This window comes from Cytobacillus sp. OWB-43 (genome assembly GCF_034651445.1).
Lineage (GTDB): Bacteria > Bacillota > Bacilli > Bacillales > Cytobacillaceae > Cytobacillus > Cytobacillus kochii.
The window spans coordinates 1-57,671 of sequence record NZ_JAYEFF010000011.1; the positions used below are offsets into that span (position 1 = coordinate 1).

Consider the following 57,671-nt stretch of genomic DNA (forward strand, 5'->3'; position numbering starts at 1 on the left):
TTGCACCTATGGTGCTTTGTTGCTGATAAATCAGCTTTTTTAGAATTACGCTTGACGTTTTACGTTCGTTCAGTTTTCAAAGAACAATCTCGTTCGCTTCAGAAGCGACTTTATAATCTTATCATCCCACCAACATCATGTCAACTATTTTTTTAAAATAATTTTTGATGATTAGTTGAGTAAACTTGCTCTCTCTTGGGAACAAAAACTACTATATCACGATTAAAAAGTGTTTGCAATATAATTTTTAAAGTTTTTATTAAGAAACTTCTTTTTTTTGAAAACAAACTTCAAATCTGTAATTTCAACTTCCCAACTAATCTTTTAATAAGTTTTTTCTATTGTACTATTACTTTAATTAAACAAGTAGAATCTTTATCATTAAACAGCTTTTCTTTTATCTTCTAAATTGAATACTTACAGGAAAATATACCTTTGTACCTTTACTCGTCACATAATCTACATCCAAGCAGAAACGCAAACAACAAATAGCACTTAAACCTTTCTGTTTTTCCTCTTAACACTGCTGCGTCAAAAACCACCTATTTCTAGAACGAACGACAGCCTGACCAAAGTGATTAATAAATTGCTTTTCTACCTTATTAGCTTCGTTTTCATTAGAACAAACGGTTGCCAGCTCTACGTATAGTGAAAAAAAGACTTGAATATCAATTGTTTGATAATGGATTTAATACTGATGCACCCACCTTTACCTTTTCCTATATGAGTCACTCTCCTTCTCTAACAATTCAATTGAAAGCAAGGAACACAATTAATAAACCCATGGCAATTAGCAAATAGTCAAAGTGAAGCAGTAAAGTTTAAAGTAACATAACTAAAAAACTAACTAATTTAAAATAGTATAGCTTCTAATAAATTATCAATTTTTACTAATCATAGTACACCGCTTCATTTGTTTAAATACAATTAAAGCCAGTAGAAGTTTACTTTTGTAAACTTCTACTGGCTTTTTTCATCCATTAATATTTATTTTTGACGCATATGCGGGAACAATAACACATCTCTAATAGAAGCTGCGTTTGTTAGTAACATAACTAAACGGTCCACACCAATACCTAGTCCACCAGTTGGCGGCATTCCGTATTCTAACGCCTCAATAAAGTCGTTATCCATCATATGTGCTTCATCGTTTCCTTGCTCACGCTCTTTTAACTGCGCTTCAAAGCGTTCTTTTTGATCAATTGGATCATTAAGTTCCGTGAATGCATTAGCGTGTTCTCTAGCGACTATAAATAACTCAAAACGGTCAGTAAAACGTGGATCGTTTTCATTCTTTTTCGCAAGTGGAGAGATTTCTACCGGGTGTCCGAAAATAAAGGTAGGTTGAATCAGCTTCTCTTCTACTTTTTGTTCAAAGAATTCATTGACGATGTGACCATATTGCATATGCTCGGTAATTTCCACACCATGCTCTTTTGCAAGCGCACGCGCTTCATCAACTGATGTTTCTTTCCAGAAGTCTACACCAGTATATTCTTTAACCGCATCTACCATATGAAGTCTTTTCCACTCTGGTTTCAGATTAATTTCGTATTCACCATACTGAACAGTCGTTGAACCTAGAACTTCTTCTGCAATATGCGCAATAAGGTTCTCTGTCAATCTCATAATATCACGATAATCAGCATAAGCCTCATATAGTTCAATCATCGTAAACTCAGGATTATGTCTTGTAGACACTCCCTCATTACGGAATACACGGCCGATTTCATACACTTTCTCCATCCCACCAACAATCAGGCGTTTTAAGTGTAGTTCAATGGCAATACGCATATATAATTCCATATCCAACGCATTATGATGTGTAATAAAAGGTTTTGCTGAAGCCCCACCAGCAATAGCATGCATCATTGGTGTTTCTACTTCAAGATAACCTTGATCATCTAGATAACGTCTCATAGATTGTATAATACGGCTACGAGTAATGAAGGTATGTTTACTTTCTTCGCTCATAATCAAATCTAGGTAACGCTGGCGATATCTTTGCTCCACATCTTTTAAACCATGGAATTTATCAGGTAAAGGACGTAGGGCTTTTGTTAATAATTCAAATTGTTTTGCTTTAACAGAAAGTTCTCCTACTTTTGTTTTGAAAAGAACACCCGAAACACCGACAATATCACCTAAATCAGCAGATGTAAAAACTTCATATGCTTCTTCACCAACAGCATCCTTACGAACGTATAATTGGATTTGTCCAGATAAATCTTGAATATGAGCAAAACCCGCTTTACCTTTACCGCGTTTTGTCATAATTCTACCTGCAATGGTTACAGGAATTTCTTTTTCCTCTAATTCTTCTTTTTCAAATTGAGAGTATTCCTCAACCAATTGCTGTGATTGATGTGTGCGATCAAATCTTTTTCCGAAAGGATCTACGCCTTGTTCACGAAGACTGTTCATCTTTTCACGTCTAACCACTAATTGGTCATTTAATTCTTCATGATTTTGACTCACAGATACCATCTCCATCTTAAATCTTTTATGTAGACGCCTAAGGGCGGTTTACGAAGATTTAGTATTTTATATCTCTATTATTGTACACAATACAACAACGACAGACATCTATTAAGTAAAGAAATAGAATAAAAACTGCCAGCAAGTGACTGGCAGTCGTTCATTGTTTCACAGAAATATTATAGTTAAATATAAAAATGATGTCAAACCCGCTATTAAACGCTAGTTGCCACTAATTGTAGTTAATTAGACTGCTTTTGAAGCTTGTCTTTCTTTTTCTTCCATTTCCACTACTAACTCAGAAAGGACGTTTACAACATCTTCTCTAGTATTACATTCATTAATAGCTGCACGAGCTTTTGCATTTCCTTTGATTCCTTTTAAATACCAAGCTGCATGTTTACGCATTTCCCGCACAGCAATATGTTCATTTTTCAGTTCAATCAATCGATCCATATGCAATGTACAGACATCCATTTTCTCACGAACGGACGGTTCTCCCATGAGCTCTCCAGTTTCTAGATATTTGACAGTCCGATAGATCATCCACGGGTTCCCTAAAGCTGCGCGTCCAATCATCACCCCATCGACACCTGTTTCATCTAACATTCTTTGGGCATCTTGGGGAGTCTGTACATCTCCATTACCGATTAACGGGATTTGAATGTTTTGTTTTACTTCTCGAATGATGTCCCAGTTAGCTGTACCTTCATACATTTGCACTCTCGTACGACCGTGCAACGAGACCGCTTTACCTCCAGCACGTTCTACTGCTTGGGCGTTTTTCACGGCGTATATATGGTCTTCATCCCAACCCATACGCATTTTGACTGTTACGGGCTTTTCTACCTCCGACACAACCGCTGAAACCATTTCGTAGATTTTATTTGGGTCTAAAAGCCATTTGGCACCCGCATCACATTTGGTGATTTTCGGCACAGGGCATCCCATATTAATATCGATAATATCTGCATTAGTATTTTGGTCAACAAATTTCGCTGCCTCAACCAATGTTTCTTTTTCCCCACCGAAAATTTGTAGACTTAACGGCTTTTCACGCTCATCTATATACAGCATATTCATTGTTCTTTCATTTTTTAAAATAATGCCCTTATCGCTCACCATTTCGGCACATACAAGTCCTGCTCCGAATTCTTTTACTGTTAATCGGAATGCAGAGTTACACACACCAGCCATCGGTGCAAGGACCACTCGGTTCTTGATGTTAACATCACCAATTTGAAACATATCCGAGAGACCTCCTTCTATTTATGGATTTCCTGCTCTTCAGGTGGAGCTAAATCCTCCATTGTCACATGTAGTAATGTTGTAATTTTTTCTAGTAATTGTTCCGTAGGCATACGATTACCTCTTTCAATCTCACCAATAATAGAAACTGATATACCTAACTTTTTCGCAAAACCTTCTTGGGTGTATCCTTTGAGCTTTCGAAAAGCGCGAATACGTCTCCCCCATTTTTCCGCTTCCATATCCGAACTCCTTTTTTGTCTGGGATCGCCTCTAATTTCTCATGTAAAGGCTGTTCCTCATCCGGTAAGCAAATGGTTGGTTGAATCTCTAGAAGTGGAATGAGCACGAAAGCTCTCTCATGCATACGTGGGTGTGGAACGATTAACGTCTCTGTCTCAATATTTTCTTGATTATACAGTAAAATGTCAAGGTCTATATTTCTTGGCCCCCAACGAATAACCCTTTTTCTACCAAGATCTTGCTCAACTCTTAATAAAGCTTTTAATAGTTGCGAAGAAGATAATGTCGTACTAACTTGTATAACCATGTTCAAAAATTGAGCTTGGTCTTCAAATCCAACAGGGTCCGTCTCATATATGGAGGAATAATTTACTATTTCTATATCTTTACTCTTTGCTAGCTCACTTATTGCTTCATATAAGTTTACTTCTCGATCTGGCATATTTGAGCCCAAGCCGATAAAAGCTATATTTGTCACTATTTCCTACTCCTTGTCATTTCTATCGCTACAGAATCATAATGACCCGGAATAGGGGGATCCGGCTTCACTACTTTTACAGTTATTTGAGATATTTGTTTAAAGGTGGCTAATGCTTCTGAGGCAATTTTCTCTGTTAATGCCTCTACTAACTTGAATGGTTTGCCCTCTACTATTGTCTTACACAACTCATATAGATCTGCATAATTTATCGTGTGATTTAAATCATCACTTTTCCCCGCTTCACTTAAATCTAACTCAATTGTTAAATCTACATAAAAACGTTGTCCTAGGCGATTCTCTTCAGTAAATACCCCGTGATATCCATAAAACGCCATGCGATTTAAATAGATTTTATCCAAGATTAACATCCTTCCCAATAAGCGCATCCATCATTTTAGCCATACGGCTCATTTCCTTTACATCATGTACACGCATAATCTGACAGCCCTTTTGAATACCATAACAGACTGTCGCCCCTGTCCCTTCCATTCTGTCATCAACAGGTAGGTTAAGCACATTGGCTATCATTCGTTTCTTTGATGTACCTAGCAATACTGGATAACCAAACGCCACAAGCTGATCAAGATGACGCATCATTTCTATGTTATCTTCATGGCTTTTCGCAAATCCTATACCTGGATCTAAGATGATATTGTCATCCCTAACCCCCGCTGCCTTAACAATTGCGATACTTTCATATAATTCATTCATACAGTCTCTAAAGAATGAATCATATTTTTCATTATCTCTATTATGCATTAAGATAATGGGGACATCTTTTTCAGCGGCTAATGATGCCATTTCTTTATCTCTCTTCGCACCCCATATATCATTAATAATGTGCGCACCTGCTTCTAGGGCGTGCTTCGCCACTTCTGCTTTATAAGTATCAATAGAAAGAGGAATTCGAACTTCCTTTACAATCGCTTCTATCGCGGGAACAACTCGTGCAATTTCTTCCTCAACAGAAATCTCTTCATATCCTGGCCTCGTAGATTCGCCACCAATATCGATAATATCTGCTCCAGCCTCCACTAATTCCTTCGCTCTCTTTACCACATTCTCTAATTGGTTGTATTTACCACCATCAGAGAAAGAATCAGGCGTGATATTAAGTATGCCCATAATTAATGTCTTCCTACTATAATCTAAGGTATAAGAACCACAATGTAATACACTGTTTGTCATGCTATTCCTCCTAAAATGAATCTCTACCCCATAAATTCTCTCTTTGTTGTTTGTATACCCCCTGCAACAAGGTTACTATCGGTCCATTTAGACCAGGGAGCTTTCGACCTTCCATTGTTTTAAGCGGAACAATTTCCTGAATAGAGTTGGTAATAAATATCTCATCTGCATCAACGATCTCAGCACGGTGGAACACACCTTCTTCAATCTCCAACCTTAACTTTTTAGCTATCTTTATAATAAATTGCCTCGTAATACCGTTTAAAATACCTGTATCAATCGCTGGTGTGTATAACACATTTCCTTTAGTCCAAAAAACATTAGAAGAAATGCCTTCAGCCAAAAAACCTTCCTTTGTTAAAAAAATTCCCTCTAACGTATTATCTGCACCTAATTCCTGTTTGGCTAAAATATTGTTTAAAAAGTGGTGTGATTTTAAACGTTCAACCCCTTCTGGTGTATTTCTTCTAATTGAAAGGATTTTTCCGTTTTTTTCAAACGGTAGGGGGGCTTCAGGTAATTCATTGGCAAAAATAATAACGGTAGGTTCTATATAATGGTCAGCCCTTAAACCTACTTCACCTATTCCCGCAGAAACATTTACTCTTATTCTAGCATTTCTTAACTGATTCATTTCTAATAATTCAGCTAAACGAAATTGTAACTCTTCTCGCCCATTAAATGGACTACGAATACATACAGCATCTAACCCTTGTTTCAACCGCGCTAAATGGTCATCCAATAAAAACGGATGTCCATTGTATATACGAAAGGTTTCAAATAAGCCTAAACCATATAAATACCCATGATCAAATGGAGAAATACTCGCTTCTTCTTTTCGCACCAGCTTGCCATTGACACTAATATACAAAGTGTTTGCCCCCTTGTTGAATGAGGTCATGCTGATTAAGGAAGTTTAAGAGCAAACCTTTTCCTGCTGAAGTCATAATGGATTCAGGGTGAAACTGCACTCCTTCTATTGGTAAAAGGCGATGTTTAATACCCATAATTTCACCTTCCTCCGTCCACGAAGAGACTTCGAAGCAATCTGGAAGGGTCTCTCTCTCCACAATTAAAGAATGATAGCGTGTAGCTAAAAACGGCACTTCAATTCCCCTATAGATCGTTTGTTGGTTATGAAAAACGGGTGAAGTTTTCCCATGCATCAATCTATCTGCTCGCACAACCTTGCCTCCAAATACTTGTGCAATTGATTGATGCCCTAAACATACACCGAAGATAGGGAGTTTCCCAGCAAAAGCTTCTATCGCCGCTAAGCTAATACCCGCTTCATCCGGACTACAGGGTCCTGGTGAAATCATTAAGCACGAGGGGGAAAGTGCTTCTATATCAGCGATTGTGATTTCATCATTACGCTTAATTAACACATCTGCACCTAATTCCCCTAAATATTGCACCAAATTAAACGTAAAAGAATCAAAGTTATCAATCATTAATATCACTTTTTCCAATCCCCCTTCTCTTCAGCTAACTCTTTTGCACGCCATAACGCCTTGGCCTTCTTTAACGATTCTTTATATTCTAAATGCGCTTCAGAATCAATAACGATCCCCGCTCCTGCTTGTACATATGCCACTTCCTCTTTGACTAGCATTGTTCGAATCATAATATTCAACTCTAAATCACCATTAAAGCCGATCCAACCAAGCGACCCTGTATAAATACCTCTTCTTACTGGTTCTAACTCATCAATTATTTCCATCGTTCTAATTTTCGGTGCACCTGTGATTGTGCCGCCTGGAAATGAGGCATCGATTAAATCGTACCCATCTCTACCGTTAGCTATTTGCCCCCTTACATTCGACACAATATGCATGACGTGGGAGTATTTTTCAATCACCATAAACTCATTAACTTCAACCGTTCCATATTGGCACACACGTCCTAAGTCATTCCGTTCTAAATCAACAAGCATGACATGCTCAGCCCGTTCCTTTTCATTTTCAATCAATTCATTGGCTAATTTAAGATCCTCTCTTTCATCCTTACCACGTGAACGAGTACCCGCAATTGGCCTTGTACTCACTTCATCGCCTTTTTTCTTTACTAATAATTCTGGCGAACCACTGACAAGCTGGTAATCAGGGGTATTTAAATAACCCATATAAGGAGATGGATTCAGTTCACGTAATTGACTGTACACTTCGATGGGAGGAACGTTCAACTTTTGGCTTCCTCTTACAGAAAGGTTGACTTGGAACACATCACCACTCGCAATATATGATTGTACTTTTTCCACTGCTTGAACAAACGTTTCTTCACTGATGGAAACGTCCTTTAAAGTAGGTTCCTTTTCTCCAGCTAATTGTACCTCTCCTTGTTCCACTTCCTCTGTCCAACGATTCACCCATGCTGTTTCCCTCGAGGTGACATCCTCTTCTTTATCATGGGCAAATATCAACCATAATTCTTCTGTATCATGATCAAAAACGAACCATTCTTCAAATAAGAAGAAGTGCGTATCAGGCATTTCCAAATCATCTTCAGTCATGTCTGGTAGGTTTTCAATATAACGTCCGTAATCATAACTTACAAATCCCAATACACCTCCATGAAAATCTGGTAAACTCCCTAAAGGCTCTTCGATTTCATATTGCTTTAACCACTTTTTCATTTCATGTAATGGGTTGCCATGTGCCACTTGCACCCCTTCACTTGTTTTTATGTATAACTTATTATCTTTCCCCGTAAACTCTACGACTGGATAAAAGCCAGCCATACTATAACGGCCACTTCTACCGCTCTCTAATAAAATATGTATATCATAGTCCTTAGCTATCTTTTTGTATAATGGAAAAAACCATTCCTTCGAATAGCTTAACTTTTTTGTATGTATCATCTTTTTCATTGAATCTCACCTCATACTCATCATACCGAAATGCTTACAAATTACTAGTCATTTTCTCATTGTAATAATTGTTAATCAAAAAAGAAGGCTAGTCACCAAGTACGATGGCGCCAGCCTTCATTTTTGAATAAAAAAACAGCAGTGCTCATCACTGCCGTTTTCTTTATCGTTTTAATCAAATTGATAAAGTGGTGTACTTAAGTAACGTTCTCCATTACTTGGAATAATCGCCAATACTTTTTTGCCTTCTCCAAGCTCTTTGGCTACCTTTAAAGCCGCGTGAATAGCTGCACCTGAAGAGATACCACCTAGAATCCCTTCCTCTTTAGCCGCTCGACGGGCTTGAGCAAACGCATCTTCATTGGCAACAGCGATAATTTCATCATATACCTTTGTATCTAATATCTCAGGTACAAATCCTGCGCCAATACCTTGAATTTTATGCGGTCCAGGCTTTCCACCTGAAAGAACAGGAGAATCAGCAGGCTCAACTGCATAAATCTTAATATCCTTGTATTTTTCCTTCAGTACTTGACCAGCACCTGTAATCGTGCCACCTGTACCAATACCAGCAATAAATGCATCTAATTGATCGCCCATTTGCTCAACAATCTCTTTTCCTGTTGTCTCACGATGTACTTCAGGATTTGATAAGTTTTCGAATTGTTGCGGCATGAAGTATCCATGCTCTTTCGCCAATTCTTGCGCTTTTCTTATTGCTCCACCCATACCATCTGGTCCTGGCGTTAACACTAATTCTGCTCCATATGCACGAAGAAGATTTCTTCTCTCCATACTCATGGTCTCAGGCATCACTAAAATCGTTTGATATCCTTTTGCTGCAGCAACCATAGCCAGACCAATACCGGTATTCCCACTAGTTGGTTCAATAATTGTGTCGCCTTCTTTTAAATCACCACTTTTTTCTGCGGCTTCTATCATTGCATTGGCAATACGATCTTTTACACTGCTTCCAGGATTCATATACTCCAACTTCAAATAAATATCCGCACTTCCATCTTCTACAATACGATTAAGCTTCACTATTGGTGTTTGTCCGATGAGTTCAGTAATTGAATTTGCAATACGTACCATCTTCTCCACTCCTTATTCCGAGTATTATTATTGGTTTTATTTTAATTTATCAATCACACAACCAATTGTCAACGAATATGCAGGCATAAAGCCCTTTAATTATTAGAAAATTTAAAACTTTATACCTGAACAATTTATGTTAGCTTATGCTATATGATACCTATAAATAACAAAAAACTACAATGCACCATCATAAAAAGTTTCAATGTCCACTTCATCCTTAAAAGGTTCAGTAGAAACAGGAAGATCCATTTGTTCTAAAGCCATTTGTCTCCGTATTTGGGATTTAACATCCTTAAAGGAATAGGTTTCTCCCTCAACAAACTCTTGTAACAGAACTATAGCATACCCCTCATCGGTCTTTACTGGGTCAGACCATTCTCCAGCTTTTAAATCTTGCGCCGCTTTAATGATGGTTTCATAATTTTCGTCATCAACTGTCACATAACCAAGGTCGCCACCCTGGGCAGCTGTTAAAGTATCTGTTGATTTTTCCAATGCCATAGCTGTAAAGCTTGAGCCATTGTCTAATTCTTTCACTGTTTGTTCTGCTTCTTCTTTAGTTGCCAGTACAATTTGTGATAGATGATATGTATCCTTAATTTCATATTGAGCTTGGTTATCTTCGAAGTATTGTTGCAGCTTTTCCTCAGAAATACTGACTTCTTTTGTTAAAAGCTCCTCAAGCATTAAACTATCTTTAATTTGCTTTCTCCATTGTTCTTCATTGATTGATAAAGCAGCGGCAGACGTGCCATACGCTGATTTTAACATTTTGATTTCACGGTCAATTTCTTCTTTATCTATTTCAACATCGTATTTATCTCCAGCAGCCTCGATGACCTTCCCATCAATCATTTCGTCTAACACTTCTTTCCCGTAGCGACCCTCCATTTCATTTAACCAATCTTGCCTTGTAATTTCATCTTTTCCAATCTGTGCCACAACTTCAGATTGACTCGGTTCGCCCTTCCCAAGAAAATAAGCAACGCTCATAAAGTTAATCACAATGAGTATTAATATGATTAACCATAAATGTTGTCTTTTCAAAGCTCCTCCCCCTACTACTTTTCATATATTTCTGTATAAAAAAGGGCTTAGGCGCACCTTCTATTCCCTATTGTTCTTAAGAATCAAGATACGCCCAAGCCCTCACATTTATTTTGCTTCTTGTTTAAATGCTTCAAGTTCTTCTTTATTATAGTGATAAGCTTCATTACAGAAATGACATTGTGCCTCTGCACTACCTTCTTTCTCTATCATATCTGAAATTTCCTCTTTTCCTAAACTAATAATCGCATTCCCAAACCGTTCTTTTGAACATGTACAAGTAAAACTAACATCCATCTTTTCTAAGAAATTCACTTGATCTTTACCAAGAACACTTTGTAAGATTTCTTCTGGTGTTAGCCCCTTTTCAATCATTGTTGAAACAGGTTCAATATGTGATAGCCTCTCTTCAATTGCTGCAATTGTTTCTTCATCGGTTCCAGGCATTAACTGGATAATAAAACCACCTGCAGCTAATATACTATTGTCATCATTGACTAATACACCCACACCAACGGATGAAGGTGTTTGTTCAGATGTGACAAAGTAGTAAGTAAAATCTTCCCCTAGCTCTCCTGATACAATCGGTACTTGTCCAGAAAAGTTTTCTCTCATTCCAATGTCTTTTACCACTGTCAAAGTACCTTCTGTTCCAACCCCACGACGGACATCAAGTTTGCCTTGTGCATTGGATTCAAAATGCACTTGAGGATGAGTCACATAACCACGCACTTCCCCTTTTGCATTACTATCAACCAGGAGTGGGCCAAGTGGGCCATTACCTTCGATTTTAATAGTGATTTTGTCTTCTCCCTTTACCATCGCCCCCATCATTACACCAGCGGACATTGCTCTCCCGAGTGCTGCTGAAGCAACTGGCCATGTATGATGCCTTCTTTGCGCTTCTCCTACTGTTTCTGTTGAACGAACGGCAAATGCCCTCACTTGTCCTTCATAAGCTAAAGCTTTTACTAAATAATCACTCATTTTAATACTCCTTCCATAACGAATACAGACGTTATTCTACTTTTTTATCGTGTCCATATTCCGTTTATAAATAAGCTGTAAACCTTTTAAAGTTAAAAATGGATCAATAATATCTATAACCTTTGATTCTTTTGCGATCAATGAGGCCAACCCACCTGTACCTATAACAAGCGGTTCCTCTTTTGCTTGTAACTTCATCCTACTTACAATCCCCTCTACTTGGCCAACATAGCCAAAGAGAATGCCTGATTGCATAGCTGAGACGGTATTCTTTCCAATAATCCCATCAGGCCTGACAATCTCTATTCGCGGTAATTTCGCTGCCCTAGAGTAAAGCGCTTCAGTAGAGATACCAATACCAGGTGCAATTGCACCACCCATATACTGTTTATGCTCATTAATATAACAATACGTAGTTGCTGTGCCAAAATCAACAATTACGAGCGGACCGCCATATTCATGAATACCTGCCACCGCATTAACAATTCTGTCGGCTCCCACTTCTTTTGGATTATCATACTTAATATTCAAACCTGTTTTGACCCCTGGACCCACAATTAATGGTTTGATATGAAAGTATTTTTCACACATTCGCTCCAAAGCAAACATAATCGGAGGAACAACGGAGGAAATAATAATACCATCTATATCAGCAAAAGATAATTGCTCATGCTCAAACAACGATTTCACAATCATTGCATATTCGTCCTCTGTCTTATGACGATCAGTCTCTATTCGCCAATGATACTTTAACTCATCTCGTTGATAAACACCCATCATCATATTCGAATTCCCTACATCAAAAACAAAGATCAAGCACCCTCACCACACTTACCATAAAATAATTACACTTTAATACTGAGAACATCATATCACACCTCTGTTCAGATTATCCAAATTATAAAACTCCAACCCTATTGCCTCAACGCTGAATGAATGAAGATTCATCATTTCTATTTAATAGGACAACTTACTAAATAATTTCCTTTAGTGCATATCTCTAATCAATAGTAGCTTTCCCCTTACTTCATTAAAAAGAAATAAAATCGGTCAAGTTATGTAGTTCTTGCTCCGTTAATAATTAACCATAGGTGGTTGTATAATTGTATAAACCTGACTTGGTATACCAACATTTGTTCTGCTACCTTTGATGAATTTCCTCTTGTTACACGCGCAAAACCATTTTATTCCACTATCTTTCATAAGTTTCCCCTTATTGCACGAAGAAATTTCCTGTTATACGTTTCAACCCCCACTTATAGACAGAAAAAAAAGCCCCTCAATAGTGAGGCGCTTTTTCTTTTTTGATTAAGATTTACGATCTTCATCAATTGCTGGAGGCTCTTCTTCTTCAGCAGGGGATTGTTTTTCCCTTGTTTCAGTGATTTCACCTTCATTATCTTTACGATCGTCATCTTTTCGAATATTAACCTTAATATTTGAATCTTCTATTGTTTCACTTGTTTTAGAAGCTGGGCGTTCAGGTAGTGTACCATGATCAGATAGATGTTTAATTTGCTCTGCATCTAGCGTTTCCACTTCTAAAAGTGTTTTTGCAATGATATCTAGTTTGTCACGGTTCTCTGTAAGGATTTGCTTACAGCGTTGGTAACATTCTTTAATCATGCTTTGAATTTCTAGATCAATCTCATATGCAATCGCATCTGAGTAATTACGCTCGTTATTAAAATCTCTACCTAAGAATACTTGACCACCTTGTGATTGACCAAATTGTAGAGGTCCGAGTTTGTCACTCATTCCAAATTCAGTTACCATTCGGCGTGCAATACCTGTTGCACGTTGGAAGTCATTATGGGCACCAGTAGAAACCTCACCAAACACGATTTCCTCTGCTACACGTCCTCCAAGTAAACCAACAATTTTATCAAGTAATTCTGGCTTCGTTTGGAAGTAACGATCTTCTCTCGGCAGCATAACAGCATATCCGCCTGCTTGCCCACGAGGTACAATTGTTACTTTATGAACCATATCAGCTTCATCTAAGATTAAGCCGATTACAGTATGACCTGCCTCATGGAAGGCCACAATATTTCTTTCTTTTTCAGATATAACACGACTCTTCTTAGAAGGCCCTGCAATTACACGGTCAGTCGCTTCATCCACATCGGTCATATCCACCTTCTTCTTATTCTGACGAGCGGCAACAAGTGCTGCTTCATTCAATAAGTTTTCAAGGTCTGCACCAGAGAACCCTGGTGTACGTTGAGCAATCGTTTTTAAGTTTACCGACTCATCTAACGGTTTATTTTTTGCATGAACTTTTAATACCGCTTCACGACCTGTTACATCCGGACGATCAACTGTAATTTGACGGTCAAAACGACCTGGACGTAATAACGCAGGGTCAAGGATATCTGGACGGTTTGTTGCAGCAATGATAATAATTCCTTCATTTGCACCGAAGCCATCCATTTCTACAAGCAATTGGTTAAGTGTTTGTTCACGTTCATCATGCCCACCACCGACACCGGCGCCACGCTGACGACCAACCGCATCAATTTCATCAATAAAGATGATACATGGTGCGTTTTTCTTCGCATTCTCGAATAAGTCACGTACACGAGAAGCACCAACACCGACAAACATCTCAACAAAGTCAGAACCACTAATAGAGAAGAAAGGTACGCCTGCTTCTCCCGCAGCTGCTCTCGCTAATAACGTTTTACCAGTACCTGGAGGTCCCACTAATAGAACACCTTTAGGGATTCTCGCACCAAGTTCTGAGAATTTTCGTGGGTCCTTCAAGAATTCAACAACTTCCACTAATTCTTGCTTCTCTTCGTCCGCACCTGCTACATCTTTAAAACGGACCTTCTTCTTGCTTTCATCATACAACTTCGCCTTACTTTTACCGAAGTTCATTACACGGCCACCGCCGCCTTGAGCTTGGTTCAATAAGAAGAAGAATAAAATGAAAATGATGATGAATGGAATCATCGTTGTAAAGAACGTTACCCAGCCATTTGCTTCTTCTGCTGGTAGGATCTCTAATTTGGAATCACTTGCTAACTCTTCCACTCGGTCTATTACAGAGTCACTATTAGCAATATATGTGATAAAATATTTACCTTCTTCATAGCCTTCTAATTGACCACGTACTTCATAAACGCCCCTTACAGGCTGTAAACTAAGGCTTTCAACTTGACCAGACTCTAAATTCTCAACAAATTGGTCATAAGTCATTGCCTCTGTCGGTTCGTTATTGCCATTAAAGAAACTGACAACCCCTATAATGACTAAAAATATTAATAAATAAAAGATGGTGTTACGGAAAATCCGATTCATCCCTTACCTCCTCCCACGGTAAACAAACTACATAGTATCGTATCATACAAAATTGTGCATATACAAGGAATTACACTTGGTCAGACTGGGTTTTGTAAAGTATTTCACACATCGCATTTCACTTAATTATTATTGCTATACACCTCAGGTTTTAAGATACCAATATATGGTAAGTTTCGGTATTTCTCAGCATAATCTAATCCATATCCTACAACAAACTCATCTGGTACATTAAATCCTACGATATCCGCTTTAATTGCTGCTTTTCTACCAGTTGGTTTATCAAGCAGAGTAACAATTTTTATCGATTTCGCTTTACGATAACGGAATAACTCTACTAAATAGCTCAAAGTTAATCCACTATCTATGATATCTTCTATGATGAGGACATCACGTCCCTCAACAGAAGTATCAAGATCTTTCAAAATCTTTACCTCTCCTGAAGAGACCATGGAATTCCCATAACTGGATACATCCATGAAATCCATTTCAAGATGAGTATCAATTCGTTTAATTAGATCGCTCATAAATGGCATTGCGCCTTTTAAGACACCTATAACAAGAGGGAAACGTCCATCATACTCCTCTGTTAATAAGCCGCCTAACTCTCTCACTTTTTGCTGAAGCTCTTCTTCAGTAATTAAGATTTTTTCAATTTCGTTTCGCATCTTATTCCTGTGCCCCCTAGAAGATCATTGCTTTATGTATTTCAGAAAAATATAGCTTGTATCAGGTGAATATTCAGCTGCTTGATCAGACTTTTTTAATCCTGGTAGCCATATAATGTTACCATTTGCATCCGTAACAACAGGCCATAAATCCCGTTTTTGCCGCGGAATTTTCTGATCGATAAAGATATCCTTTAACTTTTTGCTACCATTTATTCCTTTTAACTTCATCCTATCTCCATTTTTCCTTGTACGGATCGTTAATGGAAAGGCGATATCCGCTTTAACCAAAAGATAATCCATTTGTTGATATTCCTGTAATGGGTGACCGACATAATGCATGCTGATCTCGCCTACTTCAGGAATAACATAGTTTCCTGGCTCTTGTATTTGAAATAAATACGGCTGTACGGTTGTTTTTTTACTAGTGGAGAAGAAACAACAATCATATGAACGTACAACTGTTAAACCATTTGGGAAATGTAAGGTTCCAGACGGATGAGGATGAGAAATTAAGGAAAAAACATTTTCAATATGTGTAGCGGATAAAGAAGATGGCCTTTCCTGATATAGATAATTTAATATTAGTTGAATCACTCTTCTTTGTAAAGGTTTTGCGACATCTGTAAATCTGTCAATATAAAGAAGAATTTCACTAGCACTTTTCCTCTCTGTTACACTATTCAATTGTGCTTCTGCTAATTCCTGCATAAATACCTCATCTTCGCTCAAATCCTCACTAAGGCGTTGGAAATGGTTATGCACTTGAGGATTTTCCCTTTTTAAAAAAGGCAAGATATTTTTCCTAAAACGATTTCTGCTATAGATTTCCTTTACATTACTAGGATCTATTCTAGGTTCTAAATGATGAGTCTCTACATAGGAATCAATTTCATTTCGACTTAAGCAAAGGAACGGCCGTATAATTGCCCCTCTACTAAAAGGTCGTATAACTGGCATACCCGCTCTAGCAAGACCACTACTCCCTCTTGTCATTCTCATTAACATTGTTTCAATTTGATCATCACCATGATGACCTAATGCAATGTAATCAAGCGCTTCTCTTTGCATTACTTGCTCAAAGAAACGATAGCGACAGTCCCTTGCAGCAATTTGCGAGCTTTTCCCCGTTTCCTTCATATGTGCAGAAACATCAATTCGTTGCATATGAAAAGGAATGCCTGACTTCTGACAATAGCGTTCTACAAACTTAGCGTCTTCAAAAGATTCTTCGCCCCTAAACATATGATCCACATGGATTACTACTAATTGAAAACACTCTTGTTTACTTATTTGCTGCATAAAGTGAAGTAAGCTTAAGGAGTCAGGCCCTCCTGAGACAGCAATTCCCACACGCTTATTCTCCAATTCAATGCCCTTTTGTGATAAAAATGCTTTTACCTTTGCATAAAACATAACATTCTTCCCTTATGTTAAACTATTACTTCTACTAAAAGGATATCACTTTTTTAATGTTTATTTCCAAAGAAACGATTATTTATGCCTAAACCCTCTCACACCATTTGACTATATAAATAGAAAAAGTAAATACAACCAATAAACAAGATTAAAACGAACGCTCCAGTTTTTCCATTGGGCTTTCCTTTAGTCTTTCGGGATGTTTGCCTAGCTGGTGGGGACACACGAGTTCCTTTTGAACGAGTTTGCTTATATGAACAGGCAAGCAAGGCTTGTCTCATATCTTCAGCAGTTTTAAACCTGCCTTGAAGTGCTGGTATGAGAACTCCTTCATAAGTTTTTAAGATTTTATGTTTCTTTACCCTATCCATTAATTGTTCTAAACCCCTTCCGTCTTTAGAGAAACGGCTCGGATAGGCACAGTGAATAAAAACCATAGCTGTTGAGAATAAATCATAAGTAGGTTCAGCTTTTCTACTACCAAGCCCCCAATATCCTCGGTCGTAAAACTCTGTAAACTCCTTAATGGCTCTACCTTTTAATGTTGTTCCTCCTACATCTATACACCGAATGCGCGGAGCTCTTCCTGTGACAACCAGATTCTCTGGTTTTAAATCTCCAAATACCCATCCCGCTTTGTGCAGCTCCTCTAGATCAGAAAGTAATTGCAGCATGAGCACAGGTATCCACGCCTCTCCTTTCTGTTTAATAAAAGAGTGGAGATCAGGACCATGGATATATTCCATCACATAAAAAGAATACATAGTGGATGAGGAAAATTGCCAATCATCAACATCAAGCAAAGAAGGTCCTAGGGTAGACCCTTGGACCTTCGTAAAGGATTTTAGCACATTCACTTCAGAAGTTACTGTATACCCATTTTCACTTATTTTTAAAGCAACGAGTTGCCCAAGGTATGTGGCGAGATAAACTACACCATTAGCCCCTGCACCTAGTTCTTTTTCGATACAGTATTGCTTGTGATGCCATTTCCCGTTAATAATCGCACCTTTTTGTAGATTAAATTGACTCTTCATAGTACTCATCGTCATTTCTAGAAATTAAATTGCGTAATGATCGTTTCTTCTCAAAATAGGTAATCGCCTCTCTTAAAGCTGGTCCAGTGGGTGTAATACCACCTGTTGAGAGTTTAGCGAACACAGAAGTTAACGATTCGAGCTTAGGTGTCCAATCTAGCAATTTTTCGACATCATTCTTTTTCCCGGGAAATACAAACAGAGAAAATTTATTTTTTCCCGTGCGTGCATTTAAGCTTAAAGATAGATCAAATAAGGCTTCTTTGACTGTAGGTAGCTTATGTTTCATACTTGCACTCGTATCGACAAGAATCAACACTTCCATTTCAACCGTTTCCCCTAGCTCATCCACAACCTCCATTACCTCGCCTCTTTGTTCTGGAGGCAAATCCTCAATCGTTTGTTTATTTCCTAAGATTTGCGTGAGTTCACGATTGACTACTCCTTGTAATGTTTGTGTCATCGCCTGCCTTGTTACCATCTGTACAGTATGTGATAGCTGTCTAGCATATACGACTTGACTTACCCCACCCCCGGAAAGGGCAATACTCTCAATTTCCTGCATTCCCTTCTCATCAATAACGTCATTCTCCATTACACCTATCACATTTACGGAAACTCCCTGCTCTTTTGCTAGAGCCGACATCGCTATAGGGTCTTCTCCAACGTTTGAACACCCGTCTGTAATAAGTAAAATTTGTTTTAGGGTACCTGTTTTCATCTTTTTCCCTCCTAATCTGATAGAAGTTACTTAGTGATTACTAACCATTTTCAACGGATTAGAAAGGAAATATACATAAAAATGACATCTATTGGAGATTCTATTCTATTTAACATTAATTCGCTTGTTTATGGAACGGTATACTCGACCATTTCGGGATATTGTGCTTTACTTTTGCCACCATCACCGTCATATCATCATCAATACGTCCAGCTCTTGATCGAATCACCTCTTCCATAATTAAATCTGCCACTTCTTGTGGGTCGTTCGTTTTTAACTCGGTTATTTTCCTCTTCATCCAAAGATCAAAGTTCTCCACATGTTTCGGCCCTTCAAATACACCATCGCTCATCATAATGAGTAAATCCTCTGCTTTTAATTGCTTACTGACAACATCGACATCAAATTCTTCAATCATGCCTATGGGTAAATTACTTGCCTGCACTTTCATCACTTGGCTCCCTCTTTTAATAAAACTCGGTGTAGAGCCTATTTTCAAAAATTTAGCATCAGCATTTTGTAAATCAATCATCGCCAAATCTAATGTGGAGAAAATTTCATCTGTTGTCCTTAATGACAGAACAGAATTGACCGATTTTATGGCCACTTGCTCTTCTATACCTGATTGCAATATTTTCTGTAGTAATTCTAACGTTTCTTTGCTTTCTATATGTGCTCGTTCTCCATTTCCCATCCCATCACTAATGGCAATTGCATACTTACCGCTACCTAATTCAATTGTTGAATAACTATCTCCTGATATTAAGCCACCGTCCTTAGCCGCATGTGCCACTGCCGTATCAATGACATATGCCTTTGCTGAGCGAAAAGTAACATGGCAATAATCGTTGGCATAACTCGCACATTCCTCAGATTTAACTAAGATTGTTTCTCCTAATATATCTGAAAGCATTGGCGCAATTAATTTCTCACATTCCCCGTGCCCATTACAGTATGGGATCGTCATCTCTATATCAACATCGCCTTGCTCCAAGCTATAAATTTCTACCTGTTCTACCTCTACCCCAAATTCTTGGATGGCCTCTAATATCAGTTCTTCCTGTTTATGATGATTCTCTCGCTCTCTTTGAATTTCTTTAGCAAAATCCCCCATCACTGCAGACACACCTAATAATTGATCTGCCACAAGTTTCCTACTTTCTTGCACTTGTTTTTTCAACCGTTGATTTGCTTTATAAAAAGTAAGCTCCTGTTGAATCACTTCTGTTGTTTTCTTCGATCTTGTACAGTGTTTTTCCCACTCCCTTTCTAGTCGTGAAGAAATTTGTCCATCTTTTTCATCTAAATCATGCATAATATTTTTCATATAATCATATGTTGTATCAAAGTTCCTAGCCCAGCAGTGATCCTTTTTAAAGCAAGTTTGGCATGTCTTCTCTGTGACATTACTTAGGAAATAATCCAATTCTCGATCTGTCTCATCATTTTCCACCACAGGAGCTTGATGTTGCATGGCAAAGCTTTGCGATAACGCTTGAAAAACATTAGAAAACTGAGAAACTCTGTGCGCAGTTACATCCCGCATTTTTCTCATATACTGCTGTTGCTCTGCCGCATATTCTGCAGTCCCAGGGATATGTTTCGCTAGCTTTGACGTAAAACTTTGAGGCGTTAATAGAAATAGAAATATTGCTACTCCAGTTTCGTATAAACCAATTAATAAGTTTGACTGATTGTCACCATACATTCCCATGAGTAGGGTAGCAATAAGCAAACCAAATGCCACACCTATTTTCTTCCCTTCTTTTAATAACCCACCTAACAAACCAGAGAATGCTAATAAACTCATATGGAAAAAGCTTGAAATATTAGCCAAACTAAATATTAGCCCTGTCACGACACCAACCGTTGAGCCTACCGTGGCACCTGCGACAAATGAAAACACAAGCACCAAATAACGAGACATCACATGTTCGACTGATAGGTCATATACGGTCCATCCGATTGTTCCTGTCATTACTGAGGCTAGCATAATAATGAGGCAGACGATTTCCTCTGTTTTTAATGATTGCCTCCTCCGATTAAAAAATAGTAACGGCAGGCTCTGTAGGAATATTAAACATAGGATAAATCCTAAACTAGCCTCTACACCAGCCATCATGAAATCGTACATCGCCACATGTCCCGTTATGATATAAGATTGGATAATCGAACTGATTAATAATGTCACAGCCACATATATAGGCATTACTTTTAATTCATTGGTAACCCACTTTTTACTTATCCGAAAAACAAACAGAAAAAAGAAAGATGTTAAAAACGTGGTCACACCATGAGTAAATGATAAAGTCGAAGCTCCTCCAATCAATCCAATTAAAGCAAGCGGTGCTTTATCCTTTCTTACTAAATACATCGCAGCAAAAAAGGGCAGAGTGAATGGTGTTAACTGGGACAATATAAGGGCTCGTCCAAGTAAAAAACCAATAATTAAAAACAAGTACCCCTTCTTAATAAAGAAAGTTTCTAAGCCCGTCTGTATTTTCCCACCTATTTTTGAGAGCTCCATCTTGGGACGACGAAGATCCACTTCCCCTATCGGTTCTGCAATTGTTCGTTCGAGTTTTTCCATCATTCCCACTCCCTATTTGTTTCTTTTTCGCTATTATAAAGGGCTATGTCTTAAAAGTTTGTCAAAATAATGGACAAATACCTCTTTTTCGTTCGACTGATTTCTTTATAAAGTGCAAAAAGAGTACAAAAGCAGCAACAATTAAAGGATTGGAATTGGACCATACGTTCTCCTGTTGTCTAAAAAACTAGACATCACATGCTTCCAAAAAATGACGAAACCTCATCAACTATTCCGACAAAAATTTTCCGGGGGAAATAATATTGACAGACTTGTAGAATCTTTGTATTATATATCTTGTGCTTTTAAAAGAAAGCCACTTCAAATGGCGGTGTAGCTCAGCTGGCTAGAGCGTACGGTTCATACCCGTGAGGTCGGGGGTTCGATCCCCTCCGCCGCTACCATTTTTTATAGTGGCCCGTTGGTCAAGCGGTTAAGACACCGCCCTTTCACGGCGGTAACACGGGTTCGAATCCCGTACGGGTCATCACTTATATTAGCTATAAAACAAACCTGGGCAGCTTCAACTGTTCAGGTTTGTTTTTTACTCATTTTTAATTATAATAACAGCAGACCTAGCATGTATTTCCTTTTTGTTTGATTTCTGGTTTGTTTTTGCCTAATTTAACCAAGATTTTCACTCTGACCTGATTTCTGATTCGTTTCTCGTCTAATCCTATCAAACTTTCCTCTCTGGCCTGATTTTTGACCCGTTTCTCGTCTAATCCTATCAAACTTTTCTCTCTGGCCTAATTTCTGATTCGCTTCTCGTCTAATCCTATCAAATTTTTCCCTCTGGCCTGATTTCTGATCTTTTTCTCGCCTAATCCTATCAAATTTTTCTCTCTGCTAATTTCTGATTCGCTTCTTGCCTAATCCAATCAAATTTTTCTCTCTGGCCTTATTTTTGACCCGTTTCTCGCCTAATCCTATCAAACTCTTCTCTCTGACCTAATTTCTGACCCGTTTCTCGCCTAATCCTATCAAACTTTTCTCTCTGGACTGATTTCTGACCTGTTTCTCGCCTAATCCAATCAAACTCTTCTCTCTAGCCTAATTTCTGACCCGTTTCTCGCCTAATCCTTCAATCAATCTTCCGCACCCTATCCGCACATATGCACAATTCTTTTCCAAGCTTATACCCAAAGTCTCTTATACCTACCTAAAACCACACCTAACCGTTATAAGTTACAATCATCGCCATTCATCACAAAAGATGCGGAAGAATAATAAAAAAGCAATCCCAATAAGGATTGCTTTTGCAGGAATCGTCGTGATTCCCTTGCTCGTATATATTAATTCAGCAGCAAGTTAACCTCGTTTAGCTCCTCTGCCACCACGTTTTGATTCTGTATTTCTCTTAAGAGAAGATAAACGGTCTTCACTGTCTTTCAAAAAGCGAGCCATTTTAGATTCGAATGTCTCCTTTGAAGGACGGTGATTATCGTTTGTTCTACCTTGACGTGGGCGCCCAGAATAGCCTCTAGACTCTCTTCTTTCAGGCCTTTCCGTTCTCTCAGGACGATCAACAGCTTTCTTAATTGATAAACCAATTTTACCGTCTTTCTCCACATTAATAACTTTCACTTCAACAGTATCGCCTACTTTGAGGTGATCATTAATGTCCTTCACATAATTGTCTGCAACTTCACTAATATGCACAAGGCCTGTTGATCCTTCCGGCAGCTCTACAAACGCTCCGAAATTAGTGATGCCTGTAACCTTTCCTTGTAACTTGCTGCCTACTTCGATTGACATAAAAAGATATTTCCTCCTTAAAGATATAAAGTAAACCCAAATGTATTCATACTTATACTATATTATACCGAAAGATAAAAATAGGTGTCAACTTCTCATTGAGCTGACTCATTTTCTTTTTTTTCCTTTTCATCGGTTTCATCCGGCATTTTGAAGATGATTTCTCCTTGTTCAGAAAGATAATAATCCCTTCTAGCAAGTTTTTCTAAATACTCTTCATCATGTAACCTAACTATCTCTTCATTCAAGGCCTTTTCCGACTGTTCTAGTTCTTTCAATTGATGAGCAAGTTTTACCTTTTCTTCTTTCTTTTCACCTAGGGCAGCAGATTGGGATACGATAGTCGTAATCATAAATACTGAAACCACAGCAACAAATACAAAAAAGACAGTCAGTCTACGATAGAGAAGCTTCTTTCTCCGTTGAGAACTGATTTTATTGGCTTCCTGTTGTTCGATATAGCTTGAATGGATCTTGGCTACATTTTTATTCTTGTTGGTACTCATACAACTATCTCTCCCTTCTAAGTTATTCTTTCTTCTTCCACTTTTCCGCCAGTTTTTTAACATATTCTTTCCCTTTTTGGAAATATCCTTTTAATTTATCATAGAACTTATCGACTGATTTTTTAAAAGGGGCTGGTAATATACGAATAAGAAGTCGAAATATCCATCTTACTGGTGATAATAGTACTTTTAAGATGAACATTAGCACATTACTTGTCCATTTTATCAGTAGTAGAAGAAGTTTGCCCACTAATACCAATAGCCCTATTAACGTAGTGAAAAAAAATTGAACGGGTCGAATAATTAATAGGCGAATGACCTTCACAATAAAATAATAAATAGAAATAATCGTAGAAATAACTATCTCTAATAACTTTAGGTAAATATTTTTCATTAACGCTTGATAGGCTGCAAAACCGCAAAGTAAAGCTAAAAAGATGTAGAATCTTAACTCTCCTTCATTGACAAGGAACAAAATATAAAATATAGCTAGTCCTTGTAATAGCCAAAAAAGGATGTCATTTATAAAGACAACCCAACTCTTTCTTACTGGCCGTTTGAGAAAGCGCTGATACGTATCTAAGCTTGCTCCAAAAAGGGAACCCATCCCTATCATGGAGAGCATCGTCAAAAATTGGACCGATAACGTCATCGGAATAACTTGCTAAAGAGCCCTTTAGCTTTTTCTCCATGTTGATCATCTAAATAAACAAGGTCGAAAATTTTCCCTTTTATGGAGACAATTCCTTTGTCCACATCTAAATTCTTCATTTGTAGATTTTGCCCTTTGATAGCTAAAAAACCCATGACAGTTTCTAATAAAAACTCTTCATTATCAAAGCTTTCTACCTGCTTCACTCCCGTAATATCTAGCAGTCTTCTGCCACGCATGATCACATCATGATCAGGAGCAGTTTGTTTACTCGAGTTCTCATGGTATTGGCTCATCTCTATCCCTCACAATCCATAGTACAATCCTTTAATACATATGTATGAAGATTGCTCAGGGATTAGAACAAGCGCTATTTATTTATTCTTGATTCATTCTTTCTTCACTTACTATTGTGTACATTTCTGCTGCATCATCTTTTCTTGTTGTTTCCTGTATTTTATCTATTCGCACCTTTGTCACTTTCTGCCCAAATCGAATCGATAATTCATCACCAACTTTTACATTGGTACTTGCCTTGGCTTCTACTCCATTAATAGCAATACGCCCTTGGTCAGAGACTTCCTTTGCCAATGTACGTCTTTTTATTAATCGAGATACTTTTAGAAATTTATCTAAGCGCATACTTTCACTCTCCTTTACCCTAAAAAGTTCATTTAGTAACCTTTTTTCTTCGCTTCTTCCCAAAAACGATCCATTTCCTCCAGGCTCGCCTCTTTTAGATTCTTATCTAGTTTTTTCTCTATATATGAAAAACGATTGGTAAATTTCGTATTGGTTCGATGTAATGCTTCTTCTGGATTGATTTGATAATACCGAGCAATATTGATAAATGCAAATAATATATCACCAAATTCAATTATGCGATTGTCATTATTATTCTCGGCTTCCAATTGAAATTCTTTAATTTCTTCAAACACCTTATCCCACATTGGTTGGATGTTTTCCCAATCGAAACCGACCTTTGCAGCACGTTTTTGTAACTCTTCTGCACGCAACATGGCTGGATATGATTTTGGAACACCATCCAATATTGACGATGTTTTTTCGCCTTTTTCTTGTTTTTTCATTTCATTCCAGTTACGTAACGCTTCATCTACGTCTTCTGCTGCTCTCTCCCCAAACACATGCGGATGTCTAAAAACCATTTTTTTAGAAAGACCTGCTATTACATCATGAATAGAGAAGTACCCTTCATCGTCTCCTATCTGGGCATGAAGCATAACTTGTAACAACACATCCCCTAGCTCTTCAATGATATGATCAATATCATCCTCTTCAATCGCTTCGATTAATTCATACGCTTCCTCGATTAAATACTTCTTCAAAGATTGATGTGTTTGTTTCTTATCCCACGGACATCCATTTGGACCTCTTAAGGTAGCAATGATTTCTTTCAGTTTAGGAAACGTTGGGTAAAGAATCGCTTCATTCGTAACGGGAGGGACATATACAGATGTTAAATTAGTTAAAGCTAAATCATGATCTAGTTCATAAAGTGGAACTTCTTTAATCACTTCTTCACTACTTCCGGCCGCTGTTACAATCTTTACTAAATAATCATCCGGTAAATAGTCCATTAACGTCAATTTTACTTCAGATGCAATGAATGCATCATATACTTGTCCGATAATCATATGTTGTGTAAGAACAAGTTCACTTCCCTTTAAGTCCGTACCATCTAATAGTGTAAAACCTTCAACTGGATCAACCCTTAACGCTTGGAACATGCTATCTAGAAAACTTTGGCCACCCTTAAATTCTAAATTAACTTCATACTCATCAGCCCGTTCAATGAGTAATTGTACCGTTTTTTCTGCTACAAGCGGGTGACCTGGCACAGCATAAACAATGTTTTCTACTTTTCCTTTTTCTAACAAAAGGGTGCTTATTTCTTCGTATACCTCTGCAAATTGATCATGTGATTCATAGATCTTGTCGAAGGATTCAAATAGCACTCCTTCTGCTGTTAATGCTGATACCACAGGATGTTCTTTTGTTCTTAAATAAACTTTATTAACACTGGTTAATAGCTTATATACTCCTAGTGGCAGTTGATTAAGATCTCCTGCTCCAAGGCCAATAACTGTTACCTTCATTATAAATAATTCTCCTTTATTTTACTTTTTGTGTCGGTTGTTTTTATCTTCTTTTCATAAAATGGAGAAGCTTTTCTCCAAAAGGTAACTGACGTAGCTCTGCTTCTGTAAATATGTTGCTGCGAATCGTAAGAAATAAATAAAGAATCGCACCGAGAGCAGCGCCGGTTAACGATTGAAAGGTAGCAAGTACTCTTCCACTCATGAATGAGAGTGCAGTAACAGAGAGATACAAATTTAAAAAAATCGTCATCAGAATAGCAGAACTAAGGATTGTCAATAACTCACGTACTGAAACAAGTTTGACACTTTGGTTCCATTTTAACCGAAACAGCAAAGCAATTACCATCAACGCTAACGCGATATATGTGGCGTATACAGCCCCATATATTCCATAATGCGGTACAAATGAGGTATTCAGAAAGTACTTAATTCCCACTCCGATTAAAATCGTCCACGCTGGGAAAAAGCTATTTCCTAAACCTTGGTGTACGGCTGCCAAAGTAATCACAAGAGAGCTTAGTAAAATAACAATAGACATTAAACCTAGAACGGCTGACCCTTTATCATTTTCGAATAGCATGACATTTGTTTGACTCACAATCGCCCAAAGCCCAACTGAAGCGCCAACGCCAAATAGAAGGCTCACTCTAATGACCAATTGGATTTTTTCATTGAGTAGTTGAGGTTGCTGTATTTTTACGTATGTAAGAATTGGTACGAGCGATAAACTCATCGAAGTGGCAACAATAGAACCTAATTGAATAAGTGGCTGACCTCTGTCATATACACCCTTTAATGTCTTTGCTTCAATCTCAGAAAAACCCGATGTCGTCAATAAGGCATAAAGATTGAGGGCATCTGCTAACTGGATAAAAATGAGTAATAAACTACTCACACAAATAGCAAAGCTTTGGACAATAATCTCTTTAGACAGTTGAAAATACGAGCTAACACCCATGTGCTTCTGCCTTATTCTTGGTGCACTTTTCATTTCTTTTATAAAATAAAATAGCAAGATTGCAAAAGCTGCCAAAGAGGCTAAAATGACACCATAGTAAACTCCACCGCTAACAGAATAAATGGAAGCACCCATTTTAGTTAGTATATAAGCATAAAGTAAGATAAACAGCACTCGTAAAAGTTGTTCACTCACTTGAGAAACAGCTGTTGGCATCATATTTCCTTTTCCTTGAAAAAAACCTCTTAGCACTGATACAAGTGGTAATATTAAAAAACTAATAGCAACAATGCGCAAGGAATCAGCCAATTGAGGATCGTTCATATAGTAAGCTAAGGCATCCGCACTAAAATACATCGTTAAGCAACATATAATAGCAATCATTGATAACAATAATCCGGCAACTTTTAATAACCGCCGTCCACCTTCCTCACCATTCCTCGTTCTTTGCTCAATATATAGTTTTGAAATCACAACTGGAAAACCTGTTGTGGCTAAAACAAGAAAGATCCCATAAAAAGGGTACACTTGTTGATAAATATAAAACCCGATATCTCCTACTATGTTTTGGAAAGGAATGCGATAAACCGCGCTCAACAATTTGACAATTATTCCTGCCGCAGTCAAAATAACCGCACCTTTCATTATACTCGTAGAAGTTTGATTGGTATCCAGAAGATATCTCCCCCTATAAGCACGACGATACCGCTTAACTATGAACTTCGAAATGTATTATAGCATATTCATTTATTGATATTTGTCTCTCGCTCCTTGCCTGAGGGAGGCATTTTAAATATTGAGGTGTAGTTTTGCGGTAAAAAGATGCTTAGCTATGATTTCTCCTTATGATTAATCAAATCCTACTTGAATTTATCAATTTTTGAAGCATTTATTTGATATTTTCTGGCTTAATTATGATTTCTTCACGCTTGGGTTTCTCCAGACGTATTCCCCCTAGTGCTTCTTACCAAAAATCTCTTTGGTTTTTTGACTTCGTTACCATCTTAATCGGTCTTTTCAGAACGCGGCTCTTTTTTACCCGATTAAGAATTTCCAGTCGACTTCAGTTAAGGGGCTGATTCGTTTCCAACGGCATCTTACGGCAGATCATTTTCCTCTAACATTAGCAGCATTCAGCTCCCGAAAGTCAATGTCTACACAAAAATAAAGCGAACAATCATCATTAAAAATATGATTGTTCGCACTAGATGACGCTAGAAAAGCTCCAGCTCATATTACCTATATACTATGATTCCATTTGTCTCGCTAAAAATCCAGCTGCGGTTTCGACGGATTTTTGTTCAACTGCACCAATGGTGTCATCTTTCGCAATGATTACGACTGCACCAATTGGATCGCCATTGGCTACTATGGGTCCTATTGTGTAAGATGCGACGGATTCTGTATGATTATCTACAATTGAAATTTCGCTTGATTGGGTCACAAGAACAGAGCTACGATCCTCCATTGTCTTCTCTACTAGATCACTAATACTCTTATTTAAGTAATCCTTCTTAGAGCCTCCTGCAACAGCGATATATGTATCTCTATCGCAAATTAAGACCGGATTTCCTAAGCTATCATATAATGCTTCTGCATATTCTTTTGCGAAGTCACTAAGCTCAGAGATAGGTGAGTATTTCTTTAAAATTACCTCTCCATCGCGGTCTACAAAAATCTCAAGTGGATCTCCTTCACGGATTCTTAAAGTTCTCCGGATTTCTTTAGGAATGACGACACGACCCAAATCATCAATACGACGAACAATACCTGTTGCTTTCATTCAACGTTGCCTCACTTTCATCTGATGATTAAATTACTGAAAAGAAAAAGCCGCTTAACTCTAACCGATCCATGGCCATTAGGACGATACAACGAGAATTCTTCCCATTTATTCCTTCACTAATGATACATATTTCCCTTTACAGATGATTTTCGGTTAAATCTAACTCAAACTACAGCTTTTGCTTTTCAAAATAGCTATGATTCATAAGGAAGATATCATGAATGCATCGCCATGTTTGAACTTAGTATCTTTCATAAGGAAAGTTATATACACGTCCAACTATTTTTTCTTTTAGGTGTGATTCATTCCAGAAAGGGATAAACATTCCATTTATGTGCTCTATCCTTGAAATACCCTTGTCCTTTCTCAATCAAACATTGCAATTCTTACAATAAAATTACCAATATTTTTCAACATTTACTTGGCTGTTTTTTCAGGAACCTTCTTTGTATCCTGTAATCCCTTCATAAAAGTGAATGCATTTTCTAACCATTCTTTCGTGGCAATTCCTTTTATATGGAGAACCGCTTTCAGTTTTTTCCCATCCATACCAAGCCCAATCATGCGACCAAATTGATTGCTAAGCTTGAATACTTTTTGCCCATCAGCTTCCACACTACCTTGCTCAGATAATAGGATAAGCACTTCATCTTTTGATTGCTTCACTAGTTCGACCCCAGCCACTTCTCCATATACTTTCATTTCAGCAATTTTAAATAAATACGCGACTTCTTCCGGATAATCACCAAATCGGTCAACCATCTCATCTTTCAATTCATCAATATCCTCAAGGCTCGTAATCCCACGGAAGCGTTTATACATTTCAATTTTTTGATGTCCATCAGAAATAAATGCATCTGGAATATAAGCATCAATTTCTAAATCAATTTCCATTGGCTCTTTTCTCGGCTCACCGCCCATGGATTCTTTCCTCTCTTCAATTGCTTCTTTCAGCATTTGTGAATATAGATCAAACCCAACAGAATCAATAAAGCCGTGTTGCTCCGCTCCAAGTAAATTACCTGCACCTCGAATCGTTAAATCTCGCATGGCAATTTTAAATCCAGAGCCAAGCTCCGTAAATTCTTTAATCGCCTGCAAACGTTTCTCTGCCACTTCTGTAAGGACTTTATCTTTACGATAGGTAAAGTACGCATAAGCAACACGGTTAGACCTACCTACCCTTCCTCGCAATTGATACAACTGAGATAAGCCCATGCGATCAGCATCATGAACAATTAATGTATTTACATTTGGTATATCTACACCAGTCTCAATTATCGTTGTACTTACTAAGACATCATATTCACCGTCGAAGAAACCAAGCATGACGCTCTCTAATTCATTCTCCGACATTTGACCATGTGCATAAGCGACCCTTGCATCAGGAACTATCATAGAGATTTCCTCTGCTTTACGCTCAATATCCTCCACGCGATTATAGAGGAAATAGACCTGACCACCACGTGCTAATTCTCGCTCGATTGCTTCCCTCACCAATACACCGTTATATTCCATCACATATGTTTGTACAGGAAAACGATTTTCAGGTGGTGTCTCAATAACGGATAAATCCCGAACGCCCAGCATCGACATATGCAATGTACGCGGAATTGGTGTCGCTGTTAATGTTAAAACATCGACATTGGTTTTTAATTTCTTGATTTTCTCTTTATGAGTAACACCAAACCTTTGTTCTTCGTCTATAATTAACAAACCGAGATCTCGATAAGTTAAATCTTTAGAAAGGATACGGTGAGTACCAACGACAACATCAACCGTCCCCGCTTTTAATCCTTTAATCGTTTCAGTTTGTTGTTTCTTCGTACGGAATCGACTCAACATACCGATTTTTACAGGGTAGTCTTGAAACCGCTCAAGCATCGTTTCATAATGCTGTTGTGCAAGGATCGTTGTTGGCACAAGAAAAGCAACTTGTTTACCATCAGCAACTGCTTTGAATATCGCTCGTATTGCCACTTCTGTTTTTCCATAACCCACGTCTCCACAAAGCAAACGGTCCATTGGTCTTTCTCTTTCCATATCTTTTTTAATCTCATTAATGGAACGAATTTGATCTTCTGTTTCTTGATATGGGAAAGCAGATTCAAACTCTCGCTGCATATCACTATCAGGGTTAAAAGCGTATCCTTTAGATGCTTCTCTTTCGGCATATAATTTAATAAGGTCATCGGCGATATCTTCAACAGAGGATTGGACTTTTTTCTTTACCTTCTTCCAATCGTTACCGCCAAGTTTATAAATCTTCGGTTCTTTTGATTCAGACCCTACATATTTTTGTACAAGGTCAATTTGTTCAACAGGAACATAAAGTTGATCACTACCTTGATAACGAATATTCAAATAATCTTTATGGACACCATTAATCTCTAAAGTTTCAATTCCTAAGTACTTCCCAATACCATGATTGACATGAACAACGTAATCACCAATCTTTAATTCCGAATAGCTCTTAATTCTTTCTGCATTGGAAAGTTTTTGTCTTCTCTGTTTCTTTCTTGTTTTATGATTAAATAGCTCTTCTTCTGTAATTACGGCAATCCGTTGATTATTAAGCTCAAAACCTGTTTGAATTGCCCCTTCTAAAATCTGAATTCTTCCTTGTGCAAGGAGAGAGTCCTGTTTGATGATAGCGGATTCAATATCATAATCCTCTAACACATTCTGCAATTTGTGAACCCGTTCTTCATCTACAGCAAGAAAAACAATAGCATAATTTCCTTTTTTCCAGCGATCAACCTCTGTTTTAAGCACATGCATTTGACCATGAAAATTTTGCATCGGCTTACAGGAGATATTAATAATATTTTGCGGATTTGTATTCGGTACATGTCGTAAAAATAAGGACATATAAACAATCGGATTTTTCTTAGTATACATTAGTTCTTTTAAAGAATGAGAAGTCACAACGTCGTGAATAATCTGTCCTTCTTCAAGTAGGTTCGTGTACCATTCTGCTTCTTCTTTATCAAGGGAATCATTCATTTCTTGTACACGACTGACTTCGTCTACAAAAATCAATCCGTTCGCAGGAAGATAGTCTATTAAACTACTGCCTCCCTCATAAGCAAGGGATAAATATTTATATAATTGCTCTGGTTTAGTACCAGTCTTTAATTGTTCTAATTCATAACCGATATTTTGTGTAAGGCTTTGTTTGGCTTGGTCATTTTTTAATTTTTTTAAGCTTTTACCCAATCCTGACTCTAAAGTATGAATAAGCCGCTCAAAATGTTCACCTTCCATTGGTGTTTCTGTAGCTGGCCCAATTAACACACGCTCAACCTTTGACTTTGAGCGCTGATCTTCTAAAGAAAAGAACCGGATAGAATCAACCTCTGTATCGAATAATTCAATCCTAATAGGGTCTGACTCTGTTAACGGATAAATATCAATAATACCACCGCGAACACTAAATTCACCTGGAGAGGACACCATCTCCACTCGACTGTAGCCCATTTGGATAAACTGATTTAATTGTTGTTCGGTTAGCTCATCGCCAACTTTTAACGTTAACTGAAGTTTGCTCCACAACTCTTTAGGTGGGAGGATCTTCTTTAACCCGGCCATAGGTACAATCATGACACCATCATTTGCTGACATCATATGGTTGAGTGTTTCAATTCTTTGCCCTTTTAATTCTGGGCTAGATATACTTAATTCAGCTGCAATTAACTCATTTGCAGGATACAAGAATACTTGCTCTTCTCCTAGAAGTTGTGTTAAATCATCATATAATTTTTGCGCTTGCAATAAATTGTGGGTTGTCACAAGTAAGGGACGTTTAGACTGTTCATATACTGCCGCCAGAAAAAGCGTTCTAGCTGAACCCGTTAAACCTGCCACCATTTGTTCATTTAACCCTTCATCTATGCCTGATAATACAGACAAGACCTCATCCTGTTGTGAAAATACTTTTTTAAGCCCTAACATGCAGTAATCCTCCTATTACAAAAAGCAACATCTCTCCCTCAACCTGAGAAAGCTACTACTCCCCTATTTGCTCTTCTTTTTAAATACATTTTTAAAGCACTTTAAGCTCCCTAAACCTCGTATAGGTTAGGAAGCCAAATTTTTCTTACTTACATGTTTATACTCACAAAGCATATAAATCATGCGTATTTTTTCAAACAATGGTTGTTAACTTTATATATTATTCGATTTTTATAAGAAAAGTCCCTCTATTATCGTACTAAACTTTTTTCCTATCTATCGAAAAGAGTATAAAGAAACAGAAAAATGCTTTGGAAAGTACTCCAAAGCTTTAATGAATAAGAAAGTCTTGCTGATAGTAGTCTGGATTACGCTCTAGTGATTCATGGCAATCCTCACAAATCGCCTTCACGTAAACGTTTCCTGAATTGTCATACTGGATCATTTCATGTCTTTCTTCTTCATTTAATTTATGAAAGCCTAATTGCTCTGCTTGAACCGTTTGTTTATCGACAGTCCCTAAAGATACCCCGCAATGGCGGCATGAGTAATGAATAGCCAACAATAACACTTCCCTTTATCCATCAATTGTCATTATTATTGACGGTTTGTTGGAAGGATATGCACAAGTCATTATATCATGATTGATTATATACATTCATGACTTGAAGGAAAGGTATATTTAACCATTCTTCACACGCATCAGTGCATTTATTAATAACGGCTTTCATTTCGTTCATTTCTTCTTCAGAAAACTTACCAAGTACATAATCGGGGACTTTCATTCCTTGAGGCGGACGATCTATCCCCACTCGGATGCGGTTAAATTCTTGCGTACCGATATGAGCAATCGTTGATTTAATCCCGTTATGTCCACCAGCACTTCCTTTTTGTCGCAAGCGAATCTTTCCAACCGGTAAATCTAAATCATCATAAATAACTACAATATCCTCTATCTCAATTTGAAAATAATCCATCAGTGGTCTAATGGATTCACCTGATAAATTCATATATGTAAGTGGTTTTAATAAAAAAACTTTTTCTCCTTTTACAAATCCAGCACCATACAATCCTTTAAACTTTGATTGATCAAGTGGAATGTCCCACTTTTTAGATAATTCATCGATCACATCAAATCCAATATTATGTCTTGTACGATCATAGGGCTTACCTGGATTACCTAACCCTACAAATAGTTTCACTAAGCACTTTCCCCCTTACCTCAAATAAGGACTGACCCATTGGTGCTCTGGTCAGTCCCCACCTTAGTTTGGTATTATTCTTTTTCGTTTATAACTTCCGGTTCTTCCACAACTTCCTCTTCTTGTGGTTCTTCTTCCACACGAGGAGGGAGGACGGAAAGAATCGTCTCTTCGGCGTCATGTTCAATTTCATACGAGGAGGCACCTTTTAAATCTTCAATAGTGACTACATCGTTTATCTCTAATTTAGAAATATCCACATCAATTGATTGCGGGATATTGCCAGGTGTACCGGTAACAGTAATCTCATGTAGCGCTTGTTGCAAGACGCCACCTTCTTTAACACCTGGTGAGTCACCGACCGTATTTACAGTAACTTCTGCTGTAATTTTTGTAGATTTATCTACAGATAATAAATCAGCATGTACCACTGTATTTTTTAATGGATCGGCTTGGTATTCTGTTAAGACGACATCTACTTTCTTACCATCAATATCGACTGAGAAGACTCCATTTCTACCAACTTCTTTAATCGTCTTAATAAAATCAGCCTCATTAAAGAATATTGGCTTACTCTCCATCTTCGTGCCATAAACAATTGCTGGAACATTACCATCTGCACGAATTTTAGTTAAAAATGAGTGACGAAACTCTTTTCTTTCCTTCGCTTCTAAAACAGTCATTCTAACGTCCCCTTTCAAAATTTAAGGCTTATTATTAAAAGATTCCCTAATTAACTGAAAGATAAACATCGCTCGACGTTTGTAAGCAAAATGTCCATTATTTAAGTAAACGTAATGATCCGATAGATGGCATGATTTGTCAGAATTGTTTTAATCGAACAACACACTTACAGATTGCTCTTCGTGGACACGAATAATTGCTTCTCCAATAAGAGATGCAACAGATAGCTCGACGATTTTCCCTGTTTTCTTCTCTTCATCAAGAACAATAGAGTTAGTCACAACTAGCTCCTTAATTTGTGAGTTTTCAATACGGTCAATTGCCGGTCCAGATAAAACAGGGTGCGTACAGCAAGCATACACTTCTGCAGCTCCATTTTCTACAAGTGCATTTGCAGCTAAAGTGATTGTGCCAGCCGTATCGATAATATCATCAATAAGAATAGCTATTTTCCCCTCAATATTACCAACAATATTCATCACTTCTGCCACATTTGGTCTTGGACGGCGCTTATCAATGATTGCAATTGGCGCTTTTAATTGATCTGCCATCTTACGTGCTCTTGTTACACCACCATGGTCTGGAGAAACGACAACAATATCCCCTTCTACCTTGTTCTTGAAGTATTCAGATAGGATTGGTACACCCATTAAGTGATCGATTGGAATATCAAAGAATCCTTGAATTTGTGGAGCGTGCAAGTCGAGCGTAATCACACGTGTTGCGCCCGCTGTTTCTAATAAATTTGCAGCAAGTTTCGCAGTAATTGGCTCACGTGCACGCGCTTTACGGTCTTGGCGAGCATATCCATAATAAGGCATAACAATATTAATTGTTTTAGCAGATGCTCGTTTTAGGGCATCAATCATAATTAATAATTCCATTAAATGCTCATTTACTGGATTACTAGTTGATTGGATTACATACACATCACAGCCACGAATACTTTCTTCGATATTAATTTGGATTTCACCATCGCTAAAGCGCGTAACCGAACATTTACCTAATTCTACACCGATAAATTTAGCAATTTCACTGGCAAGTCCTTTATTTGAATTTAAAGTGAATACTTTTAAATTGGGATCTAAATACTGATTTGACATGATGCGCCTCCATAAATTTTTATTTCTTTTGATTTAATTGATCTACATAATTCTCTTTGTTTACTTGACGAGCACGTGCAATAGATAAGGCATTGCCTGGCACATCATCAGTAATCGTAGATCCAGCTGCAATATAAGCACCTTCACCAATTGTAACTGGTGCAACCAAGTTTGAGTTACAACCAACAAATACACCGTCTTCTATCTTTGTTAAATATTTGTTCTTTCCATCGTAGTTAACTGTTATCGAACCACAGCCTAAATTAACGTCTTTTCCGACCTCAGCATCACCAATATAACTTAAATGTGAAGCTTTACTACCCTTGCCAAACTTCGCTTTCTTTATTTCTACAAAGTTGCCAATTTTAACTTCATCATCAATTTGCGATTGCGGTCTAATATGGGCAAAGGGACCAATCTTTACTCCCGCACCAATTTCACTATCATGTGCCACTGATTGCCTTATGACCGTTTCACTGCCAACTTGACAGTTTTCAATCTGAGTAGAAGGACCAATCTCACAATCCTCACCAATAATGGTATGCCCCATCAACATAGTGCCAGGGTATATAATTGTATCTGAACCAATCTCGACATCCACACCGATATAAGTATTTAATGGGTCAACAATTGTTACACCATTTCTCATATGATGTTCGTTGATACGTTTCTTTAAATACATCTCCGCTTGTGATAACGCCACCCGATCATTTACTCCTAAGGTTTCCTCGAAGTCAGGTGTTTGATACGCAGTAACGATTTCACCTTGGGCTTTTAAGATTTCAATGACATCAGGTAAATAATATTCACCTTGGGCATTATCATTAGATACTTGTGATAGCGCTTGGAATAAAGCTTTGTTATCAAAACAATAAGTTCCAGTGTTGATTTCTTCTATCAATCTTTCTTCTTCTGACGCATCCTTATGCTCGACAATTTTCTCTACATGACCAGCAGTATTCCTCACTACACGACCATAACCTGTCGGTTGACCAGTATGCGCTGTTAGTATAGTTGCTTTCGCAGATTGTTCTTCATGATGTTTAAATAACGCTTCCATTGTTTCTGCTTTGATTAATGGTGTATCTCCACAGATAACAAGCGTGACACCTTCTTTATCCTGCAACAAATCTTTCGCTTGAATAACGGCATGAGCCGTACCAAGCTGTTCTTCCTGCAACCGGTACTCACTCGCTTCTCCCAGCTGTGATTGAACTAGATCTGCTCCATGACCAATGACAGTTACAATATCTTTTATATCAAGTGTAGATACTTGATCAAAGACGTGCTGAACCATTGGTTTTCCACAAACAGGGTGTAGCACTTTATATAGCTTAGATTTCATCCGTGTACCCTGACCAGCAGCTAAAATGACCGCATATCGATTAGACATTTAAAGTCCTCCAATTAACCTTTTTATCCATTAAAAAATATATCCTAAATAGCATATGATTTCAAGGAATGAAAGGAAAGTACATATTTTTGTCAATTAGAATGACTTTTTCACACGTCTACACACCCCTATACATTTGAACTAATTTACACACAAAAAAAGAGCCCATACCTAAGATGTATGGACTCCTACCTGCGTGTCTATTTGTCTACGAAGCACCCGCTTCTTCAAATTCTACTTCCTCTAATTCACCTAAACGATGGTACTCTGCTAATACTGCTTCTTGGATTTTACCGCGAGTCCCGGAATTAATCGGATGAGCAATATCTCTAAACTCTCCATCCGGAGTACGTTTACTTGGCATCGCTACAAATAAGCCGTTATTACCATCAATGACACGAATATCATGAACGACAAATTCCTGATCCAAAGTAATAGATGCAATCGCCCTCATGCGGCCATCCGTATTAACGCGGCGTAATCTTACGTCAGTTACTTCCATTCTGTTCACCACCTTTTCCCAGTAGATAAAATCCTTTACTTACAATTCCACATATAATTGCAAACTCCTTCTTAATTAGAAAAAATATTTCGTAATTTTAGGACAAATGGATGATTTCCATTAAAATTCTTCCAAATACCATTTCCTTTTACTATTTCGATTTCATGAAATTCACTTTTGTCTCATAAAAAATACACCATCCTTTCAGAATGGTGTATCCCCCACATGAGATTTACTTCACAAGCGCGATAACTTCTATTTCAATTTTTGCTTCTTTTGGCAATTTTGCTACCTCTACACAAGAGCGAGCGGGTTGGTGGTTATTGAAATACTCTCCATAAACTTCATTCACAGTTGCAAAGTCGTTCATATCTTGGATGAAGACAGTTGTCTTGATGACTGTTTCAAGTGATGCACCTGCTTCTTGTAATACTGCTTGTAAATTTTTAAATACTTGATGTGTTTGTTCCTTCACATCACCATCTACCATAACACCTTCTGTAGTTAATGGTATTTGTCCCGAGCTATAAAACATATTATTTACAACAATACCTTGAGAATACGGTCCAATAGCCGCTGGAGCTTCATTCGTTTGAACGATCTTCATTTCAATCTTCCTCCCTCTCCCTACTTAATTCCTTTTGAAGTAGTTTCCTTCAGTTACATTAATACGTTTTTCTCTCACATCTACATCTGCTAACTGGACGAGAGATACATACTCATCAACTAAACGTTCATCTGCATTTTCTGATTCTACTAAGACAGCAATTCCAGCTAGTGTAGCTTTAAATTCATCTAGCATACTAATCATGCCATTAATTGTGCCGCCGGCCTTCATAAAATCATCAACAATAAGTACTTTCGAACCTTCTTCTAAACTTCTTTTAGAAAGAACCATTGTCTGAATCCTTTTCGCAGACCCTGATACATAGTTAATGCTGACTGTAGATCCCTCTGTCACTCTACTATCTCTTCTGGCAATGACAACAGGAACATTAAGATAATTAGCGACTGCATAGGCAAGCGCAATTCCCTTTGTTGCAACTGTCATGACCATATCAATATTTTTATTAATATAAGCCGATGCAATTAACTTACCGCATTTTTGTACAATCATAGGGTCACCTAAAATATCAGTCATATAAAGGTAACCGCCCGGCAAGAGGCGATCAGGACTTGCAATTAACTCACATAGTTCTGCAATGATCGGTTTCGCTTCTTCATCTCGTACCTTCACCTGATATCTCACGCCACCCGCTGCCCCTGGAACTGTTTCTAATGTGCCTATTCCGCGAAGCTCAAAAGTGTCTTTTATTATCGCTAAATCTTCGCTAATTGATGATTTAGCTGAACCATATCTTTCTGAGAAAAAGGTTAAGGATACCAATTGTCTTGGATGCTCTAAAAGATAATGTGTCATATCAATTAGACGTTCACTACGACGAAATTTCATGATTGGCCCTCCTTTTAATTAAAAACCGAATATTATAACGATAATATAACATTATTATACGTCTTTAATCAAGTTTATGCTGTTCTCCAAGGAGTCTAACCGCAAAAACTTGGTCACAAAATCCTCTTAGACCATTATAAATGCGGTGCATACGAGAATCATGCTGTGCTAAACCAAATACAGTCGGGCCACTACCACTCATTAAGACTGCATCAGCACCAAATCTCTGCATCTGTTCCTTAATCTGGTTAACCTCTGGATGCATTTTTAACGTCACACTTTCAAGGACATTAGACAAATGTGCGCAAACATCGCTATAAGACTGATCTTCAATGGCCTTAATCATTGCTAAGGTTTGCGGATGTTTAATTCCCTGCTTATTTAAGCGGCGATACACCTCAGCAGTCGAAACACCGATAAAAGGTTTGGCTAAAATCACCCAGCAAGTTGGTGGAGCTGGTAAAGCTTGAATAAGCTCTCCTCTACCTGTAGCAAGGGCTGTCCCTCCATAAACGCAAAAAGATACATCAGAGCCGATTTCTGCACCGATTTCCGCTAACTCATCAATCGTTAACCCTAATTGCCACAGCTTGTTCAAGCCTCTTAACGCGGCCGCTGCGTCACTGCTTCCCCCAGCTAATCCCGCAGCAACAGGAATCACTTTTTCAATCGCAATACTAACCCCTTGCTTCACATTAAACCTGTTCTTTAGCAAATGTGCTGCCTGATAAGCTAAGTTCCTATGGTCATCTGGAACAAAGCGATTATGTGAAACAATTTTTATCTCATCTTTATCCAATAACGTTAATTCAAGACGATCTGCCAAATCAATGGTTGTCATAATCATTTCTACTTCATGATAACCATCCTCTCGTTTACCGAGGACATCTAGTGATAAATTGATTTTAGCAGGAGCCTTTACTAAAAGTTTCAAACTCTCCACCTACTTTACAAATTTCAGGACGACTCCATTTTTTGTCCTATTTTACCACAAAACGAGAAAAGTAAGACGTATGCAATAATATTATTCAATATTAAGATTAATTTTTTGACATTAGCCTGGGAACAATCAGCATTTTCACGATGAAAAATAAGTAATCGCAAAACGAAATAAAGTAAACTAAGTACTTATGCCCAAGCGGTCTTTGTTATGTACAAGCTGTGTATAACGATTGTAAGAAACAGATTAAAAGGGCGCTCGTCTTACAAATCAGGGGTGACTCTTGATTCGAATTTCCGGGCGATCGTTTTTGTAACCAACATGAAGTATAGCTTTCTGGATCGATTTTATCCGCACCCGGACTAAACTTCTGAAGTTTGTTTTTTTGATTGGGCTTCTTTTGCCCTAATCTAACTCGATTTCACCTAACCATATCTCCTTTGTTCACCTTCCTGATTCCTGACTTTCGTTCGCCTACGCGTTTGATATTAAATACTTTCCTTCCAGAGAGTTTAAGCATAAAAAAATACTCCTCCATAGGTAGCCAGATATTTGTCTACCTATAGGGGAGCATTAGCCTGATTTCGTATTTGTTTCTCTAAAAAACACAATGAATTATTTTGTCTGATAGGATGCTAAGGCTTTTTCTACTGCTCTTTTCACCATATTGCCAGCATCCTTAGAAGTAATACCGCCCCAGCCTTCTTGTTGAACGGTGTCATAAAAGCCTAATTCTTTAGCGAGTTCTTCTTTCATTCCTTCTGACATGATTCGCCTTCTTCTGCTCATCTTGGAATCACTCCTTATTCATTGCTACTCATAGCTTTCCTCAGAAGTATTTTTTTCATAAAGGTAATTACTAGTAGTTGTTTTAACCTTTCTAAAACACAAAAAAGCAGCAAATTGGCTTGCCGCTTTTGTTGATGTTATATAAGGTTAGCTTAAAGCAACTTGTCCTGATGTGTCTTCATAGAAAGTAATTTGAACCGTTTCTGTTAAAACATCCGCATAGCTGTAAGATACGCGTTCAAATGCATTTTCATCTTGATCTAACTCGATGACAAATACAGATGGATACGTTTCAGCTAAAACGCCAGACCGTTCAATTGTCTTTCTGCGTCCGCCATTAGCCTTGAGCATTAGCCTTTTACCAAGATTTGAATCAAGTGCCTTTTTGATATCCAATAATGTTTTTCCCATTCGGTCCACCTCACTATAAAAAGTATACCACTTTACCACAATTAAGTCAAGTAAAATTATTAATTATATCAATAAACAAAAACAGTTGCAACACATTTCGTTCTACTTTTTTTGCTAATTTTCTACATTCCTAACATTCCCCATCTTTTAGGAAATTATGTAAAATTATTGAGAATCTTATTTTTCCTCATAAAAAAGAAGCCCTACCAACATTGGCAAGCCCCTCTAACATCCCCTTATTTTATCATTTTCCCAAAAGGTAAACTCTCTTTTAAAATGACCCAAACGGATCAATAGATTGTTCTTCCTCTTCCTCATAATGGAACGGCATACCCGTCCTAAGCACACCTTTTGTTTCCACCCCACCTAAGCCTCTTTCACCAGATAATGTATTTCTTAACACGTCCCAAACACGAATATGCTCATTGTAAGGTGTAAAACTAATCTTACTTACAATATATACGGGATCTAGCGCATGAATGTTTACTCTAGAAGGAGAACTAGCAAAATTAGCTCCAGCATGAATCAGGGATTCAAAGTGAGATTGACAAGCTCCAGCAAAGATGACAAGTTGATCTAAATGAGGAACCTTCTTCCTCGCTTCTTTCACCGTTTGCACAAAATGCTTAGAATGGCGGTATGCCTCTATATCTGACTTACTACCCTTTGCCTTTGTATATGCGTCATGGCCAGTAATAACTAAAATATCCGGTCGATAATAATCAACTAACTCCCCAATAACACGAGGCATATCTTTTTCACTTAAGTGTAGTCCAGTAACTGGAATACCGATTTTCTCATAAACCGTTAAACATTTCTTTAAATAACCTGGATCACCATCAAGATGTAATACCTTCCCGGGCAATTGAAAATAATTAGCTGCTTTACTATATCCCTCTGTTACTGTATATTCTCTTTTCTCTTGCAATAGATGAACATCTTGACGGAATAATTCAAGAGATTGCTCTTCAAGTGTGCGGAATTCCTGCATAATTCTTCGCTGATCAGACTGACTCATGATGATAAGATCCTCATAAGGAGCATCTGCAATGAGCCTTATATCTTCTCCATATAATACCGCCATCCTTTTCCCATCATGCTCTCTTATGTCAATAACGCGGAACATAATATCACAATGATAGGAAACCCTCCCAACGATATCCATTAATTTTATAGTCACTGTCGTCACTCCATTTTGGGCCATTTCCCTGAGTCTGTTTCTTTAGTTAAATTATGCGCCAATGCTTGGACCTGTGCTTCTCTATAGCGCCTCTTCACCGTACAAGGAAAAATTGCAAATCCCAAAAGCCAAATAAAAAACGGACTAAACACTTTTAATAAAGTCATTAGTCCGGTTCATATGTGCTAATACCTAATAGATGTTATGAACTGAAGTGAGGTAGTAATGCGTCAGCCAAACGAGCGAATTCTTCTAACCCTAACGTTTCTCCTCTTCTCGTTGGTTCAACCCCCGCTTGATTTAGTGCCTGTAAAATGAACTCTTTTCTTTCTTTCCCCTTCTCTAACTGACTCGTTAAATTATTGAGGATGGTTTTTCTCCTTTGAGCAAAGCTTGCTCTTGTTACTTTAAAGAAGAAGGCTTCATCTTGGACTTTCACTGCTGGTTGATCTAATTTTGTTAAGCGGATAACAGCAGAATCAACATTCGGTTGAGGAATGAAGACAGACTTAGGAACAATCATAACAGTCTCTGCTTTTGTATAATATTGAATTGCAATCGAAAGGGAGCCATAGCTTTTAGAGCCAGGACTCGCAGAAATACGTTCTGCGACCTCCTTTTGCAACATACATACAATACCTCTAATCGGGAGCTGATCCTCTAATAACTTCATAATAATTGGCGTAGTGACATAGTAAGGTAAATTAGCAACTACCATTAAATCATCGATATTTGCGAATTCTTGTTGTATCGCTGAAACGATATCAGCCTTTAGCACATCTTCATTAATAACTTTTACATTCGGATATGGCTCAAGTGTATCTGCCAATATTGGTAATAGTCGGTGATCAATTTCAAAAGCTAAAACCTTCTCACTTCTCTTAGCTAATTGCTCAGTTAATGCTCCAATACCAGGACCAATTTCAATTGCACCAGACTTGGATGTTAATTCAGCATGATCCACAATTCGATTTAATATATTCGTGTCTATTAAGAAGTTTTGACCTAAACTCTTTTTAAACGAAAAGCCATGCTTCTCTAAAATTGCTTTCGTTCTTATCGGTGTGGCAATATCCTTATTCATAACCAAGCTCCTTGTCCATTTTAGCTACCGCTGCCAAAAAGTCTTTCTTTGTAATTTGAAACATTGTTAAACGTTTATAAAGTTGCTTGCCATTGGCATAACCTATCTTTAAAATCTTGCCTAGCTCTTCACGGCGCTTCTTTGCGTCACTGCCACCAATTAAGCCTGCGTCCATTAAATCAGCCTGCGTCACTTCAGACACAGCCTCCTCTGTCATGACATAGGCATGGGAGAGCGCCTCTCGTATTACCTCAACAGAAGCATGCTCTACACCTACACCTTTACCATGCTTAGCTATCGCAAATTGTTTATCAATAAAAGCGTGCTTGCATTGTGGGACATGCTTTGTAATCGTATGTCTAATTTTCTCACCAGGAAAATCAGGATCTGTTAAAACAATAACACCTCTCGTTTTTTGCGCCAGTTTTATTTTTTCTAATGTCTCAAAATTTATGGCTGAGCCATTTGTTTCAATTGTATCGGCATCTAATGCCTTTTTAATCGCGACAGTATCGTCCTTACCCTCTACCACGATAATCTCTTTTATTTTCATCTTAACACCTATCCGTTCACTAAAAACTTCCAATTTATACTTATTCAGCAAACTTATTTTAAATAGAATGAATTATTTGCAAAAAAAGTGAAACATTTCTGTAATGTTAATCGTCTAAATATATATAATGATAGTACAGCAAGATTGCATGCATTTTATTATATATGAAACATCCTACGAAAGAAAATGCAAATAATTATAACAGAAAAAGAGCAGAGGATGAATTCCCCTGCTTACAAACACCATCTAATTAAGCACACGTATTTTCACTTGCTTACGTCCCCAACGATAAGCATCAGATTTACTGGAGAAAAATACGTCAATCTTATTCCCTTTAATAGCAGATCCCGTATCGGAAGCTACAGCGTAACCATAACCTTCCACATATACTTTTGTCCCTAAAGGAATAACGCTCGGATCTACCGCTATCACCTTTGCTCCCGGATTAGCTTTTAAATCTAATCCCGTCGCTGTGACACCTGAACAACCATTACAACCTGCAGTATAGGCAGTAGAGCTAACATACATTTCTTTGCCACTAGATTCATTATTCTCGCCGCGAGATGCCACTTTTGTAACTGGTTGAGATACTTTTGTTCCAACAGCAACTATATGATTTTTTGATTCTTTTACTTTTTCTTTACTAAGTAATTTACGAGAGATTTCTTTTCCATTTTCACGAGTAATTTCAAATTCTTTTTTCAAAAGACCCTCTTGACCTTTTTCAAGAACCTTTTCACTACCCTTTTTCAAGCTATCGTCTTTTTTAGTTACGACCGCATATTCAATTGGTTCTTCCACTACATCGGTGACCTTTTCAACTCTGATGACTTTTATTACGTCATTTTCTTTGACTGTCTCATCCAACTTTGGTTCAACACGATCTAATTTTCCTAGCTTAATATCTTGTTGCGATAAAAAGTCAGCGACCGTAGTCGAAGTTGACCACACTTCTTCGGTTTTATCATTCGCACCGTCTGCTAATTCAATTTTGAACGCGCGATCAATCTTGATGTCCATCTTACCTGTAATTTTATCACCTAATTTAGGCTTTATGGCATCATGTTTACTTAATTCAATATTCTCTTCATCTATCAGCTCTTGCACAGTATCAGCTGTTGTCCATATGACCTCGGAATCTTTTTTGTCGGTAATCTTCACCTGCACTGCAGGGTTCCAAACCACTTCCATATTGTCCTTAACGGCTTTATCTACCGAGGGGTACACATAGTCTTCTGAGCGTAATCCTATATCCATTTCGTCAAATATCTCTTGAATGGTTTTTGCGTGTGTATTTATTGTTTGTTCCTCACCATCTAATGTTAGAGCAACGGTTTTCTTTGTCATTTCAAAGATTAAAAAACCGCTAGCTGTAATCGTAACGATTAGACTAGCAAAGATAACTGCCCATTTTTTCTTGCTCAAAGACTTGGATAACAGGTTTTTCATGTAATTTATCACGATGAAAATTGCCTCCTTTTCTCTCGGAGTGATTATATAGACTATCTTGCTGACTGTCAACACTCACTATCTGATTTTTTGGAGGGAAAGATAAAACGGAACATCCCCAAGTATTCCTCTTCCCCTTATAAAGAGTTCAAGAAAAGAACGTTCACCTTATCATCCACACCCCCTAAAAATACTGAATCAATCGAGCATTTCAGAAGTCAGGCAAACTGATATACCTTCTATTCTCCGAAACACTCTTTTTTCCCTCTTTCCATACAAGAAAAAATTTTTTCTGCACGTACGCTCTATTATGCAGAAAAAGCATTTTTTTGCAAAGTGAGAGATATCGACATGGTTATCCTATGAGGACAGATTCCTGTGTAGAACTTTTTGGTATAAGAAAACATTTGGACAAGCTTCTATTATTTTTGACAATATTTGCTGTCAATTTATAGCGAATAATTTTTTTGCGTTTTCGGTTGTAATTGCTGCAACTTCTTCTACTGGAATGTTTTTAATTTCAGCAATTTGTTCACAGACCAACTTCACATAGCTTGGTTCATTACGTTTGCCACGGAATGGGTGCGGAGCTAAATATGGGCAATCTGTTTCGATCAACAATTTTTCTAATGGAATCTCTGCTGCCACTTCCTTTGGTTTTCTTGCATTTTTAAAAGTAACAGGGCCACCTAATGAAATATAAAAATTCATATCAATGCATTCTTTAGCTGTTTCAGGGCTTCCACTAAAACAATGCATAATCCCACCTACTTCAGCAGCATTTTCTTCTTTTAATATTTCTACGATATCAGCTGTTGCTTCACGGTTATGAATAATAATCGGTAATTTTACTTTTTTTGCCAATTGAATTTGTTGTCTAAACACATCTTTTTGCACATCTTTTGGTGACTTATCCCAATGGTAATCTAATCCCATTTCTCCGATTGCGACTACTTTTGGATGCTTCGATAATTCTTCTATCCAAATTAAATCTCCTTCAGTCATATCAATCGCATCAACCGGATGCCAACCAATGCTCGCATAAAGGAAATCATATTGTTCAATCAGTTCCATTGCTCTTTCAATTGTAGGTCTATCAAAACCAACAACGACCATTTTTTCAACCCCAGCTTCTCTTGCTCGCTTAATCACTTCTGCCAAATCCTCGTCATATTGCTCCGCATTTAAATGAACATGTGTATCAAATAGCATCCTCATTTCTCCTTTTTTATTATTATTTTAGAAAACTAACAACTATAATATTAAATAAACATCTTCCTTCTATATATATAGTTAACCTTAATAACTTTATTTAGATATATTATATAAAAATAAAAAACATAGAAATGCATCATCGTCTTTGTAACGGATCACATTTCTATGTTCTAAAAAACCTTCTGCTTCCATTAATCGGATATTATTTGACTCTCGCGCCTACTGGTAATGACTCTGCAATTGTAGCTAATGATAATGCGCCATCTTCACTTCCAGCAAGAATCATTCCCTCAGATAATTCTCCACGCAATTTAACAGGTTTAAGATTGGTTACACAAATAACTTTACGGCCAACTAAATCTTCTGGTTTGTAAAACTTTGCGATACCTGAAACAACTTGACGTTTTTCATAACCTAAATCCAATTGTAATTTTAATAACTTATCCGCTTTTTTGACTGGTTCAGCCTCTATAACTTGAGCAACACGTAAATCCACTTTCATGAAGTCATCAATCGTGATTTCCTCACTATCTGGTTTCGCTTGTACTTGCTTCTCTTCTTTTTCACCTTGAGGTGCACTACCCTGCATTTTTTGCTTAATATACTCAACCTCTTCACTAATTTCAAGACGAGGGAAAATAGGGTCGCCCTTTTGTACTTTTATACCTTCGCCAATTTTACCAAATGTCTCAATGCTCTCCCAAGAGATGAGCTCTTCTTTGTTTACATTTAACTGTGTAAAGATTTTCTCTGGTGTTCTAGTTAAGAACGGTTGTAATAGAACGGCGATTCTTCTTAACGATTCTGCTAAGTGGTACATCGTCGTTGCTAATTCCTCTTGTGTACTCTCCTCTTTCGCAAGCATCCATGGCTTTGTTTCATCAATATACTTATTCGTACGACTGACCAATTGCCATACAGCAGACAACGCAACTGAAAACTCCATGTTTTCCATTGCTTCTTCATATTTTCCAACTGTCTCTTTATTCATTTGTACAAGCGCTTGATCAAATTCACCGTTTGAACCACGATAAGTTGGAATTACGCCATCAAAGTACTTATTAATCATAGCCACTGTACGATTCAAGAGATTTCCTAAATCATTGGCTAAATCAAAATTAATACGCTCGATGAAACCTTCAGGTGTAAATACACCATCAGCGCCAAACGGCACTTCGCGCAATAAGTAGTAACGTAACGCATCTAAACCATAACGATCAATTAATGTGACTGGGTCTACTACATTACCTTTAGATTTAGACATCTTTCCATCCTTCATTAATAACCAACCATGAGCGAATACTTTCTTAGGTAATGGTAAGTCTAGTGCCATTAACATAATTGGCCAGTAAATAGTATGGAAGCGCACAATTTCTTTTCCGACTAAATGAACATCTGCAGGCCAGTACTTCAAATACTTACTATCATTATCTGAGCCATATCCTAATGCAGTAATATAGTTTGATAAGGCGTCAATCCATACATAAATGACATGCTTAGGATTACCAGGAACCGGAACACCCCAATCAAATGTTGTACGAGATACAGCTAAATCCTCTAACCCAGGTTTAATGAAGTTATTAATCATTTCATTTTTCCTAGACTCTGGTTGAATAAAAGAAGGGTTGTCTTCGTAATATTGTAGTAACCGATCAGCATATTTACTTACTTTAAAGAAATATGACTCCTCTTTCACACGATGAACCGGTCTCCCACAATCTGGACAGTTACCTTCAACTAATTGTGTTTCAGTAAAATACGATTCACAAGGCGTACAATACCAACCTTCATATTCCCCAAGATAAATATCACCTTGCTCTAATAATTGAGCAAAAATCTTCTCAACTACTTCTTTATGTCTTGTTTCTGTTGTACGAATGAAGTCATCATAAGAAATATCTAACTTTTTCCATAAGTCTTGGATACCACCAACGATTTCATCCACATAACTTTGGGGAGACACGCCTTTTTCTTCCGCTTTTTCTTGAATTTTTTGGCCATGCTCATCAGTACCCGTCAAATACATTACATCATAACCTCGTAGACGCTTATAACGTGCCATCGCATCACCAGCAACGGTCGTATAAGCATGTCCAATATGTAAATTTCCGCTCGGATAGTAAATTGGAGTGGTTAAATAAAAAGTCTTTAATTTTTCCTCCATGTTTATTTCCTCCTCATCTTAAAAAACCCGCCCTTATGACGAGTCTAATCTCTCATATCTGACCATATATTTATTGTTTCTTCTTTGCATGAAAAAAAGAATATATATGAGTCATCTTAGCCTCTATCTTCCTCAAAATATACCTAAAAACTTGAATTTGTGCAACATTTCCGAAGGGAGAAGCGATGGTTTTATTGCAATCTCCGTGTTTTTTCAAAAGCCATAATCAAATTAATCGTTCGACAAAAAATAGACAAATAGATGAAATTTGTCGAATTATGTCGTTTTGTCGAAACGAGGTATGTACGTCTACTGGAAATTGGGTGAGTTTTTATCCATGACTTTTCCATCATAAACGTTGATAAATCAATATTCCTCTTCATGTTAATAATTTCCACACAAAAATAAAATAAAGTAATTGACGATTATGGCAATGGTTGGTATTATAATATCAACAATGATTTTTGTCGAATAATGACGAAAAAGATAAATAATTAGATAGATGACTGGGAGGAGCAATTAATATGAAATCTACTGGTATTGTTCGTAAAGTTGATGAATTAGGTCGTGTAGTTATTCCAATTGAACTTAGACGTACTCTTGGTATTGCAGAGAAAGACGCATTAGAAATCTATGTGGATGATGAAAAAATCATCTTAAAAAAATATAAGCCAAACATGACTTGCCAAGTTACTGGTGAAGTATCCGATGATAACATCTCACTAGCTGGTGGAAAATTAATCCTTAGCAAAGATGGCGCTGAGCAATTAATTAAAGAAATCCAAAGCAATTTTGAACTAACTAAATAAATAAACAAAGAGACTCCTATTTGCGAGTCTCTATTTTTTTACGCTTCATCAATATGATAAATCTTGTATACCTCTCGTTTATTCATATCACGGTCTAGCGCTGTTTGTTTAATGGCATCCTTACTTTTCATACCTTTTTCTTCTATATAATAAGTAATTTGCTCTTCAATAGATAACCCTTCCCACCACTTACTTTCTTCTACTGGCTCTTTGCAACCCTCAATAATTAAACAAAATTCCCCGCGAATTTCAGATTGGCCTGCCCATTCTACTGCTTCTCTTATCGATCCTCTAATAAACTCTTCATACTTCTTTGTCAGCTCCCTACTCAAAACAATTGAACGATCGCCTAAGATATCTAACATGAGCTGTAAGCTTTCCTTCAACCTATGAGGAGATTCATATAGAATGATTGTAGAAGATACTTTTGAAAGCGTCTCTAACTCTGCCTTTTTCTGCTTCTTTTGCCGATTTAAAAAGCCATAAAAGAAAAATGGCTGTGTTGGTAGCCCCGAGGCAATCAATGCTGTAAGTGCAGCATTCGCACCAGGTAACGGGACAACAGTGAGCTTCTCTTCAATGGCACTAGTAACCAGTTCATATCCTGGATCAGAAATGGTTGGCATACCTGCATCACTCACAAGCGCAATTTTCTCTCCATCTTTCAACTTCGCAATTAATTTATACCCGCTACTCTCTTTATTATGCTCATGGTAACTAATAATGGGTGTCTCTATCTCAAAGTAGTTGCATAGTTTTTTTGTATTCCTAGTATCCTCTGCAGCAATCCAATCGGCTTCCTTTAATATTCTTAAGCTGCGATAGCTAATATCCTCTAGATTACCTATGGGTGTTGGCACTAAGTAGAGAATACCTTTTTCACTCTCCATATGGAAACTCTTCTGTTGTTGCATATTACTCACCGACCTTCTTCTCTTTGGGTATTCATCCATTCAATTTTTTTCTGTCTACTCAATCGCTTAAAACGATATTCCATTTTCTGTGCATCTGACTTACTAGAAAATATTTGATGAAAAATAAGTGTTAGCGGGGCTCTTCCCCTTGTATATTTAGCGCCTTTCCCAGCATTATGCTTTTCTATCCTTTGCATAAGATTATTTGTATATCCAGCATAGAAGGTGCCGTCTTTGCATTCGAGTACGTAAAAGTAATGAGTTTCAGTCTCCATACAACATCAACCTCATTTCCTTTGTATACTCACCCGACGTCTCATAGATATACAATGGCGGCAATATTTTTAAGTCAGGTTTTCCTTTTTTAATGCCTTCCACTAGAAGCACATTCGCTTCTTTTCCTTGCTCAGGATAAACGAGTTGAATCCTTTTTGGTTCTATCTCATACTTTCTCATTAATGTCACGATATCTAACAACCTACCTGGGCGATGAACAAAAGAAACTTTCCCTCCGTGCTTAACTAGTTGACTAGCTGACTGAATTGTATCTTCTAATGTACAGAGAATCTCATGCCGAGCAATCGCATAATGCTCATTTTCATTTTTATGTTTATTGGTATCAACTGGAAAGTAAGGTGGATTGCATGTCACCACATCATACTTAGCATACCCTAATTGCCGAGCAATGCCTTTAACATCTCCCTTTACCACCTTAACTTGATTCTCTAGTTGATTATAATGAATACTTCTATTCGCCATATCAACAAGACGATCTTGTATTTCCACCCCTGTAATCATTCCTTTTGTTCTTGCGCTTAAAAACAAAGGTATCACACCATTCCCACTACATAAATCTATGATATTTCCTTTTTGTATAGGTAAGTAGGTGAATCGAGCTAATAACACGGCATCAACCGAAAATGAAAATACGGAAGGACTTTGAATAATTCTCAACCCCTCTGCTAACAAATGATCTAACCTTTCATCACCCTTTAAAATAACCATTTCTCTTCCTCCATTACTAAAAAGCACACTTCGTATCTATTTATTTTATCGGTTGAAACCCCTTAAGCCGAAGATTCCTCTACACTTAGAAAATGAAATTTATATCTTTAAAAAAACCTTCCTTGTTTAGAAGGAAGGTATCGATTATTTTTTATTTAAAAATGATAAACAGAACAAGCAATCCCCATCTTTTCTAGGACTACCAAAATGAAGATTACAAATATGGAACCCTTCTTGATATAGTCTAGCCAGGTTGTCATAGCCTTCCCCTATATCAAAGAGTTTTTCTTTCTCTGTTTCTTCCTTCTGCTGTTCATTTTTCTTTTCTCGGTCAGATGTAATCTTTAATCTTCTACGTAAATGTTCATTTTCCAACTTCAATGCGTTATTCTCTTCTAACACCTCAGCAAGATGCTGTTTCAACTCACCAAGCTGTATATATAATTGACCGATTTGCGATTCCATATTATCTACAGAGTCAAAGATTTCTTTTTTATCCAAGCATTCCACCTCATTAATCTGTGGATTGAACTGACACGGCATTCTCATTAATTTCGTCTAACGTAAATTCTAGCACTCTTTCCTGTTCCTTTAGGTTAACTTGTAGAATTCTTTCAAGTATATTTAACCCTACTACCCTTCCAGAACCCTCTGGTGTCTTCACCCATTCCCCTACATCTGGGAGCTCTTTTTTAGCTGCTTCATACTCGTCATTTTCATATTTCAAACAGCACATTAAACGACCACATAGTCCAGATATCTTCGTCGGGTTCAAAGATAAATTTTGATCTTTAGCCATTTTAATCGAAACTGGGTCAAAATCACCTAAAAAAGTGGAACAACAAAGCATTCTGCCACATGGACCTATGCCACCAAGCATCTTCGCCTCATCACGAACGCCAATTTGACGAAGTTCAATTCTTGTCCGAAAAATGGCCGCTAAATCCTTTACTAGTTCACGGAAATCCACTCTACCATCAGCAGTAAAGTAAAAGATGACCTTATTGCGGTCAAAAGTATATTCAACATCCACCAATTTCATATCTAATTGATGAGTAGTTACTTTTTCTAAACAAACTTGATAAGCTTCTTTAGCCGCTTGTCTATTCTCTTCTACAATCATACGATCCTTTTGATCAGCAATACGTAGAACTTTTTTTAAAGGTAGGACTACATCATGTTCTCCAACCTTTTTAGGAGCAATGACAACTTTACCGTATTCTACTCCTCTTACAGTCTCGACAATGACAAAGTCATCCTTTTGTATTTGAAGATCACCGGGATCAAAATAATATATTTTGCCCGCTTTTTTAAAGCGAACACCTACTACATCATACAAATGAAGATCCCTCCTGCATCTTTAACACTAACTGTTCCATTAACAGCTGCGCATTCATGTTTGCTTGCAGCTTCCTTTTTGCATCTAAAACTGCAGCCATTTGCTCTGTTAACTTTCTATTAGATGTATGAAGCGCGTGTTGTTCTAGCCAGCTTAGCTCATGCGTATAGGCGAGCCTATCACTCTTATCAAGCTGTATATATAACAAATCTTTTAATAAAAGAAGTAATAAGTCTAAACCTAAATCCAGATGTTCTTTCTCCTTAAAATGTGGAAACCACTCCTCTTGGAGAGTGACCATCGCTTGTAACGGATTTTTTTTAAGTACTTCGTATAATTTTAACACTATTTTTTGCGCTTGTACAAACCAATCATCATTACTATATGCTAAAGCATCGTCCAAATTATGGGTAATTTGCGCAAGTAATGGTGCATACTTTTCTTTCACACCATAATCTACGAATTGTTGTACTAAAAATTTTGCAGCTATTGGCTGAAATGAGATCGTTTGACATCTTGATAATATGGTAGGTAACATTCGTTGAGATTGTTCAGTCAATAAAATTGCTGTTGTATCCATATGCGGTTCTTCGAGAAATTTCAGCAAACTATTAGCTGCGTTTGTTGTCATTCGATCAGCATGAACGATAATATATACTTTTCTACTGGATTCGACGCCCCGTTTTGAAAACTCTTCCTGTAATGACCGAATCTGCTGCTTCTTTATTGATTGACCATCCGGCTCAACAAGATGTACATCCGGATGATTAAAGTGATTAATCCTTTTGCAGTTATTACATGTTTCACATGGAACATAGTTATTTATTGGAGCAGTGCAAAAAAGACTCTTTGCTAGAAGCATACCCGTATCTTTTTTTCCTGTTCCTTTCAGTCCTTCAAAAAGGTAAGCGTGGGCAAGGCGTTCCTTACTTAAACTATTTTTAAGCATCTTCAACACGACTGGCTGTAATTCTTCTATTTGATCCCATGTTTTTGTCATGCTGATCACTCACTTACGTATATAAATTTATTAATAATCCTTTGATTTCTCCGATTTTACTAAGAATATCAATGGCACTTTTCTCTTGTAAAAGTAGGTCATCGGCTAGTTGAGCAAGCTTTTCATCAATCGTTTCTACAATTTTCAATGACCTACTTTGTCCTAGTTGATTCCAACTATGGGATTGCTTAATATCCAACCCATACTCAACAGTCTCTTTCACAAAACGCTTAACCAGCATTTTGTATTTTGCTAAATCTTTAAAGCTCCTGGACTTAGCTACCCTCTGTCCAGCTGATTCTATATCACCTAAAAGCATTTGCATTTGTGTCATCTGCATTTTTTGACCACTTTTTTGCACAAGATCATTAAAACGCACTTGCGATCCAATAGGATGCTTACTGTCTTGCCTTCTATTATCTATATTAAGACGTAAATCTTGATTAATCTTCATTTATGCCTCCAAATAGGTTTAGAAGTGATGGAATTGTTCTACTGGAAGAACAAATACAGTTGCTCCACCTACTTCTACTTCAACAGGGTAAGGAATATATGAATCGGCATTACCACCCATTGGTGAAACCGGCGCAACAAGTTGCTCTCTCGATTGGCAATTATCCTTAATGACCTGTAAGCATTTGTCTACTCGAATATCTTCCGTACCAATTAAAAAGGTTGTATTACCCGACTTTAAAAATCCCCCTGTACTGGCTAATTTGGTTGCACGAAAATTATGATCTACTAATGCTTTAGATAACTTATTACTATCTTGATCTTGTATGACTGCTAATACGAGCTTCATCATACCACCCTCCTATATCTTTACTTTCTCCTATTATATCAGTTATTCTATGCACAAACAGAGATATACTGACCGAATTTTTCGCCAAGTAGCTTAATCCTTATTTTGAAGTGCTTTTCTAACAATGTCCATCGTTTGTTCAAATACTTTTTCAACAGAGGCATCGGCATTTACAGTTTGAATGCGATTAGAAGATTGCTTCCGAACAATTTCATACCCTTCATATACCTTTTGATGAAACTGTAAATCTTCTAAATCTAAACGGTTTACTTCCCTGCCCTTATTTTGATTAATTCTCTGTAACCCTCGTTCTGGTGCGATATCGAAGTACAAAGTCAATTGAGGCATGGCATTTTCAATGGCAAACTGATTGATGGACCAAACTTCCTCAATACCAATCCCTCTTGCAAATCCTTGATATGCAATAGAGCTATCAACAAATCGATCACATAGTACAATCTTACCCATTTCAAGGGCTGGTAAGACCTTTTCAACTAAATGTTGTCTTCTTGCCGCGGCATAAAGTAACGCCTCTGTTCTTGCATCCATTTTTGTATTCTTCGGATCCAGTATAACAGCCCGGATCTGTTCAGCAATAGCAATTCCACCAGGCTCTCTCGTATGTACTACATTATATCCTTCTGTTTCTAATTGTTCCTTAACCATTTCTGTAATCGTCGTTTTTCCTGCCCCGTCTGGACCTTCAATTGATATAAAGTAACCTTTAGTCATCCTTGTCCCTCGCTGTCTTATATATTTCTATGTATGATTGATTTAAGTTTTTCCTGTTTTGAATTCGTGCACCTTTATTTAAATAACCTTCCAAACTAGTGATATGCTCTTTTGTAATTCTTTCACCTTTATATATTAAAGGAATACCAGGCGGGTATGGTGTCACCATTCGTGCGCTAATTTCACCAATCGCACTTGCAAAAGGAACTGTAACAATCATTGCTCCCTCTGGTACCTCTACTAATTCTGAATGCGATGGAATTGGATTCACCTTTTCCTCTTTTTCTGCATTGGGAATGTCAGTACTAACTTCTTGCAATGCATCGATAATTTTACTGAAACGATCCTCATCGGCACACCTTAATAATGGAAGTACAAATAAAACATTTAACGGATCAGCTAACTCTGTATAAATACCTCGTTTCTCTAGCAGCTCTTGTAGTTGATAACCACTGATATGTTTAAACTGTAATCCCAGTTTCAATGGATCATCTGTTGGCATAATAGCTAGTCCAGCAATATTACTTAATTTCTCCTTCAATTCTTTTATCCGTTGGACTAAATGTTTACCATCTTCTTCTGTATATTGACTGACAAAGAATCTAGCCATATCTAATGAAGCCATAATAACATAAGATGGGCTACTGGATTGCAACATACTTAAATATTCCTGTATGCTGTCTTCATCCACCCGATCACCTTGAATATGAAGAAAGGCCCCCATTGTCAATGCTGGCAATGTTTTATGGGCAGATTGTATAACGACATCTGCTCCTAATTGTAAACTTGAGGGTGGGAAAAATCTTGTACTCGCTATAAAATGAGCACCGTGTGCTTCATCAACTAAAACTAATACTTTTTTTTCACGGCATAGTGCAATAATATCTTCTAATGGATACACTGTACCATAATAACTCGGGTAAGTAAGAATAACAGCTTTAATATCTTCATACTTACTTAATGCCTCTTCAATATGAGTATAGGAGACACCTTCATTAATGCCCCATTCCTGGTTAAATTCAGGCAGGATAAAAATGGGTTCAGCTCCAATAAGTCTCAGGCCATTTAAAATAGACTTATGACTATTCCGTTGAACAAGCACACGGTCTCCCCTTTTTAATGTGCCACAAATCATCGCTAAATTACCTACAGTAGAACCATTTATAAGAAAAAAACTTCTTTTAGCCCCGTATAAAGCGGCAAGCAAGGATTGAGCTTCTTTGATTACTTCTTCAGCGGAATGAAGATCATCAAGCCCGCTGATTTCTGTCAAATCCAATTGTAATAGTTGTCGAAAATAATCATCAACCTCATTCACTCCGGTGAGCAGACTCCCCCCTTTATGACCAGGTACATGATAATTCTCAGGCTTTCTTTTTATATGCTGTATTAATTTTTCAACTAACGGCATTTGTTTCTGATCCATTGAACGCAAATCCTTTTTATAAATTTACTGTATAGACATACACCTATTGGTGATTACAAACATAAACTGTTAACAACTCACTTATGAGAGTAAAATTCTAAATATTGTATATATTTTATCATCATTGGCTATGATTGAATGTACGGAGGTGACATTGTGAAAACGTTTAATGAAAAAACATGTGTAATCTGTGAACAATCACAATCTACTGGTATCCATTTATATACTTCTTTTATTTGTATGCAGTGTGAGGAACAAATCGTGAATACCGAAACAGATGATCCTCATTATAATTATTATGTCCAACAATTAAAAAGAGTCACTACACCTGAAATTTTATCTTAAATTCCCTTTTGCTTCTATACTTATCTTATGATTTTCTCTATTATTTTAACAAATATTAGGGAG

General features: G+C 37.4%; 57 protein-coding genes and 2 tRNA genes. 4 read left to right on the plus strand and 55 right to left on the minus strand.

Annotation, left to right across the window (positions count from 1 at the left end):
• Positions 1-987: 987 nt before the first annotated feature.
• From lysS to spoIIE, 19 genes are all read right to left on the minus strand, one after another.
• Entirely contained in the window at positions 988-2,487 is a 1,500-nt protein-coding gene (gene lysS / locus U9M49_RS21960; protein WP_095373564.1) for a lysine--tRNA ligase, read from the minus strand.
• A gap of 237 nt (positions 2,488-2,724) precedes the next feature.
• Positions 2,725-3,726 carry a tRNA dihydrouridine synthase DusB gene (dusB, locus tag U9M49_RS21965; protein WP_224939145.1) on the minus strand — a complete coding sequence of 334 codons (1,002 nt, stop codon included), beginning with the start codon at positions 3,724-3,726 and terminating at the stop codon, positions 2,725-2,727.
• A gap of 17 nt (positions 3,727-3,743) precedes the next feature.
• The gene (locus U9M49_RS21970; RefSeq protein ID WP_095371256.1) at positions 3,744-3,968 is read right to left on the minus strand and encodes a helix-turn-helix domain-containing protein; all 225 of its coding nucleotides are present in this window, start codon (positions 3,966-3,968) and stop codon (positions 3,744-3,746) included.
• Entirely contained in the window at positions 3,884-4,447 is a 564-nt protein-coding gene (gene folK / locus U9M49_RS21975) for a 2-amino-4-hydroxy-6-hydroxymethyldihydropteridine diphosphokinase (protein ID WP_095371257.1), read from the minus strand. Before folK ends, U9M49_RS21970 begins: the two co-directional genes overlap by 85 nt.
• Positions 4,447-4,818 (minus strand): dihydroneopterin aldolase, encoded by a 372-nt coding sequence (gene folB, locus U9M49_RS21980; RefSeq protein WP_370873441.1) that lies wholly within the window; start codon positions 4,816-4,818, stop codon positions 4,447-4,449. The genes folK and folB overlap by 1 nt, the downstream gene beginning before the upstream one ends.
• On the minus strand, positions 4,802-5,638 hold the full coding sequence (folP, locus tag U9M49_RS21985) for a dihydropteroate synthase (RefSeq protein WP_322910609.1): 837 nt from the start codon (positions 5,636-5,638) through the stop codon (positions 4,802-4,804). Before folP ends, folB begins: the two co-directional genes overlap by 17 nt.
• 10 nt (positions 5,639-5,648) lie before the next feature.
• A complete protein-coding gene (pabC, locus tag U9M49_RS21990; protein WP_322910610.1) occupies positions 5,649-6,509 on the minus strand; it encodes an aminodeoxychorismate lyase in 861 nt (286 codons plus the stop codon).
• A complete protein-coding gene (pabA, locus tag U9M49_RS21995) occupies positions 6,499-7,101 on the minus strand; it encodes an aminodeoxychorismate/anthranilate synthase component II (protein ID WP_307319474.1) in 603 nt (200 codons plus the stop codon). The genes pabC and pabA overlap by 11 nt, the downstream gene beginning before the upstream one ends.
• The gene (locus U9M49_RS22000; RefSeq protein ID WP_322910611.1) at positions 7,098-8,507 is read right to left on the minus strand and encodes an anthranilate synthase component I family protein; all 1,410 of its coding nucleotides are present in this window, start codon (positions 8,505-8,507) and stop codon (positions 7,098-7,100) included. The genes pabA and U9M49_RS22000 overlap by 4 nt, the downstream gene beginning before the upstream one ends.
• A gap of 171 nt (positions 8,508-8,678) precedes the next feature.
• Positions 8,679-9,602: a cysteine synthase A gene (cysK, locus tag U9M49_RS22005; protein WP_095371263.1), complete on the minus strand. Its 924-nt coding sequence runs from the start codon at positions 9,600-9,602 to the stop codon at positions 8,679-8,681.
• Positions 9,603-9,779: 177 nt separating this feature from the next.
• Complete coding sequence (locus U9M49_RS22010; protein ID WP_322910612.1) at positions 9,780-10,652, minus strand: peptidyl-prolyl cis-trans isomerase; 873 nt, start codon at positions 10,650-10,652, stop codon at positions 9,780-9,782.
• Positions 10,653-10,760: 108 nt separating this feature from the next.
• Positions 10,761-11,639 (minus strand): Hsp33 family molecular chaperone HslO, encoded by an 879-nt coding sequence (hslO, locus tag U9M49_RS22015; protein ID WP_307319453.1) that lies wholly within the window; start codon positions 11,637-11,639, stop codon positions 10,761-10,763.
• A gap of 36 nt (positions 11,640-11,675) precedes the next feature.
• The gene (locus tag U9M49_RS22020; protein WP_322910613.1) at positions 11,676-12,455 is read right to left on the minus strand and encodes a type III pantothenate kinase; all 780 of its coding nucleotides are present in this window, start codon (positions 12,453-12,455) and stop codon (positions 11,676-11,678) included.
• A gap of 492 nt (positions 12,456-12,947) precedes the next feature.
• Complete coding sequence (ftsH, locus tag U9M49_RS22025; RefSeq protein WP_095371267.1) at positions 12,948-14,945, minus strand: ATP-dependent zinc metalloprotease FtsH; 1,998 nt, start codon at positions 14,943-14,945, stop codon at positions 12,948-12,950.
• A gap of 122 nt (positions 14,946-15,067) precedes the next feature.
• Positions 15,068-15,613 carry a hypoxanthine phosphoribosyltransferase gene (gene hpt, locus U9M49_RS22030; protein ID WP_095371268.1) on the minus strand — a complete coding sequence of 182 codons (546 nt, stop codon included), beginning with the start codon at positions 15,611-15,613 and terminating at the stop codon, positions 15,068-15,070.
• Between the two features lie 24 nt (positions 15,614-15,637).
• The gene (gene tilS / locus U9M49_RS22035) at positions 15,638-17,029 is read right to left on the minus strand and encodes a tRNA lysidine(34) synthetase TilS (RefSeq protein WP_322910614.1); all 1,392 of its coding nucleotides are present in this window, start codon (positions 17,027-17,029) and stop codon (positions 15,638-15,640) included.
• A gap of 98 nt (positions 17,030-17,127) precedes the next feature.
• Positions 17,128-18,069: a protein kinase domain-containing protein gene (locus tag U9M49_RS22040; protein WP_416337116.1), complete on the minus strand. Its 942-nt coding sequence runs from the start codon at positions 18,067-18,069 to the stop codon at positions 17,128-17,130.
• Entirely contained in the window at positions 18,053-18,790 is a 738-nt protein-coding gene (locus U9M49_RS22045; protein WP_095371271.1) for a VWA domain-containing protein, read from the minus strand. The genes U9M49_RS22040 and U9M49_RS22045 overlap by 17 nt, the downstream gene beginning before the upstream one ends.
• Before the next feature lie 115 nt (positions 18,791-18,905).
• Positions 18,906-21,380 carry a stage II sporulation protein E gene (gene spoIIE, locus U9M49_RS22050; RefSeq protein ID WP_095371272.1) on the minus strand — a complete coding sequence of 825 codons (2,475 nt, stop codon included), beginning with the start codon at positions 21,378-21,380 and terminating at the stop codon, positions 18,906-18,908.
• 327 nt (positions 21,381-21,707) lie between these two features.
• On the opposite strand from spoIIE, the gene U9M49_RS22055 reads away from it, so the two are divergent.
• Both U9M49_RS22055 and U9M49_RS22060 read left to right on the plus strand, forming a co-directional pair.
• Positions 21,708-21,784 (plus strand) — tRNA-Met (locus tag U9M49_RS22055).
• A gap of 11 nt (positions 21,785-21,795) precedes the next feature.
• A tRNA-Glu gene (locus U9M49_RS22060) sits at positions 21,796-21,867 on the plus strand.
• A gap of 824 nt (positions 21,868-22,691) precedes the next feature.
• Here the strand turns inward: U9M49_RS22060 and U9M49_RS22065 are convergent.
• The 26 genes from U9M49_RS22065 to metG form a co-directional block, all read right to left on the minus strand.
• Complete coding sequence (locus U9M49_RS22065) at positions 22,692-23,138, minus strand: S1 domain-containing RNA-binding protein (protein WP_095371273.1); 447 nt, start codon at positions 23,136-23,138, stop codon at positions 22,692-22,694.
• A 95-nt stretch (positions 23,139-23,233) separates the two neighbouring features.
• Positions 23,234-23,644, minus strand: a complete 411-nt coding sequence (locus U9M49_RS22070) for an FtsB family cell division protein (protein WP_095371274.1) — start codon at positions 23,642-23,644, stop codon at positions 23,234-23,236.
• Positions 23,645-23,666: 22 nt separating this feature from the next.
• Entirely contained in the window at positions 23,667-24,296 is a 630-nt protein-coding gene (yabQ, locus tag U9M49_RS22075) for a spore cortex biosynthesis protein YabQ (RefSeq protein ID WP_095371275.1), read from the minus strand.
• Positions 24,293-24,592, minus strand: coding sequence for a sporulation protein YabP (gene yabP / locus U9M49_RS22080; RefSeq protein WP_095371276.1), 300 nt, complete (start codon positions 24,590-24,592; stop codon positions 24,293-24,295). The genes yabQ and yabP overlap by 4 nt, the downstream gene beginning before the upstream one ends.
• A gap of 82 nt (positions 24,593-24,674) precedes the next feature.
• Positions 24,675-24,938 carry an RNA-binding S4 domain-containing protein gene (locus tag U9M49_RS22085; protein WP_095373565.1) on the minus strand — a complete coding sequence of 88 codons (264 nt, stop codon included), beginning with the start codon at positions 24,936-24,938 and terminating at the stop codon, positions 24,675-24,677.
• A gap of 32 nt (positions 24,939-24,970) precedes the next feature.
• Complete coding sequence (mazG, locus tag U9M49_RS22090) at positions 24,971-26,413, minus strand: nucleoside triphosphate pyrophosphohydrolase (RefSeq protein WP_095371277.1); 1,443 nt, start codon at positions 26,411-26,413, stop codon at positions 24,971-24,973.
• Positions 26,414-26,456: 43 nt separating this feature from the next.
• Positions 26,457-28,019: a polysaccharide biosynthesis protein gene (locus tag U9M49_RS22095; protein WP_322910616.1), complete on the minus strand. Its 1,563-nt coding sequence runs from the start codon at positions 28,017-28,019 to the stop codon at positions 26,457-26,459.
• A gap of 601 nt (positions 28,020-28,620) precedes the next feature.
• A complete protein-coding gene (spoVT, locus tag U9M49_RS22100; RefSeq protein ID WP_095371279.1) occupies positions 28,621-29,157 on the minus strand; it encodes a stage V sporulation protein T in 537 nt (178 codons plus the stop codon).
• Positions 29,158-29,577: 420 nt separating this feature from the next.
• The gene (gene mfd / locus U9M49_RS22105; RefSeq protein ID WP_307319217.1) at positions 29,578-33,114 is read right to left on the minus strand and encodes a transcription-repair coupling factor; all 3,537 of its coding nucleotides are present in this window, start codon (positions 33,112-33,114) and stop codon (positions 29,578-29,580) included.
• 331 nt (positions 33,115-33,445) lie between these two features.
• The gene (locus U9M49_RS22110) at positions 33,446-33,676 is read right to left on the minus strand and encodes an anti-sigma-F factor Fin family protein (protein ID WP_095371280.1); all 231 of its coding nucleotides are present in this window, start codon (positions 33,674-33,676) and stop codon (positions 33,446-33,448) included.
• A gap of 76 nt (positions 33,677-33,752) precedes the next feature.
• The gene (gene pth / locus U9M49_RS22115; protein WP_095371281.1) at positions 33,753-34,316 is read right to left on the minus strand and encodes an aminoacyl-tRNA hydrolase; all 564 of its coding nucleotides are present in this window, start codon (positions 34,314-34,316) and stop codon (positions 33,753-33,755) included.
• Positions 34,317-34,390: 74 nt separating this feature from the next.
• Positions 34,391-34,999 carry a 50S ribosomal protein L25/general stress protein Ctc gene (locus U9M49_RS22120; protein WP_095371282.1) on the minus strand — a complete coding sequence of 203 codons (609 nt, stop codon included), beginning with the start codon at positions 34,997-34,999 and terminating at the stop codon, positions 34,391-34,393.
• Between the two features lie 150 nt (positions 35,000-35,149).
• Positions 35,150-36,103, minus strand: coding sequence for a ribose-phosphate diphosphokinase (locus U9M49_RS22125; RefSeq protein ID WP_095371283.1), 954 nt, complete (start codon positions 36,101-36,103; stop codon positions 35,150-35,152).
• A 19-nt stretch (positions 36,104-36,122) separates the two neighbouring features.
• Entirely contained in the window at positions 36,123-37,496 is a 1,374-nt protein-coding gene (glmU, locus tag U9M49_RS22130) for a bifunctional UDP-N-acetylglucosamine diphosphorylase/glucosamine-1-phosphate N-acetyltransferase GlmU (protein WP_095371284.1), read from the minus strand.
• 208 nt (positions 37,497-37,704) lie between these two features.
• A complete protein-coding gene (gene spoVG, locus U9M49_RS22135; protein WP_095371285.1) occupies positions 37,705-37,998 on the minus strand; it encodes a septation regulator SpoVG in 294 nt (97 codons plus the stop codon).
• Positions 37,999-38,230: 232 nt separating this feature from the next.
• Positions 38,231-38,605: a RidA family protein gene (locus U9M49_RS22140; protein ID WP_095371286.1), complete on the minus strand. Its 375-nt coding sequence runs from the start codon at positions 38,603-38,605 to the stop codon at positions 38,231-38,233.
• Positions 38,606-38,629: 24 nt separating this feature from the next.
• On the minus strand, positions 38,630-39,451 hold the full coding sequence (gene purR / locus U9M49_RS22145) for a pur operon repressor (protein WP_095371287.1): 822 nt from the start codon (positions 39,449-39,451) through the stop codon (positions 38,630-38,632).
• Between the two features lie 64 nt (positions 39,452-39,515).
• A complete protein-coding gene (gene ispE / locus U9M49_RS22150) occupies positions 39,516-40,385 on the minus strand; it encodes a 4-(cytidine 5'-diphospho)-2-C-methyl-D-erythritol kinase (RefSeq protein WP_095371288.1) in 870 nt (289 codons plus the stop codon).
• A 621-nt stretch (positions 40,386-41,006) separates the two neighbouring features.
• Positions 41,007-41,180 carry a small, acid-soluble spore protein, alpha/beta type gene (locus U9M49_RS22155; RefSeq protein WP_095371289.1) on the minus strand — a complete coding sequence of 58 codons (174 nt, stop codon included), beginning with the start codon at positions 41,178-41,180 and terminating at the stop codon, positions 41,007-41,009.
• Positions 41,181-41,327: 147 nt separating this feature from the next.
• Positions 41,328-41,591, minus strand: a complete 264-nt coding sequence (gene veg, locus U9M49_RS22160) for a biofilm formation stimulator Veg (RefSeq protein ID WP_095371290.1) — start codon at positions 41,589-41,591, stop codon at positions 41,328-41,330.
• Between the two features lie 271 nt (positions 41,592-41,862).
• A complete protein-coding gene (gene yabG / locus U9M49_RS22165) occupies positions 41,863-42,771 on the minus strand; it encodes a sporulation peptidase YabG (protein WP_095371291.1) in 909 nt (302 codons plus the stop codon).
• A 202-nt stretch (positions 42,772-42,973) separates the two neighbouring features.
• Positions 42,974-43,855, minus strand: coding sequence for a 16S rRNA (adenine(1518)-N(6)/adenine(1519)-N(6))-dimethyltransferase RsmA (rsmA, locus tag U9M49_RS22170; protein WP_095371292.1), 882 nt, complete (start codon positions 43,853-43,855; stop codon positions 42,974-42,976).
• Positions 43,848-44,408 (minus strand): ribonuclease M5, encoded by a 561-nt coding sequence (rnmV, locus tag U9M49_RS22175; RefSeq protein ID WP_095371293.1) that lies wholly within the window; start codon positions 44,406-44,408, stop codon positions 43,848-43,850. The genes rsmA and rnmV overlap by 8 nt, the downstream gene beginning before the upstream one ends.
• Before the next feature lie 246 nt (positions 44,409-44,654).
• Complete coding sequence (locus U9M49_RS22180; RefSeq protein ID WP_095371294.1) at positions 44,655-45,857, minus strand: G5 and 3D domain-containing protein; 1,203 nt, start codon at positions 45,855-45,857, stop codon at positions 44,655-44,657.
• A 444-nt stretch (positions 45,858-46,301) separates the two neighbouring features.
• Complete coding sequence (locus tag U9M49_RS22185; protein WP_095371295.1) at positions 46,302-47,069, minus strand: TatD family hydrolase; 768 nt, start codon at positions 47,067-47,069, stop codon at positions 46,302-46,304.
• 205 nt (positions 47,070-47,274) lie between these two features.
• Entirely contained in the window at positions 47,275-49,236 is a 1,962-nt protein-coding gene (gene metG, locus U9M49_RS22190; RefSeq protein WP_095371296.1) for a methionine--tRNA ligase, read from the minus strand.
• 518 nt (positions 49,237-49,754) lie between these two features.
• On the opposite strand from metG, the gene U9M49_RS22195 reads away from it, so the two are divergent.
• Complete coding sequence (locus tag U9M49_RS22195) at positions 49,755-50,045, plus strand: AbrB/MazE/SpoVT family DNA-binding domain-containing protein (RefSeq protein ID WP_180317054.1); 291 nt, start codon at positions 49,755-49,757, stop codon at positions 50,043-50,045.
• A gap of 38 nt (positions 50,046-50,083) precedes the next feature.
• On the opposite strand, the gene rsmI is transcribed toward U9M49_RS22195, so the two are convergent.
• From rsmI to U9M49_RS22245, 10 genes are all read right to left on the minus strand, one after another.
• Positions 50,084-50,959 (minus strand): 16S rRNA (cytidine(1402)-2'-O)-methyltransferase, encoded by an 876-nt coding sequence (rsmI, locus tag U9M49_RS22200; RefSeq protein WP_322910618.1) that lies wholly within the window; start codon positions 50,957-50,959, stop codon positions 50,084-50,086.
• 5 nt (positions 50,960-50,964) lie between these two features.
• Positions 50,965-51,234, minus strand: coding sequence for a GIY-YIG nuclease family protein (locus U9M49_RS22205; protein ID WP_095371300.1), 270 nt, complete (start codon positions 51,232-51,234; stop codon positions 50,965-50,967).
• The gene (locus tag U9M49_RS22210; RefSeq protein WP_095371301.1) at positions 51,224-51,964 is read right to left on the minus strand and encodes a tRNA1(Val) (adenine(37)-N6)-methyltransferase; all 741 of its coding nucleotides are present in this window, start codon (positions 51,962-51,964) and stop codon (positions 51,224-51,226) included. Before U9M49_RS22210 ends, U9M49_RS22205 begins: the two co-directional genes overlap by 11 nt.
• Before the next feature lie 144 nt (positions 51,965-52,108).
• Entirely contained in the window at positions 52,109-52,465 is a 357-nt protein-coding gene (gene yabA / locus U9M49_RS22215) for a DNA replication initiation control protein YabA (RefSeq protein ID WP_095371302.1), read from the minus strand.
• Between the two features lie 13 nt (positions 52,466-52,478).
• The gene (locus tag U9M49_RS22220; RefSeq protein ID WP_095371303.1) at positions 52,479-53,303 is read right to left on the minus strand and encodes a PSP1 domain-containing protein; all 825 of its coding nucleotides are present in this window, start codon (positions 53,301-53,303) and stop codon (positions 52,479-52,481) included.
• Entirely contained in the window at positions 53,296-54,303 is a 1,008-nt protein-coding gene (gene holB, locus U9M49_RS22225; protein WP_095371304.1) for a DNA polymerase III subunit delta', read from the minus strand. The genes U9M49_RS22220 and holB overlap by 8 nt, the downstream gene beginning before the upstream one ends.
• A 13-nt stretch (positions 54,304-54,316) precedes the next feature.
• Positions 54,317-54,757, minus strand: a complete 441-nt coding sequence (locus tag U9M49_RS22230) for a YaaR family protein (protein ID WP_095371305.1) — start codon at positions 54,755-54,757, stop codon at positions 54,317-54,319.
• A gap of 18 nt (positions 54,758-54,775) precedes the next feature.
• Entirely contained in the window at positions 54,776-55,105 is a 330-nt protein-coding gene (locus U9M49_RS22235) for a cyclic-di-AMP receptor (protein ID WP_095371306.1), read from the minus strand.
• 93 nt (positions 55,106-55,198) lie between these two features.
• Positions 55,199-55,837, minus strand: a complete 639-nt coding sequence (gene tmk / locus U9M49_RS22240) for a dTMP kinase (protein WP_095371307.1) — start codon at positions 55,835-55,837, stop codon at positions 55,199-55,201.
• Positions 55,830-57,263 carry an aminotransferase class I/II-fold pyridoxal phosphate-dependent enzyme gene (locus tag U9M49_RS22245; RefSeq protein WP_322910617.1) on the minus strand — a complete coding sequence of 478 codons (1,434 nt, stop codon included), beginning with the start codon at positions 57,261-57,263 and terminating at the stop codon, positions 55,830-55,832. Before U9M49_RS22245 ends, tmk begins: the two co-directional genes overlap by 8 nt.
• 156 nt (positions 57,264-57,419) lie before the next feature.
• Between U9M49_RS22245 and U9M49_RS22250 the strand changes: the two genes are divergently transcribed.
• Positions 57,420-57,608 carry a sigma factor G inhibitor Gin gene (locus tag U9M49_RS22250; RefSeq protein WP_233435334.1) on the plus strand — a complete coding sequence of 63 codons (189 nt, stop codon included), beginning with the start codon at positions 57,420-57,422 and terminating at the stop codon, positions 57,606-57,608.
• The last annotated feature ends 63 nt before the right edge of the window (positions 57,609-57,671 follow it).

Coding starts and splice junctions, on each gene's coding strand:
- lysS (WP_095373564.1), bottom strand. CDS start 2,487: ATGGTATCTGTGAGTCAAAATCATGAAGAATTAAATGACCAATTAGTG.
- dusB (WP_224939145.1), bottom strand. CDS start 3,726: ATGTTTCAAATTGGTGATGTTAACATCAAGAACCGAGTGGTCCTTGCA.
- U9M49_RS21970 (WP_095371256.1), bottom strand. CDS start 3,968: ATGGAAGCGGAAAAATGGGGGAGACGTATTCGCGCTTTTCGAAAGCTC.
- folB (WP_370873441.1), bottom strand. CDS start 4,818: ATGTTAATCTTGGATAAAATCTATTTAAATCGCATGGCGTTTTATGGA.
- folP (WP_322910609.1), bottom strand. CDS start 5,638: ATGACAAACAGTGTATTACATTGTGGTTCTTATACCTTAGATTATAGT.
- U9M49_RS22000 (WP_322910611.1), bottom strand. CDS start 8,507: ATGAAAAAGATGATACATACAAAAAAGTTAAGCTATTCGAAGGAATGG.
- cysK (WP_095371263.1), bottom strand. CDS start 9,602: ATGGTACGTATTGCAAATTCAATTACTGAACTCATCGGACAAACACCA.
- hslO (WP_307319453.1), bottom strand. CDS start 11,639: ATGAGTGATTATTTAGTAAAAGCTTTAGCTTATGAAGGACAAGTGAGG.
- ftsH (WP_095371267.1), bottom strand. CDS start 14,945: ATGAATCGGATTTTCCGTAACACCATCTTTTATTTATTAATATTTTTA.
- hpt (WP_095371268.1), bottom strand. CDS start 15,613: ATGCGAAACGAAATTGAAAAAATCTTAATTACTGAAGAAGAGCTTCAG.
- tilS (WP_322910614.1), bottom strand. CDS start 17,029: ATGTTTTATGCAAAGGTAAAAGCATTTTTATCACAAAAGGGCATTGAA.
- U9M49_RS22040 (WP_416337116.1), bottom strand. CDS start 18,069: ATGAAGAGTCAATTTAATCTACAAAAAGGTGCGATTATTAACGGGAAA.
- U9M49_RS22045 (WP_095371271.1), bottom strand. CDS start 18,790: ATGAAAACAGGTACCCTAAAACAAATTTTACTTATTACAGACGGGTGT.
- spoIIE (WP_095371272.1), bottom strand. CDS start 21,380: ATGGAAAAACTCGAACGAACAATTGCAGAACCGATAGGGGAAGTGGAT.
- U9M49_RS22065 (WP_095371273.1), bottom strand. CDS start 23,138: ATGTCAATCGAAGTAGGCAGCAAGTTACAAGGAAAGGTTACAGGCATC.
- U9M49_RS22070 (WP_095371274.1), bottom strand. CDS start 23,644: ATGAGTACCAACAAGAATAAAAATGTAGCCAAGATCCATTCAAGCTAT.
- yabQ (WP_095371275.1), bottom strand. CDS start 24,296: ATGACGTTATCGGTCCAATTTTTGACGATGCTCTCCATGATAGGGATG.
- yabP (WP_095371276.1), bottom strand. CDS start 24,592: ATGAGCCAATACCATGAGAACTCGAGTAAACAAACTGCTCCTGATCAT.
- U9M49_RS22085 (WP_095373565.1), bottom strand. CDS start 24,938: ATGCGCTTAGATAAATTTCTAAAAGTATCTCGATTAATAAAAAGACGT.
- mazG (WP_095371277.1), bottom strand. CDS start 26,413: ATGAAGGTAACAGTTATTGGCCTTGGAGCAGGAGATCTTAATCAACTG.
- U9M49_RS22095 (WP_322910616.1), bottom strand. CDS start 28,019: ATGAAAGGTGCGGTTATTTTGACTGCGGCAGGAATAATTGTCAAATTG.
- spoVT (WP_095371279.1), bottom strand. CDS start 29,157: ATGAAAGCAACAGGTATTGTTCGTCGTATTGATGATTTGGGTCGTGTC.
- mfd (WP_307319217.1), bottom strand. CDS start 33,114: ATGTTAGGGCTTAAAAAAGTATTTTCACAACAGGATGAGGTCTTGTCT.
- U9M49_RS22120 (WP_095371282.1), bottom strand. CDS start 34,999: ATGACTGTTTTAGAAGCGAAGGAAAGAAAAGAGTTTCGTCACTCATTT.
- U9M49_RS22125 (WP_095371283.1), bottom strand. CDS start 36,103: ATGTCAAATCAGTATTTAGATCCCAATTTAAAAGTATTCACTTTAAAT.
- glmU (WP_095371284.1), bottom strand. CDS start 37,496: ATGTCTAATCGATATGCGGTCATTTTAGCTGCTGGTCAGGGTACACGG.
- spoVG (WP_095371285.1), bottom strand. CDS start 37,998: ATGGAAGTAACTGACGTAAGATTACGCCGCGTTAATACGGATGGCCGC.
- U9M49_RS22140 (WP_095371286.1), bottom strand. CDS start 38,605: ATGAAGATCGTTCAAACGAATGAAGCTCCAGCGGCTATTGGACCGTAT.
- purR (WP_095371287.1), bottom strand. CDS start 39,451: ATGAAATTTCGTCGTAGTGAACGTCTAATTGATATGACACATTATCTT.
- U9M49_RS22155 (WP_095371289.1), bottom strand. CDS start 41,180: ATGAGCAGAAGAAGGCGAATCATGTCAGAAGGAATGAAAGAAGAACTC.
- veg (WP_095371290.1), bottom strand. CDS start 41,591: ATGGGAAAAACATTATTGGATATCAAAAAGGCACTTGATTCAAATCTT.
- rsmA (WP_095371292.1), bottom strand. CDS start 43,855: ATGAATAAGGATATTGCCACACCGATAAGAACGAAAGCAATTTTAGAG.
- rnmV (WP_095371293.1), bottom strand. CDS start 44,408: ATGAAAATAAAAGAGATTATCGTGGTAGAGGGTAAGGACGATACTGTC.
- U9M49_RS22180 (WP_095371294.1), bottom strand. CDS start 45,857: ATGAAAAACCTGTTATCCAAGTCTTTGAGCAAGAAAAAATGGGCAGTT.
- U9M49_RS22185 (WP_095371295.1), bottom strand. CDS start 47,069: ATGCTATTTGATACACATGTTCATTTAAATGCGGAGCAATATGACGAG.
- metG (WP_095371296.1), bottom strand. CDS start 49,236: ATGGAGGAAAAATTAAAGACTTTTTATTTAACCACTCCAATTTACTAT.
- rsmI (WP_322910618.1), bottom strand. CDS start 50,959: ATGCAACAACAGAAGAGTTTCCATATGGAGAGTGAAAAAGGTATTCTC.
- U9M49_RS22205 (WP_095371300.1), bottom strand. CDS start 51,234: ATGGAGACTGAAACTCATTACTTTTACGTACTCGAATGCAAAGACGGC.
- U9M49_RS22210 (WP_095371301.1), bottom strand. CDS start 51,964: ATGGTTATTTTAAAGGGTGATGAAAGGTTAGATCATTTGTTAGCAGAG.
- holB (WP_095371304.1), bottom strand. CDS start 54,303: ATGACAAAAACATGGGATCAAATAGAAGAATTACAGCCAGTCGTGTTG.
- U9M49_RS22230 (WP_095371305.1), bottom strand. CDS start 54,757: ATGAAGATTAATCAAGATTTACGTCTTAATATAGATAATAGAAGGCAA.
- U9M49_RS22235 (WP_095371306.1), bottom strand. CDS start 55,105: ATGAAGCTCGTATTAGCAGTCATACAAGATCAAGATAGTAATAAGTTA.
- tmk (WP_095371307.1), bottom strand. CDS start 55,837: ATGACTAAAGGTTACTTTATATCAATTGAAGGTCCAGACGGGGCAGGA.
- U9M49_RS22245 (WP_322910617.1), bottom strand. CDS start 57,263: ATGGATCAGAAACAAATGCCGTTAGTTGAAAAATTAATACAGCATATA.